Raw genomic sequence first — 56,364 nt, 5'->3', positions numbered from 1 at the left:
AGCGAGGGCTTGCTTGGGGCTACAGCATCCGCTTCGTGCAATGCTGTAGCCCTTGTCTCTCAAAGGTCCACTGGCGCTTGCCGATTTCTGTTGCGCCATACCCGATAAGCCCTGATCCCTGCTCGCACCGAACCGAACAGCAATTTGTCCTCCATTTCCCGCGCCATCCCCGAGCGCACCAGCATGCGCAGGAAGGTGCCGCGTGCGCGGGCGATGGCGAAGTGGATGCCCTGGGCGGTGAGGGTGTCGCGCACCTCGCGCAGGGCGGCGATGCCGCTGACGTCGATGCTGGTCACGGCCTCGGCGTCGAACAGCACCGCCTGGGGTTTGTCCACGCCCTGCACGGCTTCCAGCAGGCGCATCTTGAAGTAGTCGGCGTTGAAGAACAGGATCGCGTCGTCGAAGCGATACACCACCAGGCCCGGCACGGTGCGGGCGTCCTTGTGCTGGCGTACGTCCACCTGTCCCTCGACACCCGGCAGCCAGCCGAGTACCGCGTCGGTCGGCTGGTAGATGCTGTAGAGCAGGCGCAGGATCGCCAGGGTCACGGCAAACACGATGCCCGGCAGCACGCCTAGCCCCAGCACGCCGACCGTGGTCAGCAGGCACAGCCAGAATTCGAAGCGGCTGAGCTTGCGGATGGTCTTCAGCGACTTGATGTCGATCAGCCCCCAACCGGCCATCAGCAGTACCGCGCCCAGCGCCGCCTGTGGGATCCAGGCCATGGGGGCGGTGAAGAACAGCAGGATCAGGGCGATCACCAGGGCGGCGATGATGCCCACCAGCTGGCTCTTGCCGCCGACCATGTCGTTGACCGCGGTGCGCGAGTCGGCGCCGCTGATGGCGAAGCCCTGGGAAATACCGGCGGCCAGATTGCTCACCCCGAGGGCGACGAATTCATGGTTGGCGTTGATTGCATAGCCATGCCGGGCGGCGAAACTGCGGGCGGTGAGCATGGCGCTGCAGAAACTGATGGTGGCGATACCCAGGGCGTCGCGCAGCAGGCTCTTGGTTTCCGCGAGGTTGCTTTGTGGCCAGGCCAGCTCCGGAATGCCCGCCGGTACCGGGCCCAGGATCGCCACACCATAACGGTCCAGGCCGAGCAGCCCGGCCAGGGCGGTGAACACCACTACAGTCACCAGTGCCGCCGGCAGACGCGGGTAGCGGCGGGGCAGCCAGATCAGCAATGCCAGCCCGGCCAGGCCGATCGCCAGGGTCAACCAGTGAATTTCCCCCAGACGCTGGACGAAGTTGATCAGGCTGAGGATGAACCCGTCGCCCTCGATCTTGAAACCCACGACTTTGGACAGTTGCCCGGCAAGTAGGCTGAGGCCGATGCCGTTGAGGTAACCAATCAGGATCGGCCGCGAGAAAAAGCTGGCGATGAAGCCTGCGCGCGCCACCCCGGCGCCGATCAGCATCACGCCCACCAGCACGGTGACGATCACCGACAGCTCGGCGATGCGCTGCGGGTCGCCCATGGCCAACGGGGCCACGGCGCCGCCGATCATCGCGCAAGTGGCGGCATCGGGCCCGACCATCAGTTGCCGCGAACTGCCGATCAGGGCGTAGACCATCATCGGCAACACGCAGGCGTACAAGCCGTACTGGGGCGGCAAGCCAACGATCTGGGCATAGGCGATGGCGATGGGAATCTGGATCGCGGCCACCGACAGGCCCGCCTGCAGGTCGGCGTGGAACCACTCGCGGCGGTAGTGCAGCAGGTTGGCCAGGCCCGGTAGCCAGCGGGAGAGAAACATGCGCAGTCCTTTGGAAATGTTTCAGAGAGCTTAGGTGCTTTTGCGTGCTGGGCAGCACCGGGCATTGAAGCCAATCGAGCAGGGGATGGCCATGGGCCAGATCAAGGAATGGTACGCAAATGAAGGCGGCAGAAACGAAAAAAGGAGCCAAGGCTCCTTTTTACAGCGATGACGTCACTGGAACGTCATGCGGGGAATGCGATTTGGAGCGGGTAGAGGGAATCGAACCCTCAACTAAAGCTTGGGAAGCTTTCGTTTTGCCACTAAACTATACCCGCGTCGGCGCCCGACTTTTTACCATAACCCCCTGCCAATTAATAGCCCAATGTCATAAAAGGCTGTCGGCAGCCTGCTGCCTGCGGATGAGCCAGGCATGCAGGTGCCGTTGCGCTTAGATGGCCAGTGCATGCTGCCCCTGCGTGTGGGTGTAGCGTTGACGGGACTCACGCACGGTCGGCTTGAGGAAACCGAGCATGACCGAGCGGGTGTCCTCGCAGGCGCTCTTGTGCTCCATGTCGAGGAAGTGGCCGGCTTCGCGGATCACGCTGAAGTGGCTTTGCCCCACATGTTTGCTGAACTGCCGCGCATCTTCGACGGTGGTGTACTCGTCACGGTCGCCGTTGATGAACAGCACCGGGATGTCGATGTTGCGCGCGGCCTTCAGCGCCCGCTCCAGGTCGTGATCGAGCACCTGGTTGATGTGGAAGTGCATCTGCGCGTACTCGTGGCTGTCCAGGCTGCTGACATGCCGGTAGTTGAAGCGCTTGAACAGCGACGGCAGGTATTTGCCGATGGTGTCGTTGACCAGGTTGCCCACCTGGTAGCGGTCGCAGGCGGCCAGGAACTGGCAACCGCGCTCCAGGTAGTCGCGCATCGGTTCGTTGATCACCGGCGAGAACGAACTGACGATGGCCTTCTTCACCAACCGTGGCTGGTGCGCCAGCGCCAGCAGGGCGCAGGCACCGCCCCAGGAGAACGACATCACGTGGTCGGCACGGAAGTGCTCGATCAGCTCAAGGAGGATATGCGCCTCGGTCTCCTTGGTGATCAGCCGCTCCTGGCGGTTGTGGGGCTTGGACTTGCCGGCATACGGCTGGTCGTACAGCACCACGTTGAATTGTGGGTGCAGGTTGCGCACTGTCTGGGCAAAGGACGCCGTCGTGGCCAATGAGCCATTGATCAGGATGATGGTCTTTTCGGCGCCTTCTGCGCGATGGAACTCCGTGTAAACCCGGTACTGACCTTGGATATCAAGTACAGCAATTTCTGGCCTCATGTCATCGACTCCTGGCGCAAAAAAGGGTATCGCGTCACCTGTTGGTCTGTGTGGCTGGTTCGGGAACTCGCGTTCGAATCAACCGCGCAGGCCGTTAGGGTGCACGTGCTTTATGACAGGTAGGCATTTGCCTGGAAGAAAACCGGTAGGCCCTTGTGTCGATCCCTGACGCGTGTGTCGACGGTATTGTTGTAGCGGGCGATTTACCGTGCCCCAAGGTGTCGAGCCCCTGGGTGGCCGGCAAAAAGGTGTCTTGGACTGCGTTTGTGACCGGTAAGTCACAGGCAGACCGACAAGTTGGCAGTCAAGCAGCGGACTACTGATCGCGCAAGTGCGTTTCGGGGGATATTTTGCAAGAAACCGCTGGGCGGTCGGTGTAGTGGAAAAGTGCCAGGGCTACCCAATCGTTTGCGCGAAAAATGCCTGCGCAGAGCCTTCGCAGTCACTCAGAAACAGGCGATTTCTGCGGCCGAAAGGTCCCGGTACTGGCCTGGCAACAAGGCCGGATCCAGCTCGATCATCCCCATGCTTTCCCGGTGCAGCCCCAGCACCTTGTTCTGGAAGTGACCGAACATGCGCTTGACCTGGTGATAGCGGCCTTCGACGATCGCCAGCCGCGCTTCGCGGGGGCCGAGAATGTCCAGCTGTGCAGGCTGGGTGGTGAGGTCTTCGAAGGCGAAATAGAAGCCCTGGCGAAACTTCTCGACGTAGTGGGCGCCGATCTCGTCCTCGGTCCGTACGTGGTAAACCTTGGCCAGCTTGGTCTGTGGCTGGGTCAGGCGGCGCGACCACTGGCCGTCGTTGGTCAGGATCAGCAGGCCGGTGGTGTTGTAGTCCAGGCGCCCGGCAATGTGCAGGTCGTCGCGCCATGCTGGCGGCAGCAGGTCGAGCACGGTGCGGTGCTGCGGGTCGCTGGTGGCACTGACACAGCCCATGGGCTTGTGCAGCATCAGGTAGCGCGCCGGGCGGCCGGCCTGCAGCAGTTGCTCGTCCACCTCCACACGGCTGAAGTCACGCACCTCGTGCAGCGGGTCGGCGGTGATCACGCCATCCACGCGCACACGCCGCTGCACCAGCAGCATTCGCACTTGCTGACGGTTGAAGCAGGGCAGGTTGGCAAGGAAACGGTCGAGGCGCATGGCGGCAGGTAGCGGCAGATCGGCGCGCAGTCTAGCGGATCGTGGGCGATTGCGCCGCCTTGAGTTGCTCGTCCACTTTTGCGCACCGTGGACACAGGCAGGCCTGGTTGCGCAGTTCGGCAGGCAGGGCCTGGACGATGGCTGGGTCGATGCTCACCGCAAAGCACCAGCAACCTTGGGTGGCGCTGGCCGGGTTGGCCAGGCCGCACTGGTTGGCGGCGCCGCAGGCAGGGCAGCGATGGTCACTGGTCTGGGTCATGGTCGGGTCCGGGCATCTGGCTGCAGACGCGGTTGCGTCCGCCTTGTTTGGCACGATAAAGCGCGTGGTCGGCGCGGCTCAGCAGGCTGTGCAGGGTGTCATCGTGCTGCAGGCCGGCGAGGCCGATGCTGACGGTCAGGCGCAGCGGCTGGTCGGCATAGCTGAAGATCAGTTGCTCGGTGCGCCGGCGGATCTTCTCGGCCACTTCGACGGCCTGGCGCCCTTCGGTTTCGCGCAGCAGCACGATGAACTCTTCGCCGCCCCAGCGGCAGAGTATATCGGACTGGCGCAAGCTGCCCTGCAGCACGTTGGCGAACTGGCGCAGCACTTCGTCGCCGGCCAAGTGGCCGTGGGTGTCGTTGAGTGCCTTGAAGTGGTCGAGGTCGATCAACAGGGCGACCAGTGGTGCACTGATGCGCTGCGCCTCGACCAGCGCCTGGCCGGCGAGCAGGTCGAAGCTGCGCCGGTTGGGCAGGCCGGTGAGGCTGTCGAGAGTGGCCAGGGCCTCGGCGTTGTCCTGATGGCGCTTGATCATGGCGTTGAGCAGCGACAGCACCACCAGGGTGATCATGGCGCAGATCGCCAGGTTCAGGTACAGCGACTGGCGGATGCGGTCCAGGGCACTGGTCTCGCGCTTGTCCACCAGCAGGTACCAGTCCAGTTCGGGCAGCGGGCGCACATTCAGGAAGTGACTGTGGCCGTCGTTGTCGTAATACTCGTGGCTGCCGGCGGCAGGGGTCGGCATGCGCGCTAGCAGGTCCTGCCACTGGCTGCTGTCACTCAGTTGCTGCCCTGCGCGAAGGCCGTGGGGGCCGCCGTCGGAACCGGTCAGCAGCACTTTGCCCTGGGCATCGGTGAACAGCACCGAGCGATGGTAGCGGCGCTGGTAGTCATCGATCAGGCGCACCACCGACTCGACGCTCAACCCAACGCCCACGGCACCGATGAAGCGCTGCTGGTAGTCGAGCACGCGGTAGTTGATGAATACCGTGAGCTTGTCCTGGTTGGCCATGTCCACGTCGACGTTGATCTCGTAGGGCACGTTGGCCTGGCGCAGGCGGAAGTACCAGGCGTCGCGCCAGGCGTCGGCCTTGACCTGTTTGAGTACACCTTTGGCCTGGTAATAGGTGCGGCTGCGTTCGGCGACCAGGAAACTGGTGAAGGTGCCCTGGCTGCCCATCACCTCGCCCAGGTAGCGGGTGATGCGGGTGGGGTCCTGTTCGCCGCCCAGCAGCCAGTCCCGCACGAAGGTGTCTTGCGCCATCATCGACGAGATCAGCACCGGGCGGATCAGGTCTTTCTGGATTTCCGAATAGACGGTGTCGGAGGTCAGCGGCAGTTCGGTGTTGACGATGCCGTCGCGGATTGCCCCGCGCGAGGCGTAGTAGCTCAGCAACGAAGTGGCGAGGAAGCCGCAGCCCAGCAACAGCAGCAGGGTGAAGATCAGCGAGCGTTGCGAGAACAGGGCGGAAGGCGAGGGCATGATCGTCCCATGATGTGTGCCGGTGGCGACATTCTAGTGAGATGACCGAAAAATGACTGCATGTTTTTCAGGGTTATACGGGATGTTTCAATTTGTTGCAGAAATGGCACTGAACCCTGGCCGGACTGTCTTATGCAGTGTCGATCAACGCATCGTCGTCGACGCTCGCCAGCGCCGCTGTGCCGGGCACCCCTGCGGTCCAGGAGGCCGCCATGTACCCACGAATCCTGATCATTGTCCTGCTCGGACTGCTGACTTCTGCCTGCGCCCCCTACTACGAGAGCGACGGCTATTACCGCAGTGACTACTACACCAGCGACCGCTACGTGTACCCCGGCTATTACCGCCAGGACCGCTACTATGTAGCCCCGCAACCGCGCTACTACTACCAGGGCGCGCCGCGTTACTACCAGCCTGCGCCGCGCTACTACCGGCCGGCACCGGTGCCGCAGTACCGGCCTTATCCGGCACCCGGCATGCAGCCCAGTTGGCACGGCAACCCGCGCAACGACTATGGCAAGCGCCAGCGTTATGACTATGGGCGGGACCGGGATCGGCAGGACTACCGCAACGACAACCGCAACGACAACCGTGGCGGGCGAGGGGATCGCTGGCATTCCAATGGGCAAGGCAACCGAGATCGTGGCCCGGACGGCGGGCGGGGTGGGGATCGCAACTGGCAGCGTTGAGGACCAATGGGCATTCACAGGGCAAGTCGGCGTGCCGTACCGACTTGCCCTGTGCTGCTTCTACGCCAGATCAGCCAGCGGGTGGCGCCCCTCCCAGGCCTTGCTGAAATGCGCCGCCACCACCGCTGCGGGCACCTGCGCCACGTCCGGCCAGTGCCAGTGCGGCGTGTTGTCCTTGTCCAGCAATCTGGCCCGTACCCCTTCGCTGAACTCGGGGTGACGGCAGCAGTTCAGGCTCAGGGTGTATTCCATCTGGAACACCTGCGCCAGCGACAGGTGACGGGCCCGGCGGATCTGCTCCCACACCAGGTGCGCGGTCAGCGGGCAGCCCTCGTGCAGGCGCTGGCCTGCTGCTGCCAGCAAAGGGTCACCATGCCGGGCCAGGCCGGCCAGCGCACGCCAGGCCGCTACCGGGTCGGCCACATCGAGTACTTCGTCGATCACTGCCCGGCGTGCCAGCCACTGGCCCTCGGGCAGTTCGGCGCACGCCCGGTGCTGTTCGGCCTTGAGCAGGCTGTTGAGCTGCAGGTCGGTCTGTTCCTGCCAGTTCAGTTGCAGCAGCTCCTCCACCAGTGCTTCTTGTTGATGTTCGCCAAGAAAACGGTCGGCCAGGCCCAGGTCCAGGGCGTCACGGGCATTGATCGGCGCGCCGGTGAGGCCGAGGAACAGGCCGAGCTTGCCGGGCAGGCGGGAAAGGAACCAGCTGGCGCCAACGTCCGGATACAGGCCGATGCTGATCTCGGGCATGGCCAGGCGGCTGCTGGGGGTGACGATACGCACCGCCGCGCCCTGCAGCAGCCCCATGCCACCCCCGAGCACATGGCCATGGCCCCAGCACAGCAAGGGCTTGGGGTAGGTGTGCAGGCGGTGGTCGAGGCGGTATTCGCTGGCGAAGAAGGTGGCGGCCAGCGGCGGTATGCTGCCGGGATGCTCGCGGCAGGCTTGTACCAGTGCACGTACGTCGCCCCCGGCGCAGAAGGCTTTGGGCCCATTGCCGCGCAGCAGTACGCAGACGATGCCGGGGTCCTGGGCCCAGGCGTGCAGGCGCTCGTCGAGCACCTCGATCATCGGCAGGGTCAGCGCATTGAGCGCCTTGGGTGCATCCAGGCTGGCGATGCCGATGCGGGCGCCATCGGCGCCGGTGAGTACCTCGCATTGAATGGACATGGACTACCTCGCGCAAGTCATCCCACCAGTATGGCCCGCGCTGCTGAAGCTGCCGGTCGTCGGTCGGATCGATTGACAAGCCGGCGCGGCTTTCCTAGTGTCGCGCCACTTTGCTTCTGGATGGCCCCATGACCGACGACGACCGCATCAAACTCGAACCCAGCTGGAAGGCCGCGTTGCGCGCCGAGTTCGACCAGCCCTACATGCATCAGCTGCGTGAGTTCCTGCAGGGTGAATACGCCGCCGGCAAGGAGATCTACCCGCCGGGGCCGCTGATCTTCAATGCGTTGAACTCAACGCCGCTGGAGCAGGTGAAAGTGGTGATCCTCGGCCAGGACCCGTACCACGGCCCAGGCCAGGCCCATGGCCTGTGCTTCTCGGTGCAGCCGGGCGTGCCGACGCCGCCGTCGCTGGTCAACATCTACAAGGAGCTGCAACGCGACCTCAACCTGCCGATCCCCAACCACGGCTACTTGCAGAGCTGGGCCGAGCAGGGGGTGCTGCTGCTCAACACCACCATGACCGTGGAGCGGGCCAATGCCGCCTCGCATGCCAAGAAGGGCTGGGAGTTCTTCACCGATCGGATCATCCAGGTGGTCAGCGAGCAGTGCCCGAACGTGGTGTTCCTGCTGTGGGGCGCGCATGCCCAGAGCAAACAGAAACTGATCGACGCCAGCAAGCACCTGGTACTCAAGTCGGTGCACCCGTCGCCGTTGTCGGCCTATCGCGGGTTCTTCGGCTGCGGGCATTTCAGCCGGGCCAACGGCTTCCTCGAGCAGCGCGGGATGGCGCCGATCAACTGGGCGTTGCCGCCGCTCTGAGCAGGACCCCATCGCGGGGCAAGCCCGCTCCCACGGAAGTTGTGGGAGCGGGCTTGCCCCGCGATGGGGACTAGGACTTGGCCCAGCGCCTGAACAACGGCTCGGCCAGAAACAGCACGAACAACAACCGCATCACCTGCAACGCCGTCACCAGTGGCACCGACAGTTGCAGGGTCTCGGCCGTGAGGCTCATCTCGGCAATCCCCCCCGGCATCATCCCCAAGGTCAGCGAACGCAGGTCCAGGTGGGTAAGCAGGCTCAACCCCCAGGCCGCGCCCCCGGCAACCAGCATGCACAGGGCCGTGGCCAGCAAGGTCCGGCCGAGGAACGACGGCGCCCGGCGGAAAAACGCGCGGTTGAAGTGGCAAGCCAGGCCGCTGCCGATCAGCCACTGGCCGATCTGGCTGGCGCCATTGGGCAGACCGATCTGCAGGTTGCCGGCCAGGCTCACGCTCGCCGCCACCAGCAACGGCCCGAACAACCATGGGTTGGGTTGGCGCAGCCGTTGCCAGATCAGCGCGACCACCACCGCCAGCGGTGCGATCAGGGCCAGCCAGCCCCAGCTGACGCTACCGGCGTGGTTCAGCGGCACCCCATCACCCAGCAACAGCTTGAACAGCGCCGGCACGCACAGCACCACCGCCAGCACCCGCAGACTCTGAGCGGCCGCCACCTGGCTGAGCACCGCGCCATTGCGCGCGCCGAGGTTGACCATTTCTCCCGAGCCACCCGGCATGCTGGCAAAGAATGCCGTGGCGCGGTCCTCGCCGGTGCGCCGCAGCAACCACACGCTGATCACGCTGGACAGTGTGGTGAACAGCGCGCCGAAGAAAATCAGCGCGAAATGATCGGCGACCTGCTCGATCACCGCCGGGGTGAAGTGCAGGCCGATACCAACGCCGATGATCCACTGCCCGCACTTGCGGCCATTGGGGATTTCGCTCAGTTGCCAGGGGGTCAGGCAGCGCACCAGGATGATCGCCAGTAACGCGCCGACCATCCACGGCAAAGGCCAGCCGACCTTGCTGGCGGCAAAACCGCCAGCAAGACCCACCAGCCCGGTGGCCCAGAACAAAGGGAGACCGCGATCAGGCATCCGCCATCGCCCGGCGCTGTTGGGCGCGTTTGCGCCAGATGCGCAGCAGCGGCAGGGTCAGCATCAACACCGTCAGCACCCAGACCGACATGCTGATCGGGCTCGACCAGAGGATGCCCAGCTCGCCGTTGGAGATCGACAGCGCGCGGCGCAGGTTCTGCTCCATCAGCCCACCGAGGATGAAGCCCAGCAGGATCGGCGACAGCGGGAAGTCCAGCTTGCGCAGGATGTAGCCCATGATGCCGATGCCGACCATCAGGAACAGGTCGAAGGTGGTGGCATGTACGGCGTACACGCCGATCGCGGTGATGATCGCGATCACCGGCACCAGCGCCCAGTTCGGCACGGCGAGGATGCGGGTGAACAGGCGGATCATCGGGATGTTCAGGATCACCAGCATGATGTTGGCGATGAACAGCGAGGCGATCAGGCCCCAGACGATGTCCGGTTGCTGTTCGAACAGCAGCGGGCCCGGGGTGATGTTGTACAGGGTCAGCGCGCCGATCATCACCGCGGTGGTGCCCGAACCCGGCACGCCCAAGGTCAGCATCGGCACCAAGGCGCCACAGCAGGAAGCGCCGATGGCGGTTTCCGGTGCGGCCAGGCCACGGGCGTCGCCCTTGCCGAACTTGCCTTTTTCGCCGGCAAGGCGCTTTTCGGTCATGTAGGCTACGGCGCTGGCCAGGGTTGCGCCGGCACCCGGCAGCACACCCATGACGAAACCGAGCAGGCCGCAGCGGATATTTACCACGAACACCGAGGCCGCTTCCTTGAAGTTGAACAGCATGCGCCCGGTGGCCTTCACCGCCGCGTGGCCATGGTGGGTCTTCTCCAGCAGCAGGAGGATCTCGCTGATCGAGAACAGCCCCAGCACCAGCACCACGAACTGGATGCCGTCGGCCAGGTGCACGCTGTCGCCGGTGAAGCGGTACACGCCACTGTTGGCATCGATACCCACCGCCGACAGGAACAGGCCGATCAACGCGGCGATGAAGGTCTTCAACGGCTTGTCGCCGGCCATGCCGCCTAGGGCGACGATGGCGAACACCATGAGCACGAAGTACTCCGCCGGGCCGAAGGCGATCGCCCATTTCGCCAGCAGCGGGGCGAACAGCACCATGCCGCAGGTGGCGATGAAGGCGCCGATGAACGAACTCCAGGCCGACAGCGACAGCGCCACACCGGCCAGGCCCTGACGGGCCATGGGGTAGCCGTCGAGGGTGGTCATCACGGTGGAGGCTTCACCGGGGATGTTCAGCAGGATCGAACTGATGCGCCCGCCGTATTCGCAGCCCAGATAAACGGCGGCCAGCAGGATCAACGCAGACTCCGGCGGCAGGCCGAGGGCGAAGGCAATGGGAATCAGCAGGGCCACGCCGTTGATCGGGCCCAGGCCCGGCAGCAGGCCGACCACGGTGCCGATCAGGGTGCCGGTGAGGGCGGTGACCAGGTTGTACGGGCTCAGCGCGACGCCGAAGCCCTGGCCGAGATAGCTCAAGGTATCCATGTGTCAGTTCTCCAGTACGCTCAGCAGGCCAAGGGGCAGGGGCACATCCATCACGCGGTCGAACAGCCAGTAGAGGAACACGCTCATGCCCACCACCACGAGGGCGCTGTGCAACCAGCGGCCGCCGTACAGGCGGGCCATGGGGATGCCGACCAGCACGGCGCTGAGGATGAAGCCCAGGGCCTCGAAGGTGCTGGCGAAGACGATCAGAAGGCCCACGCAGGCGCTGATCTTGATCAGGGTTTCGCGGTCCAGTTCAGGCTCGTCGTCCTTGCGTACGATGGGCGTGGGACGGATGGCCAGGTACAGCAGGCCCAGGCCCATCAGGCCGAGCATCAGCAGCGGGAAGGCGCGCGGGCCCACCGGTTCATAGGAGAAGGCGGCCTGGTAGGGCCAGGCCATCACGGCCAGGATGGCGCATATCGCCAGCAGGACCAGGGCGAAGAGGCGTTGCAGGATCATGGGAGAATCCTCATGGTCGGGGGGCCGTGGGAGCGGGCTTGCCCCGCGATTGCAAGATCGCGGGGCAAGCCCGCTCCCACGTGGAGGATGCCGGGGCGGCTTACTGGATCAGCCCGAACTCACGGGCCAGTGCCTTGTAATCGGCCACCTGCTTCTTCACATAGCCGTCCAGCTCTTCGCCGGTCATGGCGAACGGGAACAGTTCGCGCTGGTCGCGCAGCTTGGCGAAGTCTTCCGAGGCGAGCATCTTGTCGAACGAGGCTTTCCACCAGGCGTAGTCTTCATCGCTGACCTTCGGCCCCAGGTAGAAACCACGCACCACCGGCCAGACGATGTCGTAGCCCTGCTCCTTGGCAGTGGGGATGTCTTTCATTTCCGGCTCGTCCAGGCGCTTCTCGGAGAACACCGCGAGGATGCGCATGTTGCCGCTCTGGATGTGCGGCATGGAGTCGGAAATATCGGTGGAGCCGACCTGGATATGGCCACCGAGCAGCGCGGTGGCGATTTCGCCGCCGCCTTCCAGGGCCACGTAGCGCAGGTCGCGTGGGTTGATGCCGGCGGCCTTGGCGATCAAGGCGGTCTGCATCCAGTCCTGGCTGCCGACGGTGCCGCCGGAGCCGATCACCACTTTGCTCGGGTCTTTCTTCAGGGCCGCGACCAGGTCGTCGAGGGTCTTGTAGGGCGAGTCACTCTTCACCGCGATGGCACCGTAGCTGGTGCCAACCGCCGCCAGCCACTTCACCGCGTTCTCGTCAAAGCGGCCGAACTTGCCCTGGGCCAGGTTCAGCAGCGAGCCGCTGGACCAGGCCACCAGGGTACCGGCGTCGCCTGGGCGCTGGGCAACCACGGCGTTATAGGCCACCGCGCCGACCCCGCCGGGCATGTAGGTCACGCGCATCGGTTTGCTGAGGATCTTCTCCTCCACCAGTGCGCTCTGCACCAGTTTGCAGGTCAGGTCGAAACCGCCGCCGGGCGAGGCCGGGGCGATGCATTCAGGGCGTTTCGGTTCAGCGGCCAGGGCATTGCCGGCCAGCAGCAGGCAGCCGGTTGCGAGGGCGAGGCGGCGCAGTGAAAAGGTCATCGTCTATCTCCGTGAGCATTGTTGTTATTGGGTTACCACAGAGCCACGCTGTAGCTCACCAGCAGCCGCACCTCGTCCGCGTCGCGGGCGAAGTTGGAGCGGAAGGTGGCGTTGCGCAGGCGCACGGCGACGTTTTTCAACGGGCCGCTTTGTACCACGTACTTGAGTTCGGTGTTGCGTTCCCACTCCTTGCCCTCGCCACCGGCGGCGCGGCTGACGTTGTCGCCGTTGATGTAGCGGGTCATGAAGGTCAACCCGGGCACGCCCAGGGCTGCGAAGTTGTAGTCGTAGCGCGCCTGCCAGGAGCGCTCGTCGGCACCGGCGAAGTCGTTGATCTGCACGAAGTTGACCAGGTAGGGGTCGGCGCCGTCGACATAGGGGAAGGCGCTGTCGCCGCTCAGTTGCTGCCAGCCGGCGCTGAACTTGTGCCCGCCCAGGCCATAGCCGAGCATGCCGCTGAAGGTGGTGTTGTCGATGCGCCCGGCCTTGGCCTGGCCGGCTTCGTCGCTCACCGCCAGGCGCAGGTCGGCGCTGAAGGTGCCTGGGCCCCAGGGCTGGGTGGCGAGCATGCCGATGAAGTGCTGGCGGTAGATATCGTCGAGCTGGGCGAAGTGGTAGCTGCCGGTGATACGGTCGGTGAACTTGTAGTCCAGGCCTGCCAGGTCGAGGTTGTCGGCGCTGAAGCTGCCACCGAAGCGGCCGTTCTTGTTGTTCAGCGCCAGGTCTTCCCAGTTGGTGTCGTTGCGGTCCTTGGCCTTGTCCAGGCGCCCGCCGGTGAAGGTCAGGCCCTTGATCTCGTTGGAGGTGACCAGGCCACCTTCGAAGGTCTGCGGCAGGATGCGCCCGTCGTTGGGCTGCAGGGTGGGCAGCTCGGGTATCAGGGTGCCGATTTTCAGTTCGGTCTTGGATACCTTCACTTTGCCGGTCAGGCCGAGCTTGGAGTACTCGTCGGCCGCCTTGCCGTCGTCATGGGTGGGCAGCAGGCCGGTGTCGGTGCGGTCGGGGCTGGAGTCGAGCTTCACGCCAAGCATGCCCAGGGCATCCAGGCCAAAGCCCACGGTGCCTTCGGTGTAACCGGACTCGAAGTTGAGCATGAAGCCCTGGGCCCATTCATCGCGCTTGGATTGCTGCTTGCTGGTGCCGTCGCGGAAGTCGCGATTGAAGTACATGTTGCGGGTTTCGAAGGTGGCAGTGCTGTCTTCGAAGAAGGCGGCCTGGCTCAGGGGCGCGACACCGGCAAGGGCGACGGCGCTGGCGAGGGCGCATGGGCGGGCGGCGAACGAACGGGAAGGCGCGAAGGCCTGCGGCTGCATGGACAGCATCGTCGGTGACTCCAATTATTGTTCTTATAAATTGCACCTTGCTGGTGCTTTTGGCGGCGCGCGGGGCGACCGTGGTGCGATGCTAGGCAATCAACCTTTCGCTAACCTTTCAGCGTGAAAGGTTTGCTGCCGGGGCTTCACAGGCCCGGTGACGGCGGTACACTCCGCGCCAAAATCCGCGCAAAAAGCCCTGCCCGGGCTGGGAGAATCCGATGCGTGTGCTGCTGGTCGAAGACCACCTGCAACTGGCCGAAAGCGTGGCCCAGGCCCTCAAGAGCCAGGGGCTGACCGTGGATGTGCTGCACGATGGCGTGGCCGCCGACTTGGCGTTGGCCAGTGAAGACTATGCCGTGGCGGTGCTCGATGTCGGCCTGCCGCGCATGGACGGCTTCGAGGTGCTGGCGCGCCTGCGCGGGCGCGGCAAGACCGTGCCGGTGCTGATGCTTACCGCCCGCAGCGATGTGAAGGACCGCGTGCATGGCCTTAACCTGGGCGCCGACGATTACCTGGCCAAGCCTTTCGAGCTGACCGAGCTCGAGGCGCGGGTCAAGGCGTTGCTGCGCCGCAGCGTGCTTGGCGGCGAGCGCCAGCAGCGTTGCGGCCCGCTGGTCTATGACCTCGATACCCGGCGGTTTTCCCTCGAAAACGAACCACTGACACTCACCCAGCGCGAGCAGAGCGTACTCGAAGCCTTGATCGCCCGCCCAGGCCGGGTGATGAGCAAGGAGCAGTTGGCGGCTCAGGTCTTTGGCCTGGACGAAGAGGCCAGCCCCGACGCCATCGAGATTTATATTCACCGGCTACGCAAGAAGCTCGATGGTCACCCGGTGGCCATCGTCACCTTCCGTGGCCTGGGCTACCTGCTCGAGCACCGCGATGCGTGACAACGGCAGCCTGCGCGGGCGCCTGCTGGGCAACCTGGCACTGCTGCTGGTGGTGCTGATGCTGGCCAGCGGCCTGAGCGCCTACTGGAATGGCCGTGAAGCGGCCGACACCGCCTATGACCGCACCCTGCTGGCGTCGGCGCGGACCATTGCCGCCGGGCTCTCGCAACGTGACGGCACGCTCAGCGCCGATGTGCCCTACGTGGCCCTTGATACCTTCGCCTATGACAGCGCCGGGCGTATCTACTACCAGGTGCTGGACATCCACCAGAAGCTGATCTCGGGTTATGAAAACCTGCCGCCGCCACCACCGGGTACGCCGCGCACCGACGACTACCCGGCCTTGGCGCGTTTTTACGACGCCACGTACCAGGGCCAGGATGTGCGGGTGGTCAGCCTGCTCAAGGCGGTCAGCGAACCGAACATGAATGGCATGGCCGAGATCCGCGTGGCCGAAACCGAAGAGGCGCGGGTACGCATGGCCCGTGGCTTGATGGCCGATACCCTGCTGCGCCTGGGCATGCTGGCGCTGGGTGCGCTGGTGCTGGTGTGGTTCGCGGTCAGCGCCGCGCTGCGCCCGCTGGAACGCCTGCGTGGTGCGGTGGAAGAGCGCCAGCCGGACGACCTGCGGGCCCTGCCAGTGGTGCAGGTGCAGCGCGAACTCGGGCCGCTGGTGCGTGCGCTCAACCACTTCACCGAGCGCCTGCGTGGGCAGTTCGAGCGTCAGGCGCAGTTCATCGCCGATGCCGCCCATGAGCTGCGCACCCCGCTGGCGGCGCTCAAGGCACGGGTCGAGCTGGGCCTGCGCTCGAAGGATCCCGAGGAGTGGCGCCAGACCCTGGACGCCGCCGCCCAGGGCACCGACCGCCTGACCCATCTGGCTAACCAGTTGCTATCGTTGGCACGGGTGGAAAACGGCGCACGGGCCATCGCCGAAGGCGGCGCCCAGCGCCTGGACTTGAGCCAGTTGGCCCGTGAGCTGGGCATGGCCATGGCCCCCCTGGCCCATGCCCGCGGCGTGTCGCTGGCGCTGGAAGCCGAGGCGCCGGTTTGGCTCAAGGGCGAGCCGACCTTGCTCAACGAGTTGCTCAGCAACCTGGTGGATAACGCCTTGGCCCATACGCCGCAAGGCGGCGATGTGGTGCTGCGGGTGCTGGCGCCGGCGGTGCTGGAGGTCGAGGACGATGGGCCGGGGATTCCCGAGGCGGAGCGCGAGCGGGTGTTCGAGCGTTTCTACCGGCGCAGCGCGCAGGGCAGCGGGCTGGGTTTGGCCATCGTTGGCGAAATCTGCAGGGCGCACCTGGCGCAGATCAGCCTGCATGATGGCGAGCGGGGCGGGTTGAAGGTGCGGGTGAGTTTTATCGCTGATCAGTAGGCGTTGGCGACCTTATCGCGGGGCAAGCCCGCTCCCACATGCGTTGTTGGCGTGGGAGCGGGCTTGCCCCGCGATGGGCTTGATTCAGCGCAACATGTTCCGCGCTTCCAACACCTCATCGACATTCAGTTCGGTCCCGTAGGGCAGCCCCAGGTGCCGGTAGGCGGGCAGCGCCGCCAGCGGTCGGCTGCGCCCGCGCTGGCTGATGCAACGGGCGACCTGTACCACATCGATGTAGTCGACCTGGTCGGTGCGCCGGTCCAGGTCCTGGACCTGGCCGGGCAGCTTGACCAGCTGCTCGGGGAATTCCCAGGCACTGAGGATCTTGTCACCCAAGGCTGGCTGGATCTGTTCGATCACGTAATGCAGGCACACCGGGTCCGAGAGCAGTTCGTTGTGCTCCTGGGCATAGATCAGCACCGGCAATGCGCCGATCTGGTGAACCAGGCCACCAAGCGCGGCCTGGTCGGGTTTGAGCTGGGTGTAGCGGCGGCACAGTTCATAACTGATGCCGGCGACTTCAAGGCTGTTGGCCCAGATATCGCGCAGTTTTTGTTCAACCGCCGGGGCGCGGGCGTGGAAGATCTGCTCGATCACCAGGCCAATGGCCAGGTTGCAGCTGTAGTTGATGCCCAGGCGGGTGATGGCGGTGTGCAGGTCTGTGACTTCAACCGCGGCGCGCAACAGCGGGCTGTTGACTACCTTGATCAGGCGCGCCGACAGGGCGGCGTCGCGGCCGATCACCTTGCTCAGGGCCGAGACGCTGATTTCGCTGTCCTCGGCGGCTTCGCGGATGCTCAGGGCGACTTCCGGAAGCGTTGGCAGGACCAGATCGTCGTTGTCGATGGCAGTGAGCAATTGCCCTTGGACCATCTCGGCCAGCTTGTTCATGGACTTCTCTACGGCAAAGGTGGTGCGGCCCCGCCGCGTGGGCGGGGCGGGCTGGTCAGCGTTGGATTTCCCGGTCGCGGTCCAGTTCGTAAGGCAGGTCGAGCAGCGTCAGGCGCGGGCCTTCGAGGCTGCCCAGGTGCAGGTTGTCGTCGGCCACTGCGTCGGCGCTGAGCACGGCCAGCAGCTCGACGCCGTTGCTTGCGCTGGCGGCGATCACCACTTCACCGACCGACGAGCCGTGGGTGGGCGAGAAGATCTCGGCGCCGGGCGCCGGTACGTCGGCCTGGTCGAGCGCAAGGCGGTACTGGCGGCGCTTGAGCTTGCCCAGGTACTGCATGCGCGCGACGATTTCCTGGCCGGTGTAGCAGCCTTTCTTGAAGCTCACGCCATCGACGGCCTGCAGGTTGATCATCTGCGGGATGAACAGCTCGCGGGTCGGGCCCATGACCTGGCCGATGCCGGCGCGGATCTGGCCCAGCAGCCAGTCGTTCAGTGTGCCCTCGGGCAGGCTGGCAGCGAGTGTTTCGCGTACTGCCGTGGCCTGTTCGGCGGGCGCCCACAACTCTACCCGGCCAGCCGAGACACGAACGGCGATCAGGCTGTCATGTCGCACGGTCGCACCAGCGGCGTCTGGTACGTTCATGCCCAGCGCCTGCAGGGCCGCTTCGGCGTGCTGCAGGCCAAAGCGTGCCCAGGCAGCGCTTTCGTCGCTCAGGGTGGCCTTGGAGAACACGGCGTACTTTTTAAGGTCTGCCAATTGCGCATCGAGCAGTTCGCTGGCCATTGCCAGCCGGTAGCCATTGCCTTGCGGGAGGATGCGGAAGCTCGACTGCATCCGGCCCTTGACCATGCAGCGCGCGCCGAGGCTGGCGTGCTCATCGCTGAGGTAGTTGAGGTTGCAGGTCAGTTGGCCTTGCAGGAACTTGCCGGCGTCGGACCCGCGCACGGCGAGGATGCCCTCGTGGGCGAGCGTACAGAAAAAAGCGGAATCGGCCATGGGTCATCGCGGTAGCTAGAGACTGGCGGCCATCATAGAACGCCAGTAACAAAATAGGTAGGTGACTAGACCAACGCCCGGTGTCGCTTCGTGCGCCGCACGGTATACTGCCCGACCATTCGAGGAGGGCCCCATGGTCGAACAAACTGAACTCAACCGGCTTTTCTGGCACAGCCGCCGTGGCATGCTGGAACTGGACGTGCTGCTGGTACCTTTCACCCAGGAGGTCTACCCCAGCCTGAGCGAAGCCGACCGTGAACTCTACGTGCGGCTGCTGAGCTGCGAAGACCAGGACATGTTCGGCTGGTTCATGGAGCGCAACGAGTCCGAAGACCCGGAGCTGCAGCGCATGGTCCGAATCATCCTGGACCGTGTCCAGCCCAAGTGATCGTTTCGAGTGCCGCTGGCAGGGCTCACGCCTGCTGCTGACGGCCTACCTCGCCAGCCAGGCGCTGGCGATCATCTCCCTGGCCGTCATCGCGCTGCCGTTGTGGCTGCGCGGCCTGCTGTTCTTCGCTTGCCTGGCGCATGCCTGCTGGGCCATTCCCCGCCGTATCCTGCTCACGCACCCCGATGCGATCACCGGTTTGCGCCGCGACTCGCGTGGCTGGCGTTTGTACAGCCGTGCCCGTGGCTGGCAGGCGGTGCGGTTGTGCCGCGACAGCATTGCCCTGCCAGGGTTGGTGGTGTTGCGCTTCGTGCGCAAGGGCCGCTGGCTCGGCGAGAGCCAGTGCATCGTGAGGGATGCACTGGCCCCTGAGGCACATCGGCGCCTGCGCGTGCGGCTGAAGTTCAGCCGGCGAAGGTGGGCGGCTGCAGGATAGTGTCGCGGGCCTCGGGCAACATGCCCGGGTAGTCGAGGGTGTAGTGCAGGCCGCGGCTCTCTTTACGCTGCATCGCCGAACGGATCATCAGCTCGGCGACCTGGGCCAGGTTGCGCAGCTCGATCAGGTCGCGGCTGACTTTGTAGTTGCTGTAGAACTCGTCGATTTCGTCCAGCAGCATGCGCACGCGGTGTTCGGCACGCTGCAGGCGTTTGCTGGTGCGCACGATGCCGACATAGTCCCACATGAAGCGCCGCAGTTCGTCCCAGTTGTGCGCGATGATCACGTCTTCGTCAGAGTCGGTGACCTGGCTTGCGTCCCAGCAGGGCAGGGCGCGGGGCATGCTCACCTGTTCGAGGTGCGCCTCGATGTCGGCGGCGGCGGCGCGGCCGTAGACGAAACATTCGAGCAGCGAGTTGCTGGCCATGCGGTTGGCGCCGTGCAGGCCGGTGAAGCTGGTTTCGCCGATGGCGTAAAGGCCGGGGACGTCGGTGTGGCCGCGATCATCGACCATGACCCCGCCGCAGGTGTAGTGGGCCGCTGGCACCACCGGGATCGGCTGGCGAGTGATGTCGATGCCGAAGGTGAGGCAGCGCTCGTAGACGGTGGGGAAGTGGCTCTTGATGAACTCGGCCGGCTTGTGGCTGATGTCCAGGTACACGCAATCCACGCCCAGGCGCTTCATCTCGTGGTCGATGGCGCGGGCGACGATGTCCCGTGGCGCCAGCTCTTCGCGTGGGTCGAAACGGGGCATGAAGCGCTCGCCATTGGGCAGGCGCAGCAGGGCGCCTTCGCCGCGCAGGGCTTCGGTCACCAGGAAACTCTTGGCTTGCGGGTGATACAGGCAAGTGGGGTGGAATTGGTTGAACTCCAGGTTCGCCACCCGGCAACCGGCCCGCCAGGCCATGGCGATACCGTCGCCACAGGCGCCGTCGGGGTTGCTGGTGTACAGGTACACCTTGGCCGCGCCGCCGGTGGCCAGCACGGTGAAGCGGGCGCCGAAGGTGTCGACCTCGCCGGTGTTGCGGTCCAGTACATAGGCGCCCAGGCAACGGTCGCCGCCCAGGCCCAGGCGGCGCTCGGTAATCAGGTCGACCGCGACGCGCTGCTCCAGCAGCTCGATGTTCGGCCGCTGGCGTGCCTGGTCGAGCAAGGTCTTGAAGATCGCCGCACCGGTGGCGTCGGCGGCATGGATGATGCGCCGGTGGCTGTGGCCGCCCTCGCGGGTGAGGTGAAACTCGAAACCACCGTCGTCGACGCTGTAGTGTTCGTCACGGGTGAACGGCACGCCTTGCTCGATCAGCCATTCGATCGCTTCGCGGCTGTGTTCGACGGTGAAACGCACCGCGTCTTCGTGGCACAGTCCGCCGCCGGCATTGAGGGTGTCCTCGACATGCGACTGTACGGTATCGGTGTTGTCGAGCACGGCGGCCACGCCGCCCTGGGCCCAGAAGGTAGAGCCGTTGGCCAGGTCGCCTTTGCTGAGTACGGCGATGCGCAGGTGGCCGGGGAGGTTCAGTGCCAGGCTCAGACCAGCCGCACCACTGCCGATCACCAGGACATCATGTTGGAATTGTTGGCTCATGTCGGGACACTAGTAATCTTCGAAGGGGGCACGGCACAATAGTCAAGCGCAGATGGCATTGTGAAACTATCGTGAAACCGGGCCGGGATGCCTTTATAGCAGCCCCGGGGGCCTGATTTCCAATGGCGCTTGCGGGGCAAAGACGATCTTTTTGGGAACTTTCCTCTACCCCAGGAAATCCTAAGAAGGCTGTACGCACGCCACATTTTGCCGCGGCGACGCAGGGCGACAGCCCTTTGCTTGGGCTCAGACCTGCGTACTGAAACCTGATTATCGACGCAGCCGGCCGTGACCGCGCTGCGCCTTTCGTGCGAGCCGACCAAGGGCCGCAGGAAACTTGCTTGGAGGGGAGAACTTTTGCGTAAAGCCCGAGTCTATGGTTGCAAGCCTGAACGATGCTTGTCGCAACGCTCCTTCGAGTTCACTGAGGAGTGTTCATGCTAACCCAGGAAGAGGATCAGCAGCTTGTCGAGCGCGTGCAGCGCGGCGACAGGCGAGCGTTCGATCTGTTGGTGCTGAAGTATCAGCACAAGATTCTCGGGTTGATCGTGCGTTTCGTACACGACACCCATGAAGCGCAGGACGTGGCGCAGGAAGCCTTCATCAAGGCGTACCGGGCGCTGGGGAATTTTCGCGGTGACAGCGCGTTCTACACGTGGCTTTACCGCATCGCCATCAACACGGCGAAAAACTATCTGGTGTCCCGTGGAAGACGGCCGCCAGACAGCGATGTGAGCTCCGAGGATGCGGAGTTTTACGACGGCGATCATGGTCTCAAGGATCTCGAGTCCCCAGAACGCGCGTTGTTGCGGGATGAAATCGAAGGCACTGTCCATCGCACCATCCAGCAACTGCCGGAAGACCTGCGCACGGCATTGACGTTGCGCGAGTTCGATGGACTGAGTTACGAGGACATTGCCAGTGTCATGCAATGTCCGGTGGGTACCGTGCGCTCCCGGATTTTCCGCGCTCGGGAGGCCATAGACAAAGCCCTGCAACCGCTGTTGCAGGAAACCTGAGACAGCGGCGACAGCCAAGAGAGGAACCGCCATGAGTCGTGAAGCTTTGCAGGAATCGCTGTCCGCGGTAATGGATAACGAAGCGGACGAACTGGAACTGCGTCGTGTGCTCAATGCCGTCGACGATTCCGAAACCCGTGCCACCTGGTCGCGCTATCAGGTCGCTCGCGCAGCGATGCACAAGGAACTGCTGTTGCCCAAGCTGGATATCGCCTCGGCGGTTTCCGCAGCATTGGCCGACGAGGAGGTGCCTGCCAAGGTCAAGCAAGGCCCGTGGCGCAGCATCGGCCGCCTGGCCGTGGCTGCCTCGGTGACCGTTGCCGTGCTGGCTGGTGTACGTTTCTACAACCAGGACGAGATCACCGGTGCCGAGCTTGCGTCCCAGCAGCCTGCCCAGCAGGGGCTGAGCATGCCACAGGCACAAGGCCCCGCCGTTTTGGCAGGCTATAGTGAAAGCAGCGAACAACCGACCGGGCCGATGGCCAACGGTGTGCTGCAGAACCAGGCTGGCTGGGATCAGCGTCTGCCAGGTTATCTGCGCCAGCATGCCCAGGAATCCGCGCTCAAAGGCACCGAGACCGCTCTGCCTTACGCACGCGCTGCCAGCCTGGAAAACCGCTAGTAAGGAGGATCATGCGCGCGCTACCTCTCCTGTCGCTGCTGCTTGGCAGCAGCCTGACGGTGCAGGCCTACGCGGCCAACTCCACGCCCGAGGCGAGTGAGTGGCTGAACAAGCTGGCACAGGCTGAACAAAGGCAGAGTTACCAGGGGTCGTTCGTCTACGAGCGCAATGGCAGCTTCTCCACGCACGATATCTGGCATCGCGTCCAGGACGGCAAGGTCAGCGAGCGTTTACTCCAGCTCGATGGCGCTGCCCAGGAAATCGTGCGTGTCGATGGCAAGGTGCAATGCGTCAGTGGCGCCTTGGTCAGCGGTGTGAGCGCACCGCCCGACGCCGCCCCGCGCATGCTCGACCCTTTGAAACTGATGAGCTGGTACGACCTGAGCGTGGCAGGCAAGTCACGCGTCGCAGGGCGCGACGCGGTGATTGTGACCCTGACCCCGCGTGATCAGCACCGCTACGCCTTCGAACTTCACCTGGACCGCCAGACCGGCTTGCCGCTGCGCTCGTTGATGCTCAACGAAAAGGGGCAACTGCTCGAACGCTTCCAGATGACCCGCCTGGACACCGATGACCTGCCGAGTGACACCGACCTCACTGCCAGTGCGGCCTGCAAGCCGGTCGAGCGGGTGGTCGCCAGTACTTCACAGGCCGTTGCCGGCTGGCGCTCGGACTGGCTGCCACCAGGCTTCGAGCTGATCAACAGCAGTGTGCGCCATGACCCGGACCGCAAAAGTACAATCAGCAGCCTGATGTATGACGATGGCCTGACGCGCTTCTCGGTGTTCCTTGAACCGATCAGCGATAACTCAGGCACCGATACCCGCACTCAGCTCGGCCCGACCGTCGCGGTCTCGCGCCATCTCACCACACCCAAGGGCAAAGTGATGGTCACCGTGGTCGGTGAAATTCCACTGGGTACCGCCGAGCGTGTGGCGTTGTCGATGCGGGCCCAGGATGCTCAGGCGCGTCAGTAACGGCGCTTTATGAAAGCTTCTGTTACACAGTGCTGACAGGAAATTAACCCATTGTCATTTGCAATCCAGCCATAAATTTTCTATAGGTCAGGCTCTTCTGGGAGTCTGGCCTTTTCTGCGTCTGCAGGGCCTAACTGCTAACTACGCTCGTTGTAACGGGAGCCGTATGTCAATACCACGCTTGAAACCCTACCTATCGATGTTCGCCGCTGTGCTCATGCTCGGCCAGGTGCTCACCGCCCAAGCCCAGGAAGCCCTGCCCGATTTCACGACCCTGGTCGAGCAGGCTTCGCCGGCGGTGGTCAACATCAGTACCAAGCAGAAACTGCCGGACCGCCGCATCGCCGCCGGGCAGATGCCCGACCTCGAAGGCCTGCCGCCGATGTTCCGCGAGTTCTTCGAGCGCAACATGCCACAGCAGCCGCGCTCGCCCCGGGGTGATCGCCAGCGCGAGGCGCAGTCGCTGGGCTCGGGCTTCATCATTTCCAGTGATGGCTATGTGCTGACCAACAACCACGTGGTCGCCGACGCCGACGAAATCATCGTCCGCCTCTCCGACCGCAGCGAGCTGCAGGCCAAGCTGGTCGGCACCGACCCGCGCACCGACGTGGCCCTGCTCAAGGTCGAGGGCAAGAACCTGCCGACCGTCAAGCTGGGCGATTCGGAAAAGCTCAAGGTGGGTGAGTGGGTACTGGCCATCGGTTCGCCGTTCGGCTTCGACCATTCGGTGACCAAGGGCATCGTCAGCGCCAAGGGCCGCACTCTGCCCAACGACACCTATGTGCCGTTCATCCAGACCGACGTGGCCATCAACCCGGGCAACTCCGGCGGCCCGCTGTTCAACATGAATGGCGAGGTGGTCGGTATCAACTCGCAGATATTCACCCGCTCCGGTGGCTTCATGGGCCTGTCGTTCGCCATTCCGATCGACGTGGCGATCGACGTTTCCAACCAGCTGAAGAAAGACGGCAAGGTCAGCCGTGGCTGGCTGGGCGTGGTGATCCAGGAGGTCAACAAGGACCTGGCTGAATCCTTCGGCCTCGACAAGCCGGCCGGCGCCCTGGTAGCCCAGGTGCTGGAAGACGGCCCGGCGGCCAAGGGCGGCCTGCAGGTGGGCGACGTGATCCTGAGCATGAATGGCCAGCCGATCGTCATGTCGGCCGACCTGCCGCACCTGGTCGGCAGCCTCAAGGATGGCGCCAAGGCCAAGCTTGAGATCATCCGCAATGGCAAGCGCCAGAACCTCGATGTCACCGTCGGCGCCCTGCCGGATGAAGAAGCTGACATCGGCACCGGTGCCCAGGGCAGCGTCGAGCGCAGCAGCAACCGTCTGGGTGTATCCGTGACCGATCTGACCGCCGAGCAGAAGAAATCCCTGGAGCTCAAGGGCGGCGTGGTCATCAAGGAAGTCCAGGACGGCCCGGCAGCGCTGATTGGCCTGCGTCCGGGCGATGTCATCAGCCACCTGAACAACCAGGCTATCGGCTCGGCCAAGGAATTCACCGAAATTGCCAAGGACCTGCCGAAGAACCGTTCGGTGTCGATGCGCGTGCTGCGCCAGGGGCGCGCAAGCTTCATCACCTTCAAGCTGGCTGAATAAGCTGATTGCAAGGTAGGAAAGGGCAGCTTCGGCTGCCCTTTTACGTAGCAGTCAATGTCACAAAGCTTTACGTGGGAGCGGGCTTGCCCCGCGATGAGGCCTGATCAGGTAGTACTTGTGCCTGATCGGGCCTCATCGCGGGGCAAGCCCGCTCCCACAAGGGATGTAGACAGGCCGATAGAGGAATCTCCCATATCCCTGCGGCTTGAGGTACAATTCCCGGCTATTTTTCGGCGGGCGTCCGGCTCGCAGCCTTTTCGAGTGTTGACCCGTGAGTGATTTGAGTCATATCCGCAATTTCTCCATCATCGCCCACATCGACCATGGCAAGTCGACGCTGGCCGACCGTTTCATCCAGATGTGCGGTGGCCTGACGGCGCGCGAAATGGAGGCCCAGGTCCTCGATTCCATGGACCTGGAGCGCGAGCGCGGGATCACCATCAAGGCCCACAGCGTCACCCTGCACTACAAGGCGCAGGACGGCAAAACCTACCAGCTGAACTTCATCGACACCCCCGGCCACGTTGACTTCACCTATGAAGTTTCGCGTTCGCTGGCCGCGTGCGAGGGTGCACTGCTGGTGGTCGACGCCGGCCAGGGCGTCGAGGCCCAGTCCGTGGCCAACTGCTACACCGCCATCGAGCAGGGCCTGGAAGTCATGCCGGTGCTGAACAAGATGGACCTGCCCCAGGCCGACCCGGACCGCGTCAAGGACGAGATCGAGAAGATCATCGGCATCGACGCCACCGACGCCGTGGCGTGCAGCGCCAAGAGCGGCATGGGCGTGGACGAGGTGCTCGAGCGCCTGGTGCAGACCATCCCCGCGCCGCAGGGCGAGATCGACGCGCCGCTGCAGGCGTTGATCATCGACTCCTGGTTCGACAACTACCTGGGCGTGGTCTCGCTGGTGCGCGTGCGCCAGGGCCGCGTCAAGAAAGGCGACAAGATCCTGGTCAAGTCCACCGGCAAGGTGCACCTGGTCGACAGCGTCGGCGTGTTCACGCCCAAGCACACCCAGACCGCCGACCTCAAAGCCGGTGAAGTGGGCTTCATCATCGCCAGCATCAAGGACATCCATGGTGCGCCAGTCGGCGACACCCTGACCCTGTCCTCGACCCCCGAGGTCGAAGTGCTCGCAGGCTTCAAGAAGATCCAGCCGCAGGTGTACGCCGGCCTGTTCCCGGTCAGCTCCGACGACTTCGAGGACTTCCGTGACGCGCTGCAGAAGCTCACCCTGAACGACTCGTCGCTGCAATACATGCCGGAAAGCTCCGACGCCCTGGGCTTCGGCTTCCGTTGCGGCTTCCTCGGCATGCTGCACATGGAGATCATCCAGGAGCGCCTGGAGCGCGAATACGACCTGGACCTGATCACCACCGCGCCAAGCGTGATCTACGAGCTGGAGCTCAAGACCGGCGAAACCATCGTCGTCGACAACCCTTCGAAGCTGCCGGACGTGTCGTCGGTCGCCGATTTCCGCGAGCCGATCGTCACCGCCACCATCCTGGTACCGCAAGAGCACCTGGGCAACGTCATCACCCTGTGCATCGAGAAGCGTGGCGTGCAGCGCGACATGCAGTTCCTCGGCAGCCAGGTGCAGGTGCGCTACGACCTGCCGATGAACGAAGTGGTGCTGGACTTCTTCGACCGCCTCAAGTCCACCAGCCGCGGCTACGCCTCGCTGGACTATCATTTCGACCGCTACCAGTCGGCCAACCTGGTCAAGCTGGACGTGCTGATCAACGGTGACAAGGTCGATGCCCTGGCATTGATCGTGCACCGTGACAACGCCGCCTACAAAGGCCGTGCGTTGACCGAGAAGATGAAGGAGCTGATCCCTCGGCAGATGTTCGACGTGGCGATCCAGGCAGCCATTGGCGGCCAGATCATTGCGCGGACAACCGTCAAGGCGCTCAGAAAGAACGTACTGGCCAAGTGCTACGGTGGCGACGTGAGCCGTAAGAAGAAGCTGCTGGAGAAGCAGAAGGCCGGTAAGAAACGCATGAAACAGGTCGGTAACGTGGAAATTCCACAGGAAGCCTTCCTCGCCGTGCTCAGGTTGGATAGCTAGGTCCTATGTCGCTAAATTTCCCGCTGTTGCTCGTCATCGCCGTTGCCGTCTGCGGCCTGTTGGGTCTGATCGACCTGCTGTTCCTGGCTCCGCGCCGGCGCGCGGCGATCGCCACCTACCAGGGCAGCGTCAGCCAGCCAGAAATGGCCGTGGTCGAACGCCTGAACAAGGAGCCGTTGCTGGTCGAGTACGGCAAGTCGTTCTTCCCGGTGCTGTTCATCGTGCTGGTGCTGCGCTCGTTCCTGGTTGAGCCGTTCCAGATCCCGTCGGGTTCGATGAAACCGACCCTGGAAGTGGGCGATTTCATCCTGGTGAACAAGTTCTCCTACGGCATCCGCCTGCCGGTGATCGACAAGAAGGTCATCGAGGTCGGTGACCCGCAGCGCGGCGATGTGATGGTGTTCCGCTACCCCAGCGACCCGAACGTCAACTACATCAAGCGGGTGATCGGCCTGCCGGGCGACCAGATCCGCTACACCAACGACAAGCGCCTGTTCGTCAATGGCCAGGCGGTCGCCGAGCAACTGGTCGGCAGCGAGCCGGGCACCTTGGGCAGCGCCGAGCTGTACAAGGAAAAGCTCGGTGAGGTCGAGCACCTGATCCGTAAGGAAATGACCCGCTACCGCATGCCGCCGGACCAGCAATGGACCGTGCCGGCCGGGCATTACTTCATGATGGGTGACAACCGCGACAACTCCAACGACAGCCGCTACTGGGATGATCCGAACATCCCCAAAGAGCTGCACGGCATGGTCCCTGACCGGAACATCGTCGGCAAGGCGTTCGCCGTATGGATGAGCTGGCCTGAGCCGAAACTCAGCCACCTGCCCAACCTGTCGCGGGTCGGCCTGATCCACTAAGTATCGACGGCGCTGTCTGCGGACAGCGCCGATTGCTTTTCTGACATAGGCTGTGTTCTCAGGGAGTGAGAGGTTTCGCCATTTTGATGTCGGACCACAGCCAAACCGTCTTTCAGGATGTTGATTTGAACAACGCGTTGAACATTGTACGGGTGGCCCCATGAGTGCTTCCCTTGCCCGCCTGGAGCGTAAGCTCGGCTACACCTTCAAGGATCAGGACCAGATGCTGCTGGCCCTGACCCATCGCAGTTATGCCGGGCGCAACAACGAGCGCCTGGAATTCCTTGGCGATGCCATTCTCAACTTCGTGGTCGGCGAAGCGCTGTTCGAGCGCTTCCCGCAGGCCCGGGAAGGCCAGCTGTCGCGCCTGCGCGCGCGCCTGGTCAAGGGCGAAACCCTGGCCCGCCTGGCCCGTGGCTTCGACCTTGGCGAGTACCTGCGCCTGGGTTCCGGCGAGCTCAAGAGCGGCGGTTTCCGCCGCGAGTCGATCCTTGCGGACGCTCTCGAAGCGCTGATCGGCGCCATCTACCAGGACGCCGACATGCAGACTGCGCGCGAGCGCATCCTGGCCTGGCTGACCGACGAGTTCGAAGGCCTGACCCTGGTCGACACCAACAAAGACCCCAAGACCCGCCTGCAGGAGTTCCTGCAGTCGCGTGCCTGCGAGCTGCCGCGTTACGAAGTGGTGGATATCCAGGGCGAACCGCACTGCCGGACCTTCCTCGTCGAATGCGAAGTGGTCCTGCTGAACAAGAAAAGCCGTGGCCAGGGCGTAAGCCGGCGTATTGCCGAACAGGTCGCCGCCGCCGCCGCATTGATCGCCCTGGGCGTGGAGAATGGCAATGACTGAGAACACTTCGACCCGCTGCGGCTATGTCGCCATCGTCGGCCGCCCCAACGTCGGCAAGTCGACGCTGCTCAACCACATCCTCGGCCAGAAGCTGGCGATCACCTCGCGCAAGCCGCAGACCACCCGCCACAACATGCTCGGCATCAAGACCGAGGGTGACGTGCAGGCGATCTACGTCGATACCCCCGGCATGCACAAGGCGAACGACAAGGCGCTCAACCGCTACATGAACCGCAACGCCTCGGCGGCCTTGAAGGATGTCGACGTGGTGATCTTCGTGGTCGACCGCACCCGCTGGACCGATGAGGACCAACTGGTGCTCGAGCGCGTTCAGTACGTGACCGGCCCGGTGATCCTGGCGGTCAACAAGACCGACCGCATGGACGAGAAGGGCGACCTGATCCCGCACCTGCAGTGGCTGCAAGAGCAACTGCCGAATGCCGAGATCGTGCCGATCTCGGCCCAGCAGGGTCACAACCTCGAGTCGCTGGAAGGGCTGATCGCCAAGCACCTGCCAGAGAACGAGCACTTCTTCCCGGAAGACCAGATCACCGACCGCAGCAGCCGCTTCCTGGCTGCCGAGCTGGTGCGCGAGAAGATCATGCGCCAGCTGGGTGCGGAGCTGCCGTACCAGATCACCGTGGAAATCGAGGAATTCAAGCAGCAGGGCCATGTGCTGCACATCCATGCGCTGATCCTGGTCGAGCGTGACGGCCAGAAGAAGATCATCATCGGCGACAAGGGCGAGCGCATCAAACGCATTGGCTCCGACGCGCGCAAGGACATGGAAACGCTGTTCGACGCCAAGGTGATGCTCAACCTCTGGGTCAAGGTCAAAGGCGGCTGGTCCGACGACGAGCGCGCCCTGCGTTCGCTGGGTTACGGCGACCTGTAACCGTCAGGCGCGTCCCGTATCTCTTGTGGGAGCGGGCTTGCCCCGCGATGGCGATCGCGGGGCAAGCCCGCTCCCACAAGTCGTTTATGACATCGAGAAACCGCTGATGGACCAACCCACCCCCCAGCCGGCCTACGTCCTGCACAGCCGCCCCTACAAGGAAACCAGCGCCCTGGTGGATTTCCTCACCCCCCAGGGGCGGGTGCGCGCGGTATTGCGCCGTGCGCGGGGCAAGGGCGGCAGCCAGGTACGGCCGTTCGTGCCACTGGAAGTGGAACTGCGCGGGCGTGGAGAGCTGAAGACCGTATGGCGCCTGGACAGCAACGGCATCGCGGCCTGGCTGCATGGTGACGCGCTGTTCAGCGGCCTCTACCTCAACGAACTGCTGATGCGCCTGTTGCCCGCCGAGGCACCGCAGCCAGCGCTGTTCGAGCATTACACCCTGACCCTGCAAGCCCTGGCCGCCGGTCGACCACTGGAGCCGCTGCTGCGCTCGTTCGAATGGCGCTTGCTGGACGAACTGGGTTACGCCTTCTCGCTGGAACACGACGTGAATGACGACCCGATCGCCGCCGAGGGCCTTTATCGCCTGCAGGTGGATGCCGGCCTGCAGCGGGTCGAGCTGTTCCAGCCCGGCTTGTTCAAGGGTACCGAGTTGCAGGCCCTGGCCCAGGCCGACTGGGACGCCCCCGGCGCCTTGCTCGCCGCCAAGCGCCTGATGCGCCAGGCCCTGGCGGTGCACCTGGGGCCCAAGCCACTGGTCAGCCGGGAACTGTTTCGCAAGCGCTGATCAGCACGTATGCTGTGGCCCTCAACTTTCAGGAGTGCCCCTTCGTGACTCACAGCAACCGCATGCTTCTCGGCGTCAACATCGACCACGTGGCGACCCTGCGCCAGGCCCGGGGCACCCGCTATCCAGACCCGGTCAAGGCCGCGCTGGACGCCGAGGAAGCGGGCGCCGACGGCATCACCGTGCACCTGCGCGAAGACCGCCGGCACATCCAGGAGCGCGATGTGCTGGTGCTCAAGGACGTGCTGCAGACCCGCATGAACTTCGAGATGGGCGTCACCGAAGAGATGATGCTGTTCGCCGAGAAGATCCGCCCGGCGCATATCTGCCTGGTCCCGGAAACCCGCCAGGAGCTGACCACCGAAGGTGGCCTGGACGTGGCCGGCCAGGAGGCGCGGATCAAGGCCGCGGTCGAGCGCCTGTCGCGCACCGGCGCCGAAGTGTCGCTGTTCATCGATGCCGACGAGCGCCAGATCGAGGCCTCGCGTCGGGTGGGCGCACCGGCCATCGAACTGCACACCGGCCGTTACGCGGATGCCGAAACCCCGACCGAGGTGGCCGAAGAGCTCAAGCGCATCGTCGATGGCGTGGCCTTCGGTATTAGCCAGGGGTTGATCGTCAACGCAGGTCACGGGCTGCATTACCACAACGTCGAAGCCGTCGCCGCGATCAAGGGCATCAACGAGCTGAACATCGGCCATGCGCTGGTGGCCCATGCGCTGTTCGTCGGCTTCAAGGCCGCCGTGGCCGAGATGAAAGCGCTGATCGTCGCCGCTTCGCGCTAAGTCTTGGCAAACCATCGCGGGGCAAGCCCGCTCCCACGTAACGGCGTGGGAGCGGGCTTGCCCCGCGATGGCTCACTCTGCCTTGAATACAAGGGTAAAGCGGGTCGGCCCCTCGGCCTTGCTACGCACCTCAACCCGCCCCCCATGCAACTGCATGATCGACTTCACGATCGCCAACCCCAGCCCGGTCCCTCCCTCAAGACGTGACCGCCCGCTGCCAGCCCGGTAGAAACGCTCGAACAGGTGCGGCAGATGCGCCTCACCAATGCCAGCCCCCTGGTTTTCCACCCAGACCCCGACTTGATCGCCCAGCCGCTCGATCCCCACGCTAACCCTTTGCCCCTCCGGGCTATGCCGTAGCGCATTGCTCAGCAAGTTCGACAACGCCCGCTGGAACATCAGCTTGTCCGCCAGGGCCGTCCCCCAGCCTTGCAGTTCCAGGCTGATGCCCTTGAGCTCGGCACTGAAGGCAAACAGCTCACTCACCCGGGCCACCTCGTCGGCCAGTGCCACCGGCAGCAGCGCAACCTGGCTCTGCGGCTGGCTGACCTGGGCGAGGAACAGCATGTCGTTGATGATGCGGTTGAGCCGGGTCAGCTCCTCGATACTGTCCTCCAGGGCTTCACGGTACTTGTCGCCATCGCGCTCGCGGGCCAGGGTCACCTGGGCCTTGCCCATCAGGTTGCCGATCGGCGTGCGCAATTCGTGGGCCAGGTCGTCGGAGAACTGCGATAACTGGCGCACGCCCTGGTCGAGGCGGTCGAGCATGACGTTGATCGCCCGGGCCAGGTCGGCCAGCTCGGTCGGCAGGCCGTCCACCGGCAGGCGATGGTCCAGGTCCTGAGCCGACACTTGCCCGGCGATGCGGCGAAAGTGGCGCAGCGGGCGCAGATCGCGCTGCACCAGTTTCCAGGCCGCGATGCCGATCAGCAGCAGCAACAGCGGCAAGGCGAGCAGGGTCGAGTGCAGGTAGGCCTGCAGCAGGGCGTTGTCATCGCTGCGGTTGAGCGACATCAGCACATTCACCGGGGTGTCGTCGCGCAGCAACATCAGGCGGCTGGCGGTGAGCACTTCGTTGCCTTGATCGTCGCGCCATTCGTGGAACACCAGCCGCGGGCTCGCGGCCATTTCCAGCAGGTGCCGCGATTGCAGGGCCGGGCCAAGGCTGAGCAGGGCCGGGTGACGGCCGCTGGTGGCCATGACGCTGAGGCTCAGGTTGTCATGACCCATCACCAGGTCGAGCAGTGGGTGGGCGCGGGTGCCCAAATCGTCGCTGCGCAGGTCCACCCGCAGGTTGTGCTCGACCTGCAGCATCTTGCGCGCCAGGTCCTTGCGCGCACGGCTGTCCAGTTCGTGGTCGAGGGCGAACACCGCCAGGGTGGCCAGCAGCAGCACCAGGGCTGCGCCCATCAGGGTGACGGTAAGGCCGAGGCGCAGTGACAGGGTTGCGCGCTTCACGCCCGCGCCTCGAGCACATAACCGACGCCACGCAGGGTGTGGATCAGCTTGTCTTCGAAGGGGTCGTCGATCTTCGCCCGCAGGCGGCGGATCGACACCTCGACCACGTTGGTGTCGCAATCGAAGTTCATGTCCCACACCAGCGAAATGATCTGCGTGCGCGACAGCACTTCGCCGCTCTGGCGCATCAGCAGGTGCAGCAGGGCGAACTCCTTGGCGGTCAGGTCGATGCGCTGGCCGCCGCGGAAGGCGCGGTGGCGGCCGGGGTCGAGTTCAAGGTCGGCGACTTTCAAGGTGCTCGGTTGCAGGCGCTGGTCGTTGCGCCGCAGCAGGCTGCGGATGCGCGCCAGCAGCTCGGGAAATTCGAAGGGTTTGAGCAGGTAGTCGTCGGCGCCCAGGTCCAGGCCCTTGACCCGATCGGCCAGGCGGCCATGGGCGGTGAGCATCATGATCCGCGTGGACGACTCGGCGCGCAGGCGCTGCAGCACGCTCCAGCCATCGAGCTCGGGCAGGTTGACGTCGAGGATCACCAGGTCGTAGGGCTGCTGGCGGGCCAGGTGCAAGCCGTCGGTGCCGGTATGGGCGCAGTCGACCACGTAGCCGTTTTCGCGCAGGCCTTGCTGCAGGTAGTCGGCGGTACGGGGTTCGTCCTCGATGATCAGTAGGCGCATGGTGAGCTCGGGTTGCGGAAAGGGGGCGATTCTCGACCCTGTAGTGACATCAGGGTCAAGCGGTGAGGATGTTACTGGATGCGAATGGGCAATCGGCGGGGATAACGGATTTGTAATACGCGGGTCATTTGGTTGACAGGGCCGGCCTCATCGCCGGCAAGCCGGCTCCCACCCCGACCGCATCAGCCCAAGCCATGCGAAAACCATGTGGGAGCTGGCTTGCCAGCGATGGGGCCAGTCTTGCAACACTGTAATCTGCGCCTCACCTTGGCGTTAGCTGCCCCTTGCGATGATGGCCCTGTCGATACGGTTATCACGAGGCAAGCACGATGAACCTGAGCAAATACCTGCTGCTGGCGATCCTCGCCCTGGGCAGCACCAGCGTTTTCGCCGAGGGTGGCGCGGAGCGTTCGAAGCAGTTCTGGCAGGCGTTCCGCGAGGACCAGGCGCGCCTGTACGGCGACAAGCAAGAAGCCGTGGCTGAGCGCGAGCGCAAAGCCGAAGAAAAGGCTCGTGAGCTGGCCAAGGATTGACTAATCACCACCTGCGCCGCGACAGCTCCTCGGCGCAGGTGTATTCAGGCGCCCCTTCAGGGTAATGCCAGTCAGTCAAGCCAATTGGGGTCGCTGCGCGACCCTTCGCGGGTGAACCCGCTCCCACAGGGCATCGAGATCCTGTGGGAGCGGGTTTACCCGCGAAGGGCTGCAAAGCAGCCCCAATCAGTGCGATGTAGCACCAACTGACTGGCATTACCCTTCAGGGCGCCTTTTTTATTTGCGCGCCAGCAGCGTGGCGCGGCGCGGGGCCGGCAGGCCTTCGACGGTCTTGCCGTGGTCGTTCGGGTCGAGGAAGTCGCCCAGCGACTGGTAGCGCATCCACTCGGTGCTGCGCTGCTCCTCGACGCTGGTGACGCTCACATCGACGCAGCGCACATCGCTGAACCCGGCGCGGCGCAGCCAGCGCTCCAGCGCCGGCACCGACGGCAGGAACCACACGTTGCGCATCTGCGCATAACGGTCCTCGGGCACCAGCACCTGGTTTTCATCGCCCTCGATCACCAGGGTTTCCAGCACCAGTTCGCCACCTTTTACCAGGCAGTCCTTGAGCGCCAGCAGGTGCTCGATGGGCGAACGGCGGTGGTAGAACACGCCCATGGAGAACACCGTGTCGAAACCTTCCAGGTTGGCCGGCAGTTCCTCCAGGGCGAACGGCAGGTGCCAGGCCGGCAAGTCCGGCAGGTACTGCTGTACCGCCTGGAACTGGCAGAAGAACAGCCAGTTGGGGTCGACACCGATGACCATGTCGGCGCCGGCGCCGAGCATGCGCCACTGGTAGTAGCCGTTGCCGCAACCCACGTCGAGCACGCGCTTGCCTTTGAGGTCCAGGTGCGGGCCGACCCGCGACCATTTCCAGTCCGAGCGCCATTCGGTGTCCACATGCACGCCGAACAGGTCGAACGGCCCCTTGCGCCAAGGCGACAGTCCCATCAAGGCCTGACGCATCTGGGCACGGGTGGCGTCGTCGCAGTCGCAGTCCAGGCGCAGGCCGTCGACCAGGTCGATTTCGCTGGGCGTCAGTTGCGGCAGCGCTTCGAGCGCGCCGCGCCAGCGGTCGAGGTCGCCGTGGCCCTTTTCCAGCTTGCTTTCCAGTTGTGCCTGCAGGCCTTGGGACCAGGTGGCGAGGGGCGTGCCCGCCAGGCGGCGGACGAGGGGGGACAGATCGATCATGGCAGGGCTATCAGCGAGGCAAAGTTAAGGCATTGGAACCAGGGCACGACCTTGGAGAAACCGGCGGCGCGCAGGCGCTCGGCATGGGTTTCCAACGTATCGGGCTTCATCACGTTCTCGATGGCGCTGCGCTTCTGAGCAATTTCCAGTTCGCTGTAGCCATTGGCCCGCTTGAAGTCCAGGTGCAGGTCGTTGAGCAGTTGCTGTTGCTGGTCATCGGCGAAACGCAGTTTCTCCGAGAGGATCAGCGCACCGCCCGGCAGCAGGGCCTGGCGAATGCGGCCGAGCAACTCCAGGCGCTGTTCGGGGGCGATGAACTGCAGGGTGAAGTTCATCGCCACCACCGAGGCGGGCTCGAACGGCAACGACAGGATGTCGGCCTCCAGCACCTGTACCGGCAGCAGCTCCTGGAACATCGAGTCCTGGGCCGTGAGGTACTGGCGGCAGCGCTCGACCATGGCCGCGGAGTTGTCCACGGCAATTACCCGGCAACCCTCGGTGCGCACGTGCCGGCGCAGAGCCTGGGTCACTGCGCCCAGCGAGGCGCCGAGGTCGTACAGCGCGGTATTCGGCTGGGCGAAGCGCGCGGCCAGCACGCCGAGGTTCTCGACGATGGTCGGGTAACCGGGCACCGAGCGCTTGATCATGTCCGGGAACACTTGCACCACGTCCTCGTTGAAAACGAAGTCGGGTACCTGCTCCAGGGGCTGGGCGAAAAGGCGGTCGGGTTGTTTGCTCACGAAGGGTCCGGGCGGCTGGCAATCTACAGGGGCGGCATTCTAGCCAAACCACGGCAAGCTTGCATGACTGGCTGACCGGCGCCGCTGGCTCACTTGACCCGAATGGCGCAATCGAAGGTCTGCACCGGGCGCACTTCCGGGGCCCAGGGCTGCTGGTAGACCAGGATCAGGTGGCCCTCGCCTGCGGCCTTGGCCTGGAAGCGCCAGGTGGAGATCCCGCCGCTGCCGACGATACCGGCTTCTTCGGGGCTGCTGTACACCTCGGGGCCGAGGGCGCGCAGGATCTCCGGGGCCGGGTTCTGCAACAGCCAGCGGTAACCGGTGCTGGGGTTGCTGGGCAGGCTGAGGGTCATGTTCTGGCCGACCTGCAGACGTGTCGGACATTCGCTTTCGGCGTCCAGTTCGACGGTGCGTTGCGGCTGTTGCGCGCAGGCGCCTAACAGCGCCAGGCCAAGTAGAAAGAGTGCGCGGTGGTAGGGCATGGTGGCTCCGGGTCGAGGGGAAAAACCAGCCGGGCAGGAATGGCTGCCCGCTGCTATCGGGAATACGGGTTACCTAGTGTTGCTCCTCCCGAGCCTGTCCAGGCTCGAATCAAGGGAGCAGGACCATGAATGCAAATAAGGCTGATTATGATCAGCTGCAACAGGATGCTGCAATCGTACCGGGCGAGCTGGTCAAGGCCATGGCCGAGCGTGACGGTGAGGGAGAAGGCGGCTTGACCCTCAGCCGCGAGCACATCATTACCATCAATCGCTACGTCAACTTCGTCTTTGCCTTGCCCGCCACCAGCGACAATCTGCAGCGTTGGCTGGGCTACACCGATATCGATGAACCAGAGCTCAAGCCGGCTGCATGGAGCACGCTGTTCGCCGACCTGCGTAGCCACGCGCGCAGCTGGGCTCCGCTCTCGGACAACAGCAAGCGCCTCGCCAGCCAGCTGGCAGCGACCGCCAACTCGATCAGTAGCGCAGGCGAGGCGATCATCGAACTGACCGCCGGAGTCCTCAAGCTGGACAGGGAAAGCCAATGGCAGGAGCTTGCCTTGCGTGACCCGCTGCCGTTGGGTGTCAGCGACCGGGGTTCGGTGTCGACGTTGCTCGAGTACATGCAGTTTCTCAACGAGGATGTACGCGACTACGCCGTTCGGGTCGCGGCTGTGAAGGAGCAAACCGAGTCATTTCGCGATATCGCTCGCTTCAAGTTGATTCCCGCAGTCAAGACCAAGGGCCAGTCCGTCGAGCGCAAGCAGAACGATGGTGAGGTCGAGCGCCTGCGTGGCCTGCTGGCACAGCTGGACGCTGATATCGAGGCGTTGAGCAAGGAATACGACCAGTACGTCAAGATGGCCTTGAGCGGGCTGGCCGCTGGCCCGATTGGTGCGTTGATCACCGGTGGCATCTATGGCAGCAAGGCCGAAAAAGTGCGCAAGGAACGCCAGACGCGTCAGGCTGAGCGGCGCTCTTTCAGTGAGCAGTTGACCCTGCGAGTCAACCTGGAAGGACGCATGGAAACCTTGTCCACCGCCATCAGCGAACTCGATACCCGGCTGCAGGATGTGGTGACTTCCGCCTCCCACCTGCAAACAGCGTGGGGCATCGTTGGCGCTTACATCGACACTTCCATCTCGCGTCTCGAGCGAATCGACGATACCCAACGGCTGGCGATTTTCGGGCTGCATTTCAAGCAGTTCTTCAAACAGTGGGCCGCCATCGAGAAAACCAGCCTGCACTTAACCCGCATTTTCGACGAAGCCGCCTCGGCCCAATGAAAGGTGAACGAGCATGAATGACAATGTCACTTACCTGCAGCCGGCCGACGCGCCGCAGATGGAACACATCCTTGCTGCCAATCGCGCGTATACCGCTGCCTGGCAGCAGGGCGCACTGAAATTCGCGCCTCTGCTTCAAGAGGGCCTTGAGCGGCACGTGAAGCTGTTCGACAGTTGCCGCCGGCAATTGGCTGGCAATGCCCAACGCCTGGTTGCCGAACTGGCCAGCGATCCTCTGGGCGATATCCTGGATGCCTTTGGCGACGACGATGGTGCCGAACTGGTCGGCCTCGCCGGAGAAGCCCGCGACGCTGTCGCGTCACTGCTGGGCCGTTTGCTGGCTCACCTGGCAAGCGAGTGCCAGGCACTCGCGGCCCTGCCGGTGCTGAATGGTCAGGGCGACAAGCAGCGCCTGCTCAAGCAGCAACAAGCAGCCTCGGGCACCGAGCGGCAGCTGACTGAAGAGCATGAGCGTGAGGCCGTCAAGGTCGAGAGCGTGCTCAAGGCCATTGCCACCCTGGAAGCCAATGGCCTGCAAACGCGTTTTGGCGGTGTAGTGCCGTCGCTCGCCGACTTGCAGAAACTGGCGGTCCCGGGCGGTGAGGCACTGGTCACAGCCGAGGTTCTGACCCAGGCGGTGGAACAGCTCAAAGTGCTGTTGGGCGACCTGATCGAAGGCATGCGCTACGAACAGCTGCAGCGTGAGCGCCGCGCGCTGCAGGAGCGCCTCAAGGGCCTGGCTGACCAGCTGCGCGAGCTGGCCCGGGGGCAGGCCGAGTTGCAGAGCAACCTGGCAGCGCTGGACGACTTGCCGCGCCTGCTTGTGCTACGTGCGCAGTGGGAAAGCGAGACCAATGCCCTGCGCCATTCCTTGCAGGCCCGGCAGGCGCAGATCACCAACCATGCATTGACCACTGCCAGCGATGTCGCCTCTGTGGCGCAGGCGTTCGCGGCCTTGCTCGGCTTCCTGCGTAGTCTGCTTGAACAGGACCGTCGGGCGTTCTGAAGCCCCGGGCGCCGTCAACCGGGGAATTGGCGGACGGTGCCCACTCCCTGAAGTATGTAAATGAACCCACGACAATTGAGTTTCGACGTACAACAAACCAAGGCGATCGTGCTGCCGGGTGCGCTGATCGAGGCGATGGACGAACGTGATGGTCACAGCCAAGCGGGCATGCTGGTCACCCGACCGGCCCTGCAGGTATTTGATGCCTACTGCGCGAGTGTTCAGCAGCTGCCTTCTGAGATCGCACAAGCCATGGAGTGGCAGGGGTACGAACGGATCAGCGAGCCTGAACTGGCGCCTCAGAGCATGCTGATGTTGTTCCAGCAGTTGCGGGCACATGGCGACAGCTGGATGGACTTGCGCGTGCAATGTCAGCGGGTCACCGCCGAGTTGCAAAGGCACGCGGCCAGCATTGAAGTGGAAGGAAACAAAGTGGTGGCATTGGCCGCTCGCACGCGCGCCCTCGGCGCAAACAAGGAAAGCTGGGAAAGCCTGCAGCAAGCGCCGCCCGTCGCGCTCGACAGCCATGACCGACAGTTGATTGCCGCGATGGGTGGCGAACTTGTGCAATTGCACGCGCTTGTGGATGACTACGACCAGCAGGTCGACACCTTGCGTATTGGCCTGCAGGTCTTTCGTGATACCGCCCGTGAGCGGCTGATACCTTCCATCCTGGAAAAGTGCCGTGCGGCGAAGCGCTTTTCCGGCTCGCCAGAGGCCTTCGACCTGGATTGGGAGCTGGAGATGCTCAATGAAGACATCAGGGCCGTACAGCGCGAGTACCAGTTTTACTTGAAGCAGTCTTGGCTCGGTTGGGCAGATGGCCCGTTCGACTTCCTCGTCAGCCGTTCGATCTATGGCCGCAAGGCCGCGGCCGCGCTCGCCGAGATCAGGTCGCTGGAGCACCGTCACCGGCAGCTCAGCCTGCGTCTGGCGCAACACCGCCGGGTCGAGGGCCGGGTCAACCTGCTCGAAGGCGAAATGCAGCTACTGGTTACCGAACTGTGGGACGTGGTGGTCACCAGCGGTCATCTGCACACCGCCTGGCAGACCATCGAGGCCTATCTAGAGAGTGCCATGCAACGCCTGCAGCGCATGGACACTCGCCAGCAACTGGCGATGTTCATGTTCTACTTCAGGCAGTTCCTCGGCCAGTGGGCGGCTATCGGCGAGCATGCCACGGGCATGAGCAAGGTGTTCGGGTAGGGCGGGCGCCGTCAGCCCGCCTACGCCGTTTCCTCAGCTGAAAAGTACCTTTGCCACATCCGCATAGCGCTTGGCGAAATGAACGGTCAGGCCCTCTTTCAAATACTCCGGCAACTCCGCGAAATCACCGCGATTGGCCTCGGGCAGGATCAGCTCGAAGATTTTCTGCCGTCGCGCGGCAATCACCTTCTCGCGCACGCCGCCAATCGGCAGCACCTGCCCGGTCAGGGTCAACTCGCCGGTCATGGCCACGCCTTTCTTCGGCGCCTGGTCACGGGCCAGCGACAACAGCGCGCTGGCCATGGTCACGCCGGCGCTGGGGCCATCCTTGGGGGTGGCGCCTTCGGGCACGTGCAGGTGAATGAAGGCCTCGTTGAAGTAGCCGGGCGTGCCACCGAACTGCTTCAGGTTGGAGCTGACATAGCTGTAGGCGATTTCCGCCGACTCCTTCATCACATCCCCCAACTGGCCGGTGAGCTTGAGGCCGCGGCTGAGGGTGTGGATGCGCGTGGCCTCGATCGGTAGGGTGGCGCCACCCATGCTGGTCCAGGCCAGGCCGGTGATCACGCCCTTGCCGGCCAGCACCTGTTCGCTTCGGAACACCGGCATGCCGAGGGCCGGTTCAAGCTCCTTGTTGCCGATCTTCAGTTTGGCGTCCGGATTGTCCAACAGCTTGACCACTGCCTTGCGCACCAGCTTGCCCAGTTGTTTCTCCAGCTGGCGCACGCCGGCCTCGCGGGCATAACCCTCGATCACCGTACGCAGGGCGCTGTCGCTGATGCTCAGGCTGCGCTTTGAGACACCGGCCTTTTCCAGCTGCTTGGGCCACAGGTGGCGCTTGGCGATGGCCAGTTTTTCTTCGGTGATATAGCCGGACAGGCGGATCACTTCCATGCGGTCGAGCAACGGCCCGGGGATCGAGTCCAGGGTGTTGGCGGTGCAGACAAACAGCACTTTGGACAGGTCCAGGCGCAGATCCAGGTAATGGTCGAGGAAATCGACGTTCTGCTCGGGGTCGAGGGTTTCCAGCAGCGCCGAGGCGGGGTCGCCCTGGTAGCTCTGGCCCATCTTGTCGATCTCGTCGAGCATGATCACCGGGTTCATCACCTCGACCTCCTTCAGCGCCTGCACCAGCTTGCCCGGCTGGGCGCCGATGTAGGTACGGCGATGGCCCTTGATCTCGGCCTCGTCACGCATGCCGCCGACGCTGAAGCGGTAGAACGGCCGGCCGAGGGATTCGGCGATGGACTTGCCGATACTGGTCTTGCCCACCCCGGGCGGGCCCACCAGCAGCACGATCGAGCCACTGATCTCGCCTTTCCAGGCGCCCACGGCGAGGAATTCGAGGATGCGCTCCTTGATGTCGTCGAGCCCGGCGTGGTGGCGGTCCAGCACCTTGCGAGCGTGCGCAAGGTCGAGCTTGTCGTCGCCATACACGCCCCAGGGCAGGGCGGTGGCCCAGTCCAGGTAGTTGCGGGTGACGGCGTATTCCGGCGAGCCGGTTTCGAGGATGGCCAGCTTGCCCATCTCTTCGTCGATGCGTTTTTTCGCCTGCTCGGGTAGGGTCTTGTCTTGCAGGCGTTGCTGGAACTGCTCGACATCGGCGCTGCGGTCGTCCTTGGTCAGGCCCAGCTCCTGCTGGATGACCTTGAGCTGTTCCTTGAGGAAGAACTCGCGCTGGTGCTCACCGATCTGCCGGTTCACCTCGGCGGAGATCTCGTTCTGCAGGTGCGCGACTTCGACTTCCTTGCGCAGCATCGGCAGCACTTTCTCCATGCGTTTGAGCATGGGCACGCAGTCCAGCACTTCCTGCAGTTGGCTGCCGGTGGCGGAGGTGAGCGCGGCGGCGAAATCGGTGAGCGGCGATGGGTCGTTGGGGCTGAAGCGGTTGAGGTAGTTCTTCAGCTCTTCGCTGTACAGCGGGTTGAGCGGCAGCAGCTCCTTGATCGCGTTGATCAGCGCCATGCCGTAGGCCTTCACCTCATCGGTGGGCTGCGCCGGCTGGTGCGGGTATTCGACTTCGACCAGGTAGGGCGGGCGGTGGTGCTTGAGCCAGGTGCGGATGCGCACCCGGGTCAGGCCCTGGGCGACGAACTGCAGCTTGCCGCCTTCGCGGCTGGCGTGGTGCACCTTCACCAGGGTGCCGTACTCAGGCAGGGCCTTGGTGTCGAAGTGGCGGTGGTCTTCGGCCGGGGTATCCATGAAGAACAGCGCCAGCGAGTGGTGCGGGGTCTTGGCCACCAGGTCGAGGGTTTCGGCCCAGGGCTCTTCATTGACGATCACCGGCAGCACTTGCGCGGGGAAGAACGGGCGATTGTGGATCGGGATCACGTAGACCTTGTCCGGCAGCTGCTGGCCGGGCAGGGCGAGGTGGTGGCCGGCGCCGGTCGCGTGGTCGGGGTGTTCGACTTCGCTGTGTTCGTCGGGGCGGTCCGGGAAATCCTGCTGGTCGCTCATGGGGCACCTGCGTGAATGGCTATGGGTGCTTAGATGGGGCGGGGAGGGATGGGTTTCAATGGTAGACGAAGGGGGGAGGCTCAGGGCCCGTTTTGGCCCTTTCGCGGGTAAACCCGCTCCCACAGGTACTTCGCTGCTTCCAGGGCGGCGCAATACCTGTGGGAGCGGGTTTACCCGCGAAAGCGGTGGTGGGTTCACCACCGCATTGCAGGCTTACTCGGCGAGTTTGTAAGCGATGATGTAGTCACCCATGCGGGTGCCCAGTGAACCGTGGCCGCCGGCAGTCACCAGCACATACTGCTTGCCGTCCTTGCCGGTGTAGGTCATCGGCGTGGCCTGGCCGCCTGCCGGCAGGCGGGCTTTCCACAGCTCTTCACCGTTCTTCACGTCATAGGCGCGCAGGTACTGGTCCAGGGTGCCGCTGAGGAAGCCCACGCCACCGGCGGTGACGATCGAGCCGCCCATGCTCGGTACGCCCACCGGCATGCCGATCGGTACCGGGGTGCTGTCACGGGTGGTGCCGTTCTTGTGCTTCCACACCACTTTGTTGGTGAACAGGTCGATGGCGGCCACATAGCCCCAGGCCGGAGCCTGGCACGGCACGCCCAGCGGCGACATGAACGGGTGCATGGTCACGGCGTACGGCGCACCGGTGTTCGGCTGCACGCCGCTGGTCTCGCTTTCGCGCTTGCTGCCTTCGGCAACCTGCTCACGCGGCACCATCTTCGACACGAAGGCCATGTAGTTGGGCGAGGTGAACAGCAGCTGGCGCACCGGGTCGACCGACACGCTGCCCCAGTTGAACACGCCGACGTTGCCCGGATAGACCAGGCTGCCCTGCTCGGACGGCGGGGTGTACTGGCCTTCGTAGCGCAGGCTGCGGAACTGGATGCGGCAGAGCATCTGGTCGAACGGCGTGGCGCCCCACATGGCCTGTTCGGTCAGGTCCGGGCCGAGCAGGTTGAGGTCGGAGCGGGCCTGGGTCGGTGCGGTGTGGTCGCCCTTGACCGCGCCTTGTGGTACCGGGATCTCGCGGATCGGCACGATCGGCGTGCCATCGCGGCGGTCGAGCACATACAGGCTGCCTTGCTTGGTCGGCACGATGACCGCGGGCTTGACGCCGTCGTCGGTCTTCAGGTGGACCAGGGTCGGCTGGCTGCCGACGTCCATGTCCCACAGGTCATGGTGGGTGAACTGGTAGTTCCAGCGCGCCTTGCCGGTGGCCAGGTCCAGGGCGACGATGCCGGCGCTGTACTTCTCGGCGCCCGGGGTGCGGTCGGCGCCCCATTGGTCGGGAGTCTGGTTGCCCAGCGGCAGGTAGATCATGCCGAGGTCTTCATCGACGCTGGCGATCGACCACATGTTGGCCGAGTTGCGGCTGTAGAACTTGCCGTCGGCCAGGGGCTTGGTGTCGTCCGGGTTGTTGCTGTCCCAGTTCCACACCAGGTGGCCGTCGTGCACGTCATAGGCGCGGATCACGCCGGACGGCTCGTTGGTCGACTCGTTGTCGGTCACGTGGCCGCCGATGATCACCAGGCTGCGGGTGATCGCCGCCGGCGAGGTGGAGTAGTAGCCACCGGCGGTGAATGGGCCGATGCCGCGGGTCAGGTCGATCACGCCCTGGTTGGCGAAGCCTTCGCAGACCTTGCCGTTGTCGGCGTTGATGGCGATCAGGCGGGCGTCGGCGGTAGGCAGGTAGAGGCGGCGCGGGCAGGCCTGGGCCACGGCCTGGCCGGCGTCGGTGATTTTCGGCGCGGGGCTGCCGTCACGGCTGACGTAGCTGTTCTCGTCGTAGTAGGAGACGCCACGACAGGTCATGTGGGCGAAGCCCTTGAAGGTACCTGTAGGGCTCTTGACCTGCGGGTCGTAGCGCCAGATCTCGGCGCCGGTGTCCGGGTCCAGGGCCAACAGCCTGCTGTGGGCGGTGCAGGCATAGAGCATGCCGTTCACTTTCAGCGGGGTGTTCTGGTTGGTCAGCTCCACCGGGTCGTTTTCGGTCGGCAGGTCACCGGTGCGGATGCGCCAGGCTTCTTCCAGGCGGTAGGCGTTCTGCGGGGTGATCTGGCGCAGCGGCGAGTAGCGGTCGCCGTGTTCGGTACGGCCGTAGGCCTGCCATTCACCGTCCGGCATGGCCGGAGCGGCGCTGCCCATTTCGCTGTCGTCGCGGGTGAACGCGCCACGAATTTCGCCCGGGTGGGTGAACTGGCTGGCCACGGCTGTGGCGCCGGAGGCTACCACGGCCACGCTGAGCAGGGCGGTATTGATCTTCGATGCAGGCCCGATCAGCGGGCGACGCGCCCACGGCAGCAGCAGCACGACGCCGATGGCGAACCAGATGGCCAGGCGTGGCACCAGTTGCCACCAATCCAGGCCGACTTCCAGCAGGGCCCAGACCGTGCTGCCCAGCAGCACCAGGCCGTACAGGCCCAGGGCGATGCGGCGCTTGGCCAGCAGCAGGATGCCGGACAGGGCGAAGCCGACCCCGGCGATCAGGTAGTAAAGCGAACCGCCCAGCTGGCTCAGCTTGATGCCGCCGGCCAGCAGGGCCAGGCCCATCAGCAACAGCAGCACGCCCATCAGGCGCGGTAGCCAGCGGGTTCCATTGTTGGCACCGTCAGTGCTCATCGTCTGTTCTCCGTAGAGTGGAAGGGGAGGTTAGAAAGTGCTCTGGATCTTCAGGCCACCGATCAGCGCATCATCGACGTGCGACACCCCGCCCGGGTGGCGGATGTACTGCAGGTTCGGGCGCACGGTGAGCCAGTTGGCCAGGTGGATGCCGTAATAGAGTTCGGCGCTGTATTCGGTGTCCTGCACGGGCAGGTAGCCAGGGTTGTCGTAGTCGTAGAGACCGGCGGCCTGGTTGATGAGGCGGGCGTTCTTGCGGTAGCCGGGGTTGACGTGCACACGGGCCAGGGCGAAACCGATGTCGTCCTTGGCGCGGGCGTCGAACGGCCCTTTGTAAACCACACCTGCCTGTACATAGTTGTCGATGGCATTGGTCTTCTTGTCGTGCACCGTGGCATTGGCGAACAGGCTCAGGCCACGCGACTGGTCGGACGCCTGCGCGGTCACCTGCTGCTGCACGCCGAGCCACAGGCCGTGCTTGCTCGAGCTGCTGCGGTAGGCGGCGCCGCTGATGGCGGCCGGGGCGCCGTTGCTGTCCTTCAGAACATCCTGTGCCTTGGCATTACTGTAGTAGTAGCCGGCGCGATATTCCCCTTTCAGGCCATTGAGCCGCGGGCTCCACACCAGCTCGACCGGCATCACCGCACCTTGCGTGCCGCTGCCGCTGAGCTTGAAGCCGTTGCCCGATTCGAGGTTGGACGGGTTCTGCTCGAACACGCCGACCTGGGCATAGAGCTCGTCGTTCAGGTTGTAGCGCACGCGCAGCGCCCACTGGCTGACCGGCCAGTTGTACCAGATGCCGCCCACCCAGTTGCCGACCTGCGAGCCGCAGAACGCCAGGTTCTGGAAGTCGCACGGGAAGCTGTTGAAGTCTTCGCCTTCGCCGAAGCGGCCGAATTTCACATCCAGCGCACCGTCGAAGTACTTCTGCTTGATCCACATCTGCGTCAGCCGCCAGGTTTCGCCGCGGCCCCAGACTTCCTGGGCCGAGGTGAAGCCGCCGACGCGCGGGTCGTTGATTCGGTCGTTGCTGATGTTGTTGCCGTGGCGCTCGGTGACGGTCAGCTGGAATTCGGTGTCATGCCAGCCGAGGATCTTCTGCAGGTCCATGTTCACGCCGAAGGTGAACTGGTCGCTGTAGCGTGCGGCGCGGTCGTGGCTGTAGCCACCGTGCAGGTTGCTGCCCATCTCGCCGGTGTAGCCGAGGGTGAAGTCGTAGCCCTTTTCCAGCAGGTCGGTGCGGGTGCCGCCCCAGTCGCCGAGCATCCAGGGGGAGTCCTTGGCGAACAGTTCGCTGGCGCTGGTGGTGGGGGACAGGCTGCCGAGCAGGGTGGCGAAGGCGAGTCCGGCGTAGCGGGTAGTGGGCAACTGGAGCATGAGATAGCGCTATCTTTTGATTGTTGAAGAAACGGCAAGCGCAACGAGGCGTGGGAGCATCGAAGGGAAAGGCTGCGAAAGGTATTCGATGAAGCGATTCAGCTTGCGGCGGGGAGGATATAGGGGAAGTTGTAAGAAAAAAAGACAAAATGTCGCAGGGGATTGTTGCTGGAGGGGTAATAGTCAGGGCCATCGCGGGGCAAGCCCGCTCCCACGAGCGGTTCAGGTTTTCGTGGGAGCGGGCTTGCCCCGCGATGGGTTTAGAAGCTCGTACGCAGCCCTACCTCCACACTACGCCCCGGCGCCGGCGCGATATCCCGCAGGATCGAACTGGCATAGCGCACCGTCTGGTCCGTCAGGTTCTCCCCACGCACAAAGGCCAGCCACTGGCTTTGGCCGATATCGAAGCGATACCCCAGGCTGGCACCCAGGGTGGTGTAGCCATCGGTGCTGGTCTCATTGGCCGGCTTACGGTGCTGCGAAGAAGCATGCTGCACGTCGACCCGCGCCTGCCAGCGATCCAGTTCCCACACCAGCCCGCTGTTCAGGCGCAAAGGCGCGATGCGCGGCAGCGGCTCGCCGCTGTCGAGGTTCTTCGCCCGGGTGTAGTCGCCCGACAGCTCCAGGGCGAAACTGCCGTAGCGGTTCTCCAGCAACTGCCAACGGTCCTGGGCCTCGATGCCATAGAAGCGCGCACGCACGCCCTGGTACTGGTACTCGGGGAAGCCTTCGTGCTCATGGTCGTGATCATGATCTTCGTCATGATCATGATCGTGCCCTTCGCGCAGGTTGCCGGTACCGATCAGGCCGATGTAGTTGCGAAAGTGGCTGTAGAACACGCCGACACTGCCCTTGTGGGTGCCATTGTCGAAGCGCAGGGCCAGGTCGCCGGAGATGGCTTTCTCTTTGTTCAGGTTGGCGTCACCCACCTCAAAGGCGCCGGTGGCGACGTGGGCGCCGTTGGCGTACAGCTCGTAGAAGGTCGGGGCGCGCTCGGTGTAGCCCAGGTTGGCGGCCAGCGCCCACACCGGGTCGAGCTGGTAGACGGCGCCGGAAGAGAGGCTGAAGGCGTTGAAGCTGCTGGCGCTGTCGGCGGCGGCGAAGGTTTCGTTGCCCTTGGCATCGGGGTCGACGCGGGTGTGCTCCAGGCGGGCGCCCAGGCTGAGGTTCAGGCGCTCGGTGGCCTGCCATTGTTCGAGCATGAACAGCGCCAGGCTGTCGGTGTCGGTGTGCGGGACGAATGCCTCTTCACCCAGGGCGGAGAATTCGTTGCGGCTGACCTGCGCGCCGATCACCCCCTCGACCGGGCCGAGCGGCTGGTGCCGCGCCTCGATGCGCGCCTCGTAGCCTTTGTTCTTGAAGGTGGTGTGCACTTCGCCGCTTTCGATCTCGCGGTGCTGGTAGTCGGTGTAGCCGGCATCGACCTTGACCGAGCTGAACGGGCCGTCGAGGTCGCGCAGTTCCGAGGCGAAGCCGTAGTGGTCCTGTTGCATGTCCAGGCGCACACCGGGTTCGGCCACCGAGCCGTAGTTGCTGTCGTAGCGGCTGTAGGACAGGCCGGTGTAGCCGTGGTCCCAGTGATAGCTGCCGCCGATTGCTCCACCGTCCTGGCGGCCGTCGCTGTTGTCCAGGCGGTGCTTGCTGCCAGGCTCGTCGGCGTCGCGCACCTTCGAGCTGCGTGCGTAACCGGGGATGCGCAGGTCGTTGAACTGGCGGCTGTTGGCATCCAGGTGCAGGGCGAAGGCGCCGTTGCCGGCTTCCAGCTTGCCGGCGCTGCTGCGGGTGGTGTCGGCGCCGCCATAGCGCAGCTCACCGGCGCCGTGGATGCCGTCGATGGGCGCGTCGGGGATGCGGTTGTCGAAGGTGTTGACCACACCGCCGATGGCGTTGCCGCCGTACAGCAGGGCGGCCGGGCCACGCACGATCTCGATCCGTTCGACGGTGACCGGGTCCAGCGGCACGGCGTGGTCATAGGACAGCGACGAGGCGTCCAGGGCGCCGACGCCGTTGCGCAGGATGCGGATACGGTCGCCGTCCAGGCCACGGATCACCGGGCGGCTGGCGCCGGGGCCGAACCAGGTGGAGGCGACGCCGGGCTGTTTGTTCAGGGTCTCGCCCAGGCTGCCGTGCTGCTGTTGCAGCAGCGCGTCGCCTTCGAGCACGGTGCTGGGGGCGGCCAGTTGCGCGTTGCCCAGCGGGTTGGCGGTGATCACCTGGGGTTGCAGCTCGACGGCGTGGCTTGCGGGCGAGGCCAGCCAGAGTGCGACGGCAAGAGGGGAGAGGTGCAGCGGCATGTGACGCATGGAGATGTGGCGTTCCTTGGCAGATTGTTAATAGTTATTTTATAACATTTCATCACAAGCCGTTCGGTGCTGGCCAGTACTTTGTGGGTTGGCGTATTTGTCTGTAGGAGCGGCCTTGTGTCGCGAAAGGGCTGCAAAGCAGCCCCAACGATCTATGCCATGGCCACGATCCTGGGGCCGCTGCGCGCCCCTTTCGCGACACAAGGCCGCTCCTACAGGGCACACCTGCACAGGCCGTAGATGCCACTAGCCCTCTACACTCGTGTAAGGTGCGCACCTTCCCGAACCTGGAGCACTGGCATGAGCACGGCCCAACACAATGCGCTGCACGGCAAGACCCTCGAGCAGATCCTCACCGAGCTGGTGGCGCACTACCAATGGCAGGGCCTGGCCGAGCGCGTCGATATCCGCTGCTTCAAGAGCAACCCGACCATCAAGTCGAGCCTGACCTTCCTGCGCAAGACGCCCTGGGCGCGGGAGAAGGTCGAGCAGCTGTACGTGAAGCTGCAGCGCAAAGGCTGATGCCGCGCCGCCCCTGGTTGACGCTCGCCGCCGTGCTCGGCTGGGCGGGCCTGGCGATCCAGTTGTACCTGGTGCTGCTGGCGCGCTGGCAGGCGCAGGCCAGCCTGATTGGCGGGCTGGTCAACCTGTTCTGTTTTTTCACCGTGCTGAGCAACACCCTGGCGGCCACGGTATTGAGCCATGCCGCGTTCGGTCGCGAGTCGGCGGCCAGGCGCTGGTTCCTCTCACCTGCGGTCAGTTCGTGCATCGCCGCCAGCATCCTGCTGGTGGGCCTGGCCTACAGCTTGCTGTTGCGCCACCTGTGGCAACCCCAGGGCTGGCAATGGTTGGCGGACGAGCTGCTGCACGACGTGATGCCGGTGCTGTACTTTCTGTATTGGTGGTTCGAGGTGCCGAAGGGGCAACTGCGGCTGTGGCACCTTGCGCTGTGGGCGCTGTATCCGGGGCTGTATTTTGCCTTTGTGCTGTTGCGCGGGCATGAGATCGGGGTCTATCCGTATCCCTTCGTCGATGTGGCGCGGTTGGGGTATGGGCAGGTGATGGTCAATGCCCTGGGGGTGCTGGCGGGGTTTTGGGGGATAGGGCTGGTATTGCTGGGGTTGGATCGCTGGCGCAGGCCTTGATGAAATTGTTGGTGTTATCGCGGGGCAAGCCCGCTCCCACGTATCCATATTGGCGTGGGAGCGGGCTTGCCCCGCGATAATGCAGTACTGGCAACCTCACTCGTCGTCGGCGCTGCCGTCAGCTCGCCAGTAGGCAGCGGCCTTGAGGGCATCCTCGGGCACGCCTTTGTCCAGCAGCAATGCCTTGGCCTGGCGGGTCAGTGCCTTCTCCAGCGCCACCCAGCCGTACAACCGGCCATCTGGCAGCGCCAGGTGCTTCACCCGCTCCAGCAGGTCTTCGCCTTTCCGGCGCACCCAGATCACCTCGACCTGGGCCTTGCTCGGCAGTGGCTGGCGCTCCTGTTCATCCTCGATCTGGATCACCGCCAGCACCTGGCGCCCTGCCGGCAGTTCTTCCAGGTGTCGCGCAATGGCCGGGATCGCCGTTTCATCGCCGATCAGCAGGTAACTGTCGAAAATATCCGGCACCACCATCGAGGCCCGTGGCCCGGCGATGTCCAGCGTCTGCCCCGGCGCGGCCTGGGCGGCCCAGGTCGACGCCGGACCGTCGCCGTGCAGCACGAAATCGATGTCCAGCTCCAGGTTCGCCAGGTCGATGCGCCGTGGTGTGTATTCGCGCATGGTCGGCCGGGCGCCGCCGTCGCGGCCCAGGTTGCGCGCATCGATGGTCACCTGCTCCTCGGGCGTGCAGGCAAACAGCAGCTTGATGTGGTCGTCCGTGCCGACGCTGGTGAAACCGGCCAGCTCGGCGCCACCGAGGGTGACGCGGCGCATGCGCGGGGTCAGGTCGGTGACCCGCAGCACCACAAGGCGGCGCTGGCGGATTTCGTGGTTGACGCGGTGGATGGTGTCGCTCATGGGGTGTTCTCCGTAACGGCCGGCCCAGAGGCGATGGCCTTGGCGGTGTCGTTGAGCAGGGTGCGTACCCGCTCGATCTCGTCGGGCGTCCAGCGGCCGCTGTGCATGTGCAGGGCGTGGCGCAGGTTGCCGACGGCTTCATGGATTTCGGGGGGGCGGTCATGGCCGCGCAGGGCTCGCTTGCTCACTTCGATGCGCATGCGCACGCCGTCGAGGGCGACCGCTTGCTCGGCCAGGGCGTTGCGACCGGCATCGGTGATGGCGTACAGGCGCTTGCTGCCCTGGATCTGGCCGCTGATCAGCTCGGCTTCTTCGAGGTAGCTGAGGGTCGGGTAGATCACGCCGGGGCTTGGGCTGTAGCTGGCGTCGAACAGGTTCTCGATCTGGCGAATCAGGTCGTAGCCATGGCCAGGCTGCTCGGCCAGCATCGACAGCATCAGCAGTTTCAGGTCGCCCGGTGCGAACACCCGTGGGCCGCGCTCGCCGCGGCCAGGGCGGCGTTCGAAAGGGTCATGGGAGGAATGATCGCGCATGGCGCAGGGGCTCCGTCTGTTTCGATATATCGCAAGATATTACTCAAGATATATCTAAAGACAAGCCCTCAAATGCAGATGATTATCATCTAGTTGCTCGATAGGTCGTTGCGCTGTACCGGTTGCAAGGCCACCTGCGGTGCCTTGCACGCGTTGGGGTTGTTCGGTTCCAGGTACGGCATGAGGATCGGTGCCATGCCCTTGAGCACCTGCACCGGCAGTGCCGAGGTGAAGGTGAAGGCTTCGGCCGTGCGCCCCGGCACGAAGGCGGTGAGGGTGCCGAAGTGGTTGTCGCCGAGGAAGAACACGAAGGTGGCGGTGCGGTTCAGCGAGCGCGAGCCGATCAGCCGGCCACCTGCGCCAAAGCTTTCGATGCGGTTGTCGCCGGTGCCGGTCTTGCCACCCATCACCAGCGGCGTGCCGTCGTGCAGCTTGAAGCTGCCCGAGATGCGCCGTGCGGTACCGGCGTCCACCACCTGCGACATCGCGCCCTTGAGCGCCCGGGCCACCTCGACCGGGAGGATCCGCTGGCCGCGGTCGGGGTCGCTGAGCAGCTGGGTTTCGTAAGGCGTGCCCTGGGCGAAGTGCAGGGTGTCGATACGCAGGGTCGGCAGGCGCACGCCGTCGTTCTGGATGATGCCGACCAGCTCGGAGAGCGCGGCCGGGCGGTCGCCGGAGCTGCCGATGGCGGTGGCCAGGGACGGCACCAGGTGGTCGAACGGGTAACCCACACGCTTCCAGCGCTGGTGGATATCGGTGAACGCCTCGATCTCGACCATGGTGCGGATGCGGCTGTCGCGGGCGCCCTGGTGGCGGCTCTTGAACAGCCAGCTGTACACCTCCTGGCGCTCGAAACGGCTGGCGTTGAGGGTGTCCTTGAGCGATGCGCCGGGGTTCTTCAGCAGGTAGCCGAGCATCCACAGGTCCAGCGGGTGAACCTTGGCGATATAGCCCTGGTCGGGCAGGTCGTACTTGCCCGGCCCATAGGCTTCGTACATTTCCACCAGGCGGCTGTCGGTGAGCTTGGCCATGGCGATCTTGTCGTCCTTGCTGTGGGCCCTGACAAACGCGTTGAAGGTTTCCTGGCCGGATTCGGGGAACAGGTAGCGGTGCACCGCCGCCAGGCGCTGCGGGGTGACGCGCATGCTGTCGAGGAAGGTATCCAGGCGCTGCTGCGAGGTCTTGCGCTGGTACTTCTTCCAGAACCGCATCATGTAGTTGCTGCCTTCGCGGTCGGCGAAGCGCGCCAGGTATTCCTGGCGCCGTGGGTCATTGTCGTCCCTGAGCAGCGGTTCGCGGTTGTACGGCTGCTGGTAGGTGACGTAGCGCACCAGGTCGCGCATCAGGCGAATGAACGGCAGGTTGATCGATTCGCGCAGGGCATCCTTGAGCGTCGGGTTGCGGTTGTTGTCTTCCTTGCGGAAGTTGTTGAACACGTGCATGCCGCCGCCGGTGAAGAACGCCTCGCCGGTATTGGCCGAGTACTTGCGCTCAAGGGCCGCGTCGAGCATGGCATCGAGGCTCTGGTTCTTCTGGTTCTGCATCAGCCATTCCAGCGACCACTGGCTGATGCGGTCGAGTTCGGCCACCGGCACCTTCTTCAGCTCGGCGGGCGGCTTGCCGGCGTACTTGTCGTGCAGCTCGGCGATGATTTCCAGGTAGGTGGTCAGCACGCGCAGCTTGGCGGTGGAGCCCAGCTCCAGCTTGCTGCCCTCGTTGATGTCGAAGGGCTGGTTGGTGCTGTCGGTCTGCACCCGCACCCGCGAGCCGTCGCCGGTGCGCTCGAACAGGGTGAAGCTGTAGCTGACCTGGTCGGTGGTCTTGCTGGTGAGCAGGCGTTCGCCGATCAGGCCCATTTGCGCGGCGAACGCCGGGTCGGCGAGGTTCTTCAGGTACTGGCTGACCTGCACGTTCAGGTCGGCCTGCAGGGTGCTGGTGGCCGACAGGTCGAGGCGGTCGAGGTCGTACAGCGGGCGGTTGAGCATGGCTGCCAGGCGGTTGCGGGCCAGGCTGATGCCCTTGTTGGTGATGATCGGCACGATGGTCGGCTGGGCCACCCAGTCGCGGTACACCGCCTTGCTGGCCAGGGCCGCGTCGGCCAGCGGGCGCTCGACGATGCCGTTGGCGGCGAGCACGCGGATGTGCGCGTCGGTGAGCTCGGCCAGCTCGATGCGGCCTTTGGACAGGTAATGCGAGGGCCGGCGCTGGGCAATCATCAGCGACAGCACCTGGCGCAGGGCCAGGCCGCGCTCGGCCAGGCTTTTCTCGTCGCTGGCGGTGGAAGTGAGTGCCTGGTTGACCTGGTCGAAATCGGCGCCGTACCAGACCCGCAGGCCCTCGGCCATGCCATGCACTTCACCGTGCCCGGGCACCGCCGACAACGGCACGCTGTTGAGGTAGTCACGCACGATGCGTTCGCGCGCCTCGGTGGTGTCCGGCCCGCCCTGGTAGGCGCGTACGCTGGCCGAAATCATCTGGCGGATCTTCTCGGCGCCGGACACGGTCAGGCCGTCCGGCGAATGCCGGTATTTTTCCAGCTGCGTGGCCAGGGTGCTGCCGCCGGCAGATTGGCCGGGCAGCGCCAGGTACTTGGCCACCTGGCTGTAGGCGGCCTTGGCGAAGCGCGGCCAGTCCACCGCCGGGTTGCTTTTCGGGTCTGCTGGGTCCAGCAGTTCGCGGTTTTCGATGAACAGCAGGCTGTTGACCATCACCGGCGGGATCGCCGCGAAGTTCGGGTACAGGTGCTGCGGGTAGTTGTACTGGTAGAGGGTGTCGCCGCGGCAGTCGGTGATCGACAGGCCGGCCTGGATCTTCTCGACGTAGGGCACGAACAGGCCATGCTCGGCATAGCTCATCAGCGCCGGGGAGAAACGCACCTGCTGGTTGATCAGGTAGTCGCGCTTGAGCAGGCGCGGCAGGAATTCGCCCAGGGCGCTGTAGCCCAGGCGTTTGTCGAAGGGGCCGTCACCGGGGTAGACGATGGCGTCGCTGGGGCCGGGGTCGAGCTGGTAGGTGAGGGTGCTGGCCAGTTTGCTGAATTCGCGCGATTGCAGGCGCGAGGTCTGGATCTCCTGCCAGGCGGCATAGCCCACCGCAACCATTGCGACGATCAGGATCAGCAGGATCAACCGCCACCACAGATGGCGCTGGCGCGCAGGTTTTGGCGGTGGAGTTTCAGCCTGGGGTGCTTTGGGTGCTTCCGTACTGCTTGGTTCCGATTGCCACAGTGCGCCCATAGTCTTGAGTCCGGCCAGGTATTTTCGCGTTGCTTGTCTGAAGCTTAGACGTTGGTCGGCTTTGGTGAAAAATTTGTAGGAGGCTTCGAAGATGGCTGTATGAACATGCGCCTTTGGTGCGACTTCCATTCTTCGGCAATGTTGCTAAGGTAGCTGCCCCATTCCTGTGCATGGGCACTGAAGGGCGGTGATGCCCCTCCGTGAAAGGCATTCTGGCCGAGAATTCTCGCCAAATTTCCTGCTTTATATAGTGAAAAGCCCTACATCTGGCTTCCTATACTGCTCGGCCCCTTCGCCCTGCCCGCAACCCGCGTGGCAGACAGGCCGGCCCACAAGGCCGCCTGGCAAGACGACGTTGCGCCTATCGGCGCGGCCGGTGCTGCACGAAGGTCAAATCCAATAACAAAATGAGGTTGTATTGCTATGCCAGTCGGCAACCATCCTGCCCACGGTGAGTTCGCCCAGGGCGGCCCGCTCAAGCGCGAACTGGGCGAACGGCACATCCGTCTGATGGCCCTCGGCGCCTGTATCGGCGTCGGCCTGTTCCTCGGTTCGGCCAAGGCCATCGAAATGGCCGGCCCCGCCATCATGCTGTCCTACATCATCGGTGGCCTGGCCATCCTGGTGATCATGCGCGCCCTCGGCGAAATGGCCGTGCACAACCCGGTCGCAGGCTCCTTCAGCCGCTACGCCCAAGACTACCTCGGCCCGCTGGCGGGCTTCTTGACCGGCTGGAACTACTGGTTCCTGTGGCTGGTGACCTGCGTTGCCGAAATCACCGCGGTGGCCATCTACATGGGCATCTGGTTCCCCGATGTGCCGCGCTGGATCTGGGCGCTGATGGCCCTGGGCAGCATGGGCGCGATCAACCTGATCGCGGTCAAGGCGTTCGGCGAGTTCGAGTTCTGGTTCGCCCTGATCAAGATCGTCACCATCATTGCCATGGTGCTCGGCGGCATCGGCGTGATCGCGTTCGGCTTCGGCAATGACGGCGTGGCCATGGGCATCTCCAACCTGTGGAGCAACGGCGGCTTCATGCCCAACGGCGTGACCGGCGTGCTGATGTCGCTGCAGATGGTGATGTTCGCCTACCTGGGCGTGGAAATGATCGGCCTGACCGCCGGCGAAGCCCGCAACCCGCAGAAGACCATCCCCCAGGCCATCGGTTCGGTGTTCTGGCGCATCCTGCTGTTCTACGTGGGCGCGCTGTTCGTGATCCTGTCGATCTACCCGTGGAACGAAATCGGCAGCCAGGGCAGCCCGTTCGTGATGACCTTCGAGCGCCTCGGCATCAAGACTGCCGCCGGCATCATCAACTTCGTGGTGATCACCGCCGCGCTGTCGTCGTGCAACGGCGGCATCTTCAGCACCGGGCGCATGCTCTACAGCCTGGCGCAGAACGGCCAGGCCCCGGCCACCTTCGCCCGCACCTCGAAGAGCGGTGTGCCGCGCAATGCGCTGCTGCTGTCGATCGGCGCGCTGCTGCTGGGCGTGCTGGCCAACTACCTGGTGCCGGAGAAGGTGTTCGTCTGGGTGACTTCGATCGCCACCTTCGGCGCGATCTGGACCTGGGTGATGATCCTGCTGGCGCAGCTCAAGTTCCGTGCCGGGCTGTCCACTGCCGAGCGTAACGCGCTCAAGTACCGCATGTGGCTGTGGCCGCTGAGCTCGTACCTGGCGCTGGCGTTCCTGGTGCTGGTGGTGGGGCTGATGGCGTACTTCGAGGAGACCCGCGTGGCGCTGTACATCGGCCCGGCGTTCCTGGTGCTGCTGACGGCGCTGTACTACAGCTTCCGCCTGGCGCCGAAAGAGGCGCAAGGCGTGGCGAGTAACGCCGCCTGATCAACGAAGCCCCGGCCAGTGCCGGGGCTTTGTTTTTGTGTCTGTTGCGAGGGCCCTATCGCGGGGCAAGCCCGCTCCCACGATGTCGGCGTCGTGGGAGCGGGCTTGCCCCGCGATGAGGCCATTGGATCAACCGGAACGATTCAACCCCAGCTCCATGTCATCGATCAGCGCCTTGGCCATGGCGCTGAGGATGCGCGCCGAACTGCCGGCCAGCATGTCGTTTTCCATTTCGGCTTCGCAGGTAAGGTGGCGGATGCAGCCGAGCAGTACCGACAGTTCGTCGAAGGCGTGCTGGAAGGGGATGCCTGGCTGGATGCGGAAC

At 64.4% G+C, this 56,364-nt stretch carries 50 protein-coding genes and 1 tRNA gene; 23 read left to right on the top strand and 28 right to left on the bottom strand.

Annotated features, from left to right (window positions below; all coding sequences use genetic code 11):
- Window positions 1-59: 59 nt before the first annotated feature.
- The 6 genes from F6X61_RS23695 to F6X61_RS23670 form a co-directional block, all read right to left on the bottom strand.
- Window positions 60-1,760, bottom strand: coding sequence for a SulP family inorganic anion transporter (locus F6X61_RS23695; protein WP_153788777.1), 1,701 nt, complete (start codon window positions 1,758-1,760; stop codon window positions 60-62).
- A 204-nt stretch (window positions 1,761-1,964) separates the two neighbouring features.
- A tRNA-Gly gene (locus F6X61_RS23690) sits at window positions 1,965-2,038 on the bottom strand.
- A 113-nt stretch (window positions 2,039-2,151) separates the two neighbouring features.
- A complete protein-coding gene (locus tag F6X61_RS23685; protein ID WP_153788776.1) occupies window positions 2,152-3,036 on the bottom strand; it encodes an alpha/beta fold hydrolase in 885 nt (294 codons plus the stop codon).
- Window positions 3,037-3,482: 446 nt separating this feature from the next.
- Window positions 3,483-4,175: a pseudouridine synthase gene (locus tag F6X61_RS23680; protein ID WP_153788775.1), complete on the bottom strand. Its 693-nt coding sequence runs from the start codon at window positions 4,173-4,175 to the stop codon at window positions 3,483-3,485.
- A gap of 31 nt (window positions 4,176-4,206) precedes the next feature.
- Complete coding sequence (locus tag F6X61_RS23675) at window positions 4,207-4,434, bottom strand: cysteine-rich CWC family protein (RefSeq protein WP_153788774.1); 228 nt, start codon at window positions 4,432-4,434, stop codon at window positions 4,207-4,209.
- Window positions 4,418-5,917, bottom strand: a complete 1,500-nt coding sequence (locus F6X61_RS23670; protein ID WP_153788773.1) for a diguanylate cyclase — start codon at window positions 5,915-5,917, stop codon at window positions 4,418-4,420. The genes F6X61_RS23675 and F6X61_RS23670 overlap by 17 nt, the downstream gene beginning before the upstream one ends.
- A 212-nt stretch (window positions 5,918-6,129) precedes the next feature.
- On the opposite strand from F6X61_RS23670, the gene F6X61_RS23665 reads away from it, so the two are divergent.
- Window positions 6,130-6,606 (top strand): hypothetical protein, encoded by a 477-nt coding sequence (locus F6X61_RS23665; protein ID WP_153788772.1) that lies wholly within the window; start codon window positions 6,130-6,132, stop codon window positions 6,604-6,606.
- Between the two features lie 60 nt (window positions 6,607-6,666).
- Here the strand turns inward: F6X61_RS23665 and F6X61_RS23660 are convergent, their stop codons facing one another.
- Window positions 6,667-7,773, bottom strand: a complete 1,107-nt coding sequence (locus F6X61_RS23660) for an enoyl-CoA hydratase/isomerase family protein (protein ID WP_153788771.1) — start codon at window positions 7,771-7,773, stop codon at window positions 6,667-6,669.
- A 128-nt stretch (window positions 7,774-7,901) separates the two neighbouring features.
- Between F6X61_RS23660 and ung the strand changes: the two genes are divergently transcribed.
- Window positions 7,902-8,594: a uracil-DNA glycosylase gene (gene ung / locus F6X61_RS23655; RefSeq protein ID WP_153788770.1), complete on the top strand. Its 693-nt coding sequence runs from the start codon at window positions 7,902-7,904 to the stop codon at window positions 8,592-8,594.
- 70 nt (window positions 8,595-8,664) lie between these two features.
- Here the strand turns inward: ung and F6X61_RS23650 are convergent, their stop codons facing one another.
- The 5 genes from F6X61_RS23650 to F6X61_RS23630 all read right to left on the bottom strand — a co-directional run bounded on the left by F6X61_RS23650 (window position 8,665) and on the right by F6X61_RS23630 (window position 14,062).
- Window positions 8,665-9,690, bottom strand: coding sequence for an AbrB family transcriptional regulator (locus tag F6X61_RS23650; RefSeq protein WP_153788769.1), 1,026 nt, complete (start codon window positions 9,688-9,690; stop codon window positions 8,665-8,667).
- Window positions 9,683-11,197, bottom strand: coding sequence for a tripartite tricarboxylate transporter permease (locus tag F6X61_RS23645; RefSeq protein WP_153788768.1), 1,515 nt, complete (start codon window positions 11,195-11,197; stop codon window positions 9,683-9,685). The genes F6X61_RS23650 and F6X61_RS23645 overlap by 8 nt, the downstream gene beginning before the upstream one ends.
- A gap of 3 nt (window positions 11,198-11,200) precedes the next feature.
- Window positions 11,201-11,659, bottom strand: coding sequence for a tripartite tricarboxylate transporter TctB family protein (locus F6X61_RS23640; RefSeq protein ID WP_153788767.1), 459 nt, complete (start codon window positions 11,657-11,659; stop codon window positions 11,201-11,203).
- Window positions 11,660-11,759: 100 nt separating this feature from the next.
- Window positions 11,760-12,740, bottom strand: coding sequence for a tripartite tricarboxylate transporter substrate binding protein (locus tag F6X61_RS23635; RefSeq protein ID WP_110993782.1), 981 nt, complete (start codon window positions 12,738-12,740; stop codon window positions 11,760-11,762).
- Window positions 12,741-12,772: 32 nt separating this feature from the next.
- Window positions 12,773-14,062: an OprD family porin gene (locus F6X61_RS23630; RefSeq protein ID WP_153788766.1), complete on the bottom strand. Its 1,290-nt coding sequence runs from the start codon at window positions 14,060-14,062 to the stop codon at window positions 12,773-12,775.
- 212 nt (window positions 14,063-14,274) lie between these two features.
- Between F6X61_RS23630 and F6X61_RS23625 the strand changes: the two genes are divergently transcribed.
- Entirely contained in the window at window positions 14,275-14,946 is a 672-nt protein-coding gene (locus F6X61_RS23625; protein ID WP_153788765.1) for a response regulator, read from the top strand.
- On the top strand, window positions 14,939-16,321 hold the full coding sequence (locus F6X61_RS23620) for a sensor histidine kinase (protein WP_153788764.1): 1,383 nt from the start codon (window positions 14,939-14,941) through the stop codon (window positions 16,319-16,321). The genes F6X61_RS23625 and F6X61_RS23620 overlap by 8 nt, the downstream gene beginning before the upstream one ends.
- Before the next feature lie 84 nt (window positions 16,322-16,405).
- Here the strand turns inward: F6X61_RS23620 and F6X61_RS23615 are convergent, their stop codons facing one another.
- Both F6X61_RS23615 and F6X61_RS23610 read right to left on the bottom strand, forming a co-directional pair.
- Window positions 16,406-17,212, bottom strand: coding sequence for an HDOD domain-containing protein (locus F6X61_RS23615; protein ID WP_153788763.1), 807 nt, complete (start codon window positions 17,210-17,212; stop codon window positions 16,406-16,408).
- Window positions 17,213-17,267: 55 nt separating this feature from the next.
- On the bottom strand, window positions 17,268-18,209 hold the full coding sequence (locus F6X61_RS23610; protein WP_153788762.1) for a folate-binding protein YgfZ: 942 nt from the start codon (window positions 18,207-18,209) through the stop codon (window positions 17,268-17,270).
- A gap of 133 nt (window positions 18,210-18,342) precedes the next feature.
- Between F6X61_RS23610 and F6X61_RS23605 the strand changes: the two genes are divergently transcribed.
- Complete coding sequence (locus tag F6X61_RS23605; RefSeq protein WP_110993788.1) at window positions 18,343-18,597, top strand: succinate dehydrogenase assembly factor 2; 255 nt, start codon at window positions 18,343-18,345, stop codon at window positions 18,595-18,597.
- Window positions 18,581-19,033: a protein YgfX gene (locus F6X61_RS23600; RefSeq protein ID WP_153788761.1), complete on the top strand. Its 453-nt coding sequence runs from the start codon at window positions 18,581-18,583 to the stop codon at window positions 19,031-19,033. The genes F6X61_RS23605 and F6X61_RS23600 overlap by 17 nt, the downstream gene beginning before the upstream one ends.
- Here the strand turns inward: F6X61_RS23600 and nadB are convergent.
- The gene (gene nadB / locus F6X61_RS23595) at window positions 19,002-20,618 is read right to left on the bottom strand and encodes an L-aspartate oxidase (protein WP_153788760.1); all 1,617 of its coding nucleotides are present in this window, start codon (window positions 20,616-20,618) and stop codon (window positions 19,002-19,004) included. The genes F6X61_RS23600 and nadB overlap by 32 nt on opposite strands.
- Before the next feature lie 437 nt (window positions 20,619-21,055).
- Between nadB and rpoE the strand changes: the two genes are divergently transcribed.
- From rpoE to pdxJ, 10 genes are all read left to right on the top strand, one after another.
- Window positions 21,056-21,637, top strand: coding sequence for an RNA polymerase sigma factor RpoE (gene rpoE / locus F6X61_RS23590; RefSeq protein ID WP_010220971.1), 582 nt, complete (start codon window positions 21,056-21,058; stop codon window positions 21,635-21,637).
- Between the two features lie 31 nt (window positions 21,638-21,668).
- On the top strand, window positions 21,669-22,259 hold the full coding sequence (locus F6X61_RS23585; RefSeq protein WP_153788759.1) for a sigma-E factor negative regulatory protein: 591 nt from the start codon (window positions 21,669-21,671) through the stop codon (window positions 22,257-22,259).
- 11 nt (window positions 22,260-22,270) lie between these two features.
- Window positions 22,271-23,236 (top strand): MucB/RseB C-terminal domain-containing protein, encoded by a 966-nt coding sequence (locus F6X61_RS23580; RefSeq protein ID WP_153788758.1) that lies wholly within the window; start codon window positions 22,271-22,273, stop codon window positions 23,234-23,236.
- Window positions 23,237-23,435: 199 nt separating this feature from the next.
- Window positions 23,436-24,836, top strand: coding sequence for a DegQ family serine endoprotease (locus F6X61_RS23575; RefSeq protein WP_371923754.1), 1,401 nt, complete (start codon window positions 23,436-23,438; stop codon window positions 24,834-24,836).
- Between the two features lie 271 nt (window positions 24,837-25,107).
- Window positions 25,108-26,907, top strand: a complete 1,800-nt coding sequence (gene lepA / locus F6X61_RS23570; protein ID WP_125462814.1) for a translation elongation factor 4 — start codon at window positions 25,108-25,110, stop codon at window positions 26,905-26,907.
- A 5-nt stretch (window positions 26,908-26,912) separates the two neighbouring features.
- A complete protein-coding gene (lepB, locus tag F6X61_RS23565; RefSeq protein WP_153788757.1) occupies window positions 26,913-27,767 on the top strand; it encodes a signal peptidase I in 855 nt (284 codons plus the stop codon).
- Between the two features lie 160 nt (window positions 27,768-27,927).
- The gene (gene rnc / locus F6X61_RS23560; protein WP_110993796.1) at window positions 27,928-28,617 is read left to right on the top strand and encodes a ribonuclease III; all 690 of its coding nucleotides are present in this window, start codon (window positions 27,928-27,930) and stop codon (window positions 28,615-28,617) included.
- Window positions 28,610-29,512, top strand: a complete 903-nt coding sequence (era, locus tag F6X61_RS23555; protein ID WP_153788756.1) for a GTPase Era — start codon at window positions 28,610-28,612, stop codon at window positions 29,510-29,512. The genes rnc and era overlap by 8 nt, the downstream gene beginning before the upstream one ends.
- A gap of 106 nt (window positions 29,513-29,618) precedes the next feature.
- Window positions 29,619-30,302 carry a DNA repair protein RecO gene (gene recO / locus F6X61_RS23550; protein WP_153788755.1) on the top strand — a complete coding sequence of 228 codons (684 nt, stop codon included), beginning with the start codon at window positions 29,619-29,621 and terminating at the stop codon, window positions 30,300-30,302.
- A gap of 62 nt (window positions 30,303-30,364) precedes the next feature.
- Entirely contained in the window at window positions 30,365-31,087 is a 723-nt protein-coding gene (gene pdxJ, locus F6X61_RS23545) for a pyridoxine 5'-phosphate synthase (protein ID WP_371923753.1), read from the top strand.
- 72 nt (window positions 31,088-31,159) lie between these two features.
- Here the strand turns inward: pdxJ and F6X61_RS23540 are convergent, their stop codons facing one another.
- Window positions 31,160-32,545 carry a heavy metal sensor histidine kinase gene (locus tag F6X61_RS23540; RefSeq protein WP_153788753.1) on the bottom strand — a complete coding sequence of 462 codons (1,386 nt, stop codon included), beginning with the start codon at window positions 32,543-32,545 and terminating at the stop codon, window positions 31,160-31,162.
- Window positions 32,542-33,216, bottom strand: a complete 675-nt coding sequence (locus F6X61_RS23535; protein WP_110995102.1) for a heavy metal response regulator transcription factor — start codon at window positions 33,214-33,216, stop codon at window positions 32,542-32,544. Before F6X61_RS23535 ends, F6X61_RS23540 begins: the two co-directional genes overlap by 4 nt.
- A 329-nt stretch (window positions 33,217-33,545) precedes the next feature.
- Between F6X61_RS23535 and F6X61_RS23530 the strand changes: the two genes are divergently transcribed.
- Window positions 33,546-33,749, top strand: coding sequence for a hypothetical protein (locus F6X61_RS23530; RefSeq protein ID WP_125462819.1), 204 nt, complete (start codon window positions 33,546-33,548; stop codon window positions 33,747-33,749).
- 237 nt (window positions 33,750-33,986) lie between these two features.
- Here the strand turns inward: F6X61_RS23530 and cmoB are convergent, their stop codons facing one another.
- The 3 genes from cmoB to F6X61_RS23515 form a co-directional block, all read right to left on the bottom strand.
- On the bottom strand, window positions 33,987-34,943 hold the full coding sequence (gene cmoB / locus F6X61_RS23525) for a tRNA 5-methoxyuridine(34)/uridine 5-oxyacetic acid(34) synthase CmoB (RefSeq protein WP_153788752.1): 957 nt from the start codon (window positions 34,941-34,943) through the stop codon (window positions 33,987-33,989).
- Complete coding sequence (gene cmoA, locus F6X61_RS23520; protein WP_125462821.1) at window positions 34,940-35,683, bottom strand: carboxy-S-adenosyl-L-methionine synthase CmoA; 744 nt, start codon at window positions 35,681-35,683, stop codon at window positions 34,940-34,942. The genes cmoB and cmoA overlap by 4 nt, the downstream gene beginning before the upstream one ends.
- Before the next feature lie 89 nt (window positions 35,684-35,772).
- Window positions 35,773-36,165 carry a protease inhibitor I42 family protein gene (locus tag F6X61_RS23515; protein WP_153788751.1) on the bottom strand — a complete coding sequence of 131 codons (393 nt, stop codon included), beginning with the start codon at window positions 36,163-36,165 and terminating at the stop codon, window positions 35,773-35,775.
- Between the two features lie 125 nt (window positions 36,166-36,290).
- Here F6X61_RS23515 and F6X61_RS23510 point away from each other — a divergent pair, with 125 nt between their 5' ends.
- The 3 genes from F6X61_RS23510 to F6X61_RS23500 are packed head-to-tail and all read left to right on the top strand — an operon-like array spanning window position 36,291 to window position 39,663.
- Complete coding sequence (locus tag F6X61_RS23510; protein ID WP_153788750.1) at window positions 36,291-37,451, top strand: alpha-xenorhabdolysin family binary toxin subunit A; 1,161 nt, start codon at window positions 36,291-36,293, stop codon at window positions 37,449-37,451.
- A gap of 13 nt (window positions 37,452-37,464) precedes the next feature.
- Window positions 37,465-38,457 (top strand): alpha-xenorhabdolysin family binary toxin subunit B, encoded by a 993-nt coding sequence (locus tag F6X61_RS23505; RefSeq protein WP_153788749.1) that lies wholly within the window; start codon window positions 37,465-37,467, stop codon window positions 38,455-38,457.
- Between the two features lie 60 nt (window positions 38,458-38,517).
- The gene (locus F6X61_RS23500) at window positions 38,518-39,663 is read left to right on the top strand and encodes an alpha-xenorhabdolysin family binary toxin subunit A (RefSeq protein ID WP_153788748.1); all 1,146 of its coding nucleotides are present in this window, start codon (window positions 38,518-38,520) and stop codon (window positions 39,661-39,663) included.
- Window positions 39,664-39,696: 33 nt separating this feature from the next.
- Here F6X61_RS23500 and lon read toward each other — a convergent pair whose 3' ends face one another.
- From lon to F6X61_RS23480, 4 genes are all read right to left on the bottom strand, one after another.
- On the bottom strand, window positions 39,697-42,120 hold the full coding sequence (lon, locus tag F6X61_RS23495) for an endopeptidase La (RefSeq protein WP_153788747.1): 2,424 nt from the start codon (window positions 42,118-42,120) through the stop codon (window positions 39,697-39,699).
- 213 nt (window positions 42,121-42,333) lie between these two features.
- A complete protein-coding gene (locus F6X61_RS23490) occupies window positions 42,334-44,745 on the bottom strand; it encodes a glucose/quinate/shikimate family membrane-bound PQQ-dependent dehydrogenase (protein WP_153788746.1) in 2,412 nt (803 codons plus the stop codon).
- A gap of 30 nt (window positions 44,746-44,775) precedes the next feature.
- Entirely contained in the window at window positions 44,776-46,122 is a 1,347-nt protein-coding gene (locus tag F6X61_RS23485) for a carbohydrate porin (RefSeq protein ID WP_153788745.1), read from the bottom strand.
- A 260-nt stretch (window positions 46,123-46,382) separates the two neighbouring features.
- Window positions 46,383-48,425 carry a TonB-dependent receptor gene (locus F6X61_RS23480; RefSeq protein WP_153788744.1) on the bottom strand — a complete coding sequence of 681 codons (2,043 nt, stop codon included), beginning with the start codon at window positions 48,423-48,425 and terminating at the stop codon, window positions 46,383-46,385.
- A 300-nt stretch (window positions 48,426-48,725) separates the two neighbouring features.
- Between F6X61_RS23480 and F6X61_RS23475 the strand changes: the two genes are divergently transcribed.
- Both F6X61_RS23475 and F6X61_RS23470 read left to right on the top strand, forming a co-directional pair.
- A complete protein-coding gene (locus F6X61_RS23475; RefSeq protein ID WP_153788743.1) occupies window positions 48,726-48,947 on the top strand; it encodes a VF530 family DNA-binding protein in 222 nt (73 codons plus the stop codon).
- A complete protein-coding gene (locus F6X61_RS23470; RefSeq protein WP_153788742.1) occupies window positions 48,947-49,570 on the top strand; it encodes a Pr6Pr family membrane protein in 624 nt (207 codons plus the stop codon). The genes F6X61_RS23475 and F6X61_RS23470 overlap by 1 nt, the downstream gene beginning before the upstream one ends.
- A gap of 96 nt (window positions 49,571-49,666) precedes the next feature.
- Here the strand turns inward: F6X61_RS23470 and F6X61_RS23465 are convergent, their stop codons facing one another.
- From F6X61_RS23465 to F6X61_RS23455, 3 genes are all read right to left on the bottom strand, one after another.
- On the bottom strand, window positions 49,667-50,428 hold the full coding sequence (locus F6X61_RS23465; RefSeq protein ID WP_153788741.1) for a siderophore-interacting protein: 762 nt from the start codon (window positions 50,426-50,428) through the stop codon (window positions 49,667-49,669).
- Entirely contained in the window at window positions 50,425-50,961 is a 537-nt protein-coding gene (locus tag F6X61_RS23460; RefSeq protein WP_153788740.1) for a PadR family transcriptional regulator, read from the bottom strand. Before F6X61_RS23460 ends, F6X61_RS23465 begins: the two co-directional genes overlap by 4 nt.
- Window positions 50,962-51,050: 89 nt before the next feature.
- The gene (locus F6X61_RS23455; protein WP_153788739.1) at window positions 51,051-54,197 is read right to left on the bottom strand and encodes a transglycosylase domain-containing protein; all 3,147 of its coding nucleotides are present in this window, start codon (window positions 54,195-54,197) and stop codon (window positions 51,051-51,053) included.
- Between the two features lie 423 nt (window positions 54,198-54,620).
- Here F6X61_RS23455 and F6X61_RS23450 point away from each other — a divergent pair, with 423 nt between their 5' ends.
- Entirely contained in the window at window positions 54,621-56,039 is a 1,419-nt protein-coding gene (locus F6X61_RS23450; RefSeq protein ID WP_153788738.1) for an amino acid permease, read from the top strand.
- A gap of 129 nt (window positions 56,040-56,168) precedes the next feature.
- Here the strand turns inward: F6X61_RS23450 and F6X61_RS23445 are convergent.
- Window positions 56,169-56,364 (bottom strand): DUF3077 domain-containing protein (locus tag F6X61_RS23445; protein ID WP_153784839.1); only part of this gene is annotated, 196 nt, incomplete at its 5' end.

Origin of the sequence: Pseudomonas sp. EMN2 (genome assembly GCF_009650555.1) — a bacterium.
Lineage (GTDB): Bacteria > Pseudomonadota > Gammaproteobacteria > Pseudomonadales > Pseudomonadaceae > Aquipseudomonas > Aquipseudomonas sichuanensis.
This window is presented reverse-complemented; position numbering and strand designations above follow the sequence as displayed.

Coding starts and splice junctions, on each gene's coding strand:
- F6X61_RS23695 (WP_153788777.1), bottom strand. CDS start 1,760: ATGTTTCTCTCCCGCTGGCTACCGGGCCTGGCCAACCTGCTGCACTAC.
- F6X61_RS23685 (WP_153788776.1), bottom strand. CDS start 3,036: ATGAGGCCAGAAATTGCTGTACTTGATATCCAAGGTCAGTACCGGGTT.
- F6X61_RS23680 (WP_153788775.1), bottom strand. CDS start 4,175: ATGCGCCTCGACCGTTTCCTTGCCAACCTGCCCTGCTTCAACCGTCAG.
- F6X61_RS23675 (WP_153788774.1), bottom strand. CDS start 4,434: ATGACCCAGACCAGTGACCATCGCTGCCCTGCCTGCGGCGCCGCCAAC.
- F6X61_RS23670 (WP_153788773.1), bottom strand. CDS start 5,917: ATGCCCTCGCCTTCCGCCCTGTTCTCGCAACGCTCGCTGATCTTCACC.
- F6X61_RS23665 (WP_153788772.1), top strand. CDS start 6,130: ATGTACCCACGAATCCTGATCATTGTCCTGCTCGGACTGCTGACTTCT.
- F6X61_RS23660 (WP_153788771.1), bottom strand. CDS start 7,773: ATGTCCATTCAATGCGAGGTACTCACCGGCGCCGATGGCGCCCGCATC.
- ung (WP_153788770.1), top strand. CDS start 7,902: ATGACCGACGACGACCGCATCAAACTCGAACCCAGCTGGAAGGCCGCG.
- F6X61_RS23650 (WP_153788769.1), bottom strand. CDS start 9,690: ATGCCTGATCGCGGTCTCCCTTTGTTCTGGGCCACCGGGCTGGTGGGT.
- F6X61_RS23645 (WP_153788768.1), bottom strand. CDS start 11,197: ATGGATACCTTGAGCTATCTCGGCCAGGGCTTCGGCGTCGCGCTGAGC.
- F6X61_RS23640 (WP_153788767.1), bottom strand. CDS start 11,659: ATGATCCTGCAACGCCTCTTCGCCCTGGTCCTGCTGGCGATATGCGCC.
- F6X61_RS23635 (WP_110993782.1), bottom strand. CDS start 12,740: ATGACCTTTTCACTGCGCCGCCTCGCCCTCGCAACCGGCTGCCTGCTG.
- F6X61_RS23630 (WP_153788766.1), bottom strand. CDS start 14,062: ATGCTGTCCATGCAGCCGCAGGCCTTCGCGCCTTCCCGTTCGTTCGCC.
- F6X61_RS23625 (WP_153788765.1), top strand. CDS start 14,275: ATGCGTGTGCTGCTGGTCGAAGACCACCTGCAACTGGCCGAAAGCGTG.
- F6X61_RS23620 (WP_153788764.1), top strand. CDS start 14,939: ATGCGTGACAACGGCAGCCTGCGCGGGCGCCTGCTGGGCAACCTGGCA.
- F6X61_RS23615 (WP_153788763.1), bottom strand. CDS start 17,212: ATGAACAAGCTGGCCGAGATGGTCCAAGGGCAATTGCTCACTGCCATC.
- F6X61_RS23610 (WP_153788762.1), bottom strand. CDS start 18,209: ATGGCCGATTCCGCTTTTTTCTGTACGCTCGCCCACGAGGGCATCCTC.
- F6X61_RS23605 (WP_110993788.1), top strand. CDS start 18,343: ATGGTCGAACAAACTGAACTCAACCGGCTTTTCTGGCACAGCCGCCGT.
- nadB (WP_153788760.1), bottom strand. CDS start 20,618: ATGAGCCAACAATTCCAACATGATGTCCTGGTGATCGGCAGTGGTGCG.
- rpoE (WP_010220971.1), top strand. CDS start 21,056: ATGCTAACCCAGGAAGAGGATCAGCAGCTTGTCGAGCGCGTGCAGCGC.
- F6X61_RS23585 (WP_153788759.1), top strand. CDS start 21,669: ATGAGTCGTGAAGCTTTGCAGGAATCGCTGTCCGCGGTAATGGATAAC.
- F6X61_RS23580 (WP_153788758.1), top strand. CDS start 22,271: ATGCGCGCGCTACCTCTCCTGTCGCTGCTGCTTGGCAGCAGCCTGACG.
- F6X61_RS23575 (WP_371923754.1), top strand. CDS start 23,436: ATGTTCGCCGCTGTGCTCATGCTCGGCCAGGTGCTCACCGCCCAAGCC.
- lepB (WP_153788757.1), top strand. CDS start 26,913: ATGTCGCTAAATTTCCCGCTGTTGCTCGTCATCGCCGTTGCCGTCTGC.
- rnc (WP_110993796.1), top strand. CDS start 27,928: ATGAGTGCTTCCCTTGCCCGCCTGGAGCGTAAGCTCGGCTACACCTTC.
- era (WP_153788756.1), top strand. CDS start 28,610: ATGACTGAGAACACTTCGACCCGCTGCGGCTATGTCGCCATCGTCGGC.
- recO (WP_153788755.1), top strand. CDS start 29,619: ATGGACCAACCCACCCCCCAGCCGGCCTACGTCCTGCACAGCCGCCCC.
- pdxJ (WP_371923753.1), top strand. CDS start 30,365: ATGCTTCTCGGCGTCAACATCGACCACGTGGCGACCCTGCGCCAGGCC.
- F6X61_RS23535 (WP_110995102.1), bottom strand. CDS start 33,216: ATGCGCCTACTGATCATCGAGGACGAACCCCGTACCGCCGACTACCTG.
- F6X61_RS23530 (WP_125462819.1), top strand. CDS start 33,546: ATGAACCTGAGCAAATACCTGCTGCTGGCGATCCTCGCCCTGGGCAGC.
- cmoB (WP_153788752.1), bottom strand. CDS start 34,943: ATGATCGATCTGTCCCCCCTCGTCCGCCGCCTGGCGGGCACGCCCCTC.
- F6X61_RS23515 (WP_153788751.1), bottom strand. CDS start 36,165: ATGCCCTACCACCGCGCACTCTTTCTACTTGGCCTGGCGCTGTTAGGC.
- F6X61_RS23510 (WP_153788750.1), top strand. CDS start 36,291: ATGAATGCAAATAAGGCTGATTATGATCAGCTGCAACAGGATGCTGCA.
- F6X61_RS23505 (WP_153788749.1), top strand. CDS start 37,465: ATGAATGACAATGTCACTTACCTGCAGCCGGCCGACGCGCCGCAGATG.
- F6X61_RS23500 (WP_153788748.1), top strand. CDS start 38,518: ATGAACCCACGACAATTGAGTTTCGACGTACAACAAACCAAGGCGATC.
- lon (WP_153788747.1), bottom strand. CDS start 42,120: ATGAGCGACCAGCAGGATTTCCCGGACCGCCCCGACGAACACAGCGAA.
- F6X61_RS23490 (WP_153788746.1), bottom strand. CDS start 44,745: ATGAGCACTGACGGTGCCAACAATGGAACCCGCTGGCTACCGCGCCTG.
- F6X61_RS23485 (WP_153788745.1), bottom strand. CDS start 46,122: ATGCTCCAGTTGCCCACTACCCGCTACGCCGGACTCGCCTTCGCCACC.
- F6X61_RS23480 (WP_153788744.1), bottom strand. CDS start 48,425: ATGCGTCACATGCCGCTGCACCTCTCCCCTCTTGCCGTCGCACTCTGG.
- F6X61_RS23475 (WP_153788743.1), top strand. CDS start 48,726: ATGAGCACGGCCCAACACAATGCGCTGCACGGCAAGACCCTCGAGCAG.
- F6X61_RS23470 (WP_153788742.1), top strand. CDS start 48,947: ATGCCGCGCCGCCCCTGGTTGACGCTCGCCGCCGTGCTCGGCTGGGCG.
- F6X61_RS23465 (WP_153788741.1), bottom strand. CDS start 50,428: ATGAGCGACACCATCCACCGCGTCAACCACGAAATCCGCCAGCGCCGC.
- F6X61_RS23460 (WP_153788740.1), bottom strand. CDS start 50,961: ATGCGCGATCATTCCTCCCATGACCCTTTCGAACGCCGCCCTGGCCGC.
- F6X61_RS23455 (WP_153788739.1), bottom strand. CDS start 54,197: ATGGGCGCACTGTGGCAATCGGAACCAAGCAGTACGGAAGCACCCAAA.
- F6X61_RS23450 (WP_153788738.1), top strand. CDS start 54,621: ATGCCAGTCGGCAACCATCCTGCCCACGGTGAGTTCGCCCAGGGCGGC.